Origin of the sequence: Mucilaginibacter sp. 3215 (assembly GCF_050433785.1) — a bacterium.
Taxonomy (GTDB): Bacteria; Bacteroidota; Bacteroidia; order Sphingobacteriales; family Sphingobacteriaceae; genus Mucilaginibacter.
This window is the reverse complement of the sequence record NZ_JBNPWO010000011.1, coordinates 57,672-115,342: the sequence shown is the minus strand read 5'-3', so window position 1 is coordinate 115,342 and position 57,671 is coordinate 57,672. Positions and strand designations below refer to the sequence as shown.

Below are 57,671 nucleotides of genomic sequence, written 5' to 3'. Positions count from 1 at the left end.
CACGTTATCGGCATCGCACGCTATTTTAACCGTTGGAAAGATCCTGGTGATGAGTGAGGGCAGGATAGAGGGTTTTCATGACAAACTGATGCAGGAGTTTAAAAATACCGGCATGCCTGATAGCGTGTATGATAACTCGATAGCGTACGGTAAACTTATTGCCGACAGGGTCATAAAATGGGCGGGTAAGGATAACTATAAACATACCCGCTCATTATCAAAATATGATGTGCAAACAGATGACGCCAGCTGGAAGCCCACCCCACCGGCCTACATGAAAGGTATTGAACCGCACTGGAACGAGATCCGCCCATTTTTGCTTGATTCGGCACAGCAATTTAAACCAGCTCATCCCTTTACCTTTAGCAACATCCCCGGTAGTAATTTTTACAAGCTGGCTATGGAAGTATATGATACCGGCAAGCACCTCACCGATGATGAGGCAACTATTGCCACCTTTTGGGATGATAACCCCTTTAAGGTGAATATTAACGGGCATACTATGTTCGCCACAAAAAAAATCTCGCCGGGAGGGCATTGGATCAATATCACGGCGCTGGCTTGTCGTAAGGCTAAGGCCGGTTACGTGAAAAGCGCTGAAGCTTATGCCTGTATAGCCGTAGTTATTGCAGATAGTTTTATAAACTGCTGGGACGAAAAATACCGGAGCAAGGTGATCAGGCCCGAAACCTACATCAACCAGTATATTGATCAAAGCTGGATGCCATTGCTGCAAACGCCGCCTTTCCCCGAGTATACCAGCGGGCATAGTGTTGTATCTACCGCATCAGCAGCCGTGTTAAGCAAATTATTTGGCGATGAATTTTCGTTCGTCGACTCGACAGAAATGGAGTTTGCCATCCCCGCGCGCAATTTTAAATCCTTTAAAGCCGCGGCCGAAGAGGCCGCTATCAGCAGGTTTTACGGAGGTATCCATTATATGCCATCAATAACTAACGGTGTAGATGAGGGCGATAGGATAGGGCAATTTGCGTTAACTAAGTTGCATACTAAGAAGTAGCCGGATGACTGGTTTCGACCGTGTTTTTATGAATGGCCCAACCCGGCGCCAGTTCAGAATATAAATACTGATACCAGGAACAGCAAATAGTATGAAAGTAGTAACGCTTTCGCCAGATTCATAACGGCATAATCAGGTGAATTTATAAGGGTTATTTCCATCAGTTGTACCTTTAGTCGAGGGGTAATTATGGAACAATTTATAATATTAAAACAATGAAAAACTCATTTGTATGAACATTTAAGCTATGAAGATCTGAAAGTAAATAATCGATACCAATAACTGCTGTATAGTTAGGTTGGTAGAAATAGAATAAGTCATTGAATCATTAACGTTCCATACAATCTATAAATATCCTGTTTGGCAAATTAAAAACACTCGCTTAAACCATGTAAATACATAATTAACCTTTTACTATCTTTACCTGTACTTATATCCTCATTAAGGTTAGTAAAAGCCACTATGAAATTAGCCATCGACCATAAAAGCCCTATTCCACTCCATATACAGGCCGAGCAATTGCTTCGCGAACTGATCAAAGATCCGGTTTACCAGGCGGGTAAATTATTGCCTAACGAGGTAGAACTGGCAAAAAAGTTGGCTATATCCCGCACAACACTGCGCCAGGCTATTAATAAACTGGTTTATGAAGAACTGTTGATCCGCAAAAAGGGTTTTGGTACTAAAGTTGCCAACTCCAGGATCAGTTCAAAATCAATGAACTGGCTCAGTTTTTCGCAGGAAATGAAAGCGAGAGGTATTACCGTAAAAAATTATGAGCTGCATGTAAGCTGGGTATTTCCTGATGAAAGCACTGCCAGCTTTTTCGATATCAGTACAGAGAAAAAAATTGTAAAAATGGAGCGGCTACGGGGCAGCAGCGACAATCCTTTTGTTTATTTCATCTCTTATTTTCACCCGCGCATAGGCCTTACCGGCGAAGAAGATTTTAAACGCCCGCTTTATGAAATGCTGGAGGACGAATATTCTACGATAGCAAACCTGTCAAAAGAAGAGATCAGTGCGCTGGAAGCTAATAAGTTTATTGCCGCCAAGCTTGAAATTGAAACCGGCAGCCCCGTATTGTTCAGAAAAAGATTTGTTTACGACCAGGGCGAGCGCCCCATGGAGTATAACCTCGGCTATTACAAAGCCGAAAGCTTCGTATACACTGTGGAAAGCCGCAGGACCTGATTATAAAGCGCTATACCCGATACCGTTAAATTAAGAATTGACAAGCTGCACCAGAGGTGCAAAGGTTTGTAGCATATTAGCGCCTCCAGCTTTCCATTGCCCCAGAGGGACAAAACCGTGCGCTTTGCCACTCAAATGGTCTCAGTATTTTATGGGTTAAGTTAAACTTAAGAGGGAATCTCGCAATCCCCCACCTTTTAAGTTAACGACTATGTTCATTAGTTCATTGCCAATTATCTATAAACCAATCGTTATCTATAAAAATATACCAATAAAAATAAAATTTTCATATTAAGATGACAATAAATGTAAAGATTACACGTATATTTGTAACATCATGTGAATGGCTGACAGGCAGCGCCACCGGTTCGACTCCGGGTTTACATCTCTTCTCATAATTTAGGTTTATAATTGGTTAGAACGCATTCCTGCCCATCAGGAGTGCTTCTTTTTTTTATGCCCTTTTTGAAGCGGAAGGCGGAATATTTAAAGCAGAAAGCTTTTGAACTTGTTACCCATTGTTCCCGATAAATTCTTATATATAAATATCACGAAAAATATTAAAGTGCTTTTTGGGTGTCCTGTGTCGTATTATTACCATGCTTAACATCCTTTACACATCTAAAGCCAACGTGGTTTGTTGCCGAGCGATATTCGCCTTTACCTCTTGAGCCTACCATATAGCGGGTGCAGTACTGGTCGGTACATAAAAATGAGCCGCCTCTTTGAACCTTCTTTTTTTGCCCCGGCTCCTGCGGATCTGAAGAATCAGAAGGCCCTTTAGGATTGCGCGCAACCATATTAGGATTAAAACTATTATAATAATCATTTCGGTACCAGTCAGCACACCATTCCCATGCGTTGCCGGCCATATCATACAAACCGTAAGCATTCGCCGGGTATTTTTTTACCCGCCCCAGGCCGGTTTCACCATCTTCGGCATTATCATGATCAGGAAAAGATCCCTGGAATGTGTTGGCCATCCAGCGTCCGTTCTGTTTTAACTGGTTGCCCCAGGGATATAGTTCACTGGCTTTACCTCCTCTTGCAGCAAACTCCCATTCGGCCTCTGTGGGCAGTCGTTTTCCGGCCCATTTGGCATAGGCAGCAGCATCTTCCCAGGCTACCTGTACTACCGGGTAATTTTCTTTACCTATCAAGTCAGAACCCGGTCCAAGCGGGTGTTTCCAGTCGGCCCCGTTTTGGTACGACCACCATTGCGAAATATCATCTAACTGTACTTTCTGGTGCGGAGGGGTAAAAACCACCGATCCGGCAACCAGTTTTTCGGCCGGTACACCCGGAAATTCAGCCTCGGTAGGTTTTTGTTCAGCCACGGTTATATAGCCGGTAGCTTTTACAAATTTGGCAAACTGGTTATTGGTTACCTCGGTTTTATCCATGTAAAAACCATCAACAAAAACCCGGTGAACAGGCCTGGCATCGTCCATGGCTTCCATACCGCCATCGGTCATACCCCTTGGATTAACCCCACCCATGCTAAAGGTACCACCAGGAATCCATGCCATATCATGATCTGCTTTATCGGCTGGTGTACCGTTATCGTTAACTATTGTAGGTTTAAATGCCTCCCCGCCCTGGTGCATGTATAAAATACTGTCTTCCCTGATCATTCCGTTTTTTGTACAGGAAATAGCTGCTTTTATTTTAAATCCGGCAGATGATGCATTTGTTACAGGCCTTGAAGTTGCGGTATCAGTTTCATTTTTATCGCCGGAGGTGTGGCAAGCCTGGAAAACGAGAGATAATAGCATTAGGGCTAACCCTGTAAATAATTTAAGTCCGGTAAATGGGATATGCTTTATCTTCATCAAATTCAAATTTACTGATCTTTAGGTAAAAGCAGGCGAGGGGTTATGTAAAGATTATAGGATAATGAATTTTACCTGCCGGGTATTCATCACTTATTACCCCTTTTTTATACTTTTATAAACCCTGTTGTATCAAAATGCAGCAGGTATAAAATGAACCGTAAACGCTTCATCTCATCCTTAGTCACTGCCGGCGCCGCATTATCAACCTCAGGGGCGTGGTCGGTTACGCCCCCCAATCCTTATGCTAAAGCTCATCACAAAATCCCTCCCTATTTACAACCTGGAGATACCATAGGCATTATTAGTCCATCGGCATATATGAGCCTGGTTGACCTTATGCCGGCTGTACAACTTATGCAAACCTGGGGCTTTAAGGTAGAGCTTGGCAATAACACCGGCAAAAAGGATTTTATATACGGAGGAACAGATGAAGAACGCGTGACAGACCTGCAGCAGATGCTGGATAACCCCGAGATTAAAGCCATTATGTGTGCAAGAGGGGGTTACGGATTGGTGAGGATCATTGACCGACTCAATTTCAAACAGTTTAAGAAAAATCCTAAATGGATTATCGGCTTCAGCGACATTACTGCCCTGCATTGCCATATCAACCGGAATTTTGGTATCGCAACCCTGCATTCAAAAATGTGCAATAGTTTTCCTGATGACTGGGCAAACGCCGATGCTATGCAGATAGCCACTATTCAATCCATAAGGCAGGCGCTTACCGGCGAAAGTCTTAATTATTCGTCACCTGCTTGCCCCCAAAACCGCCTCGGCAAAGCCGAAGCCACGTTGGTTGGCGGTAACCTGAGCCTGATCGCGACGCTTTCGGGTACGCCGTCTGACCTTGATACGAATGGAAAAATCTTATTTGTTGAAGATACCCATGAACGCCTTTACAATATCGACCGCATGTTCTGGAACCTAAAGCAATGCGGTAAACTTTCGCATCTGGCCGGGCTAATTATAGGAGGCTTTCAACTAACGCCCGATATTGAAGGCGAAGAATTTGGCCATACCATTTATGATATCGTTATCGAAAAAGTAAAGGATTATATTTATCCTGTTTGCTTTGATTTCCCGGTGGGCCATCAGAAAAATAATTTCGCCCTTAAATGCGGTGTAAGGCATACACTTGAGGTTGGGACGGAAGGAAGTGTGCTTAAATCTGTTTAACCTTTATTTCAGATTTTCATCAAAATCAATAAACAGATCGGCTTTATCATTATCATAAATACCGCCTGCTATTATGCTTTGCCCGGTTGTTCCGGGATTGTTCCCCTGGCCCAGCGGCCATGAGCCTTTTGAGTTGGTAACCCCAAATCCGGCATAGGAAGCTGCCTGTAAAGCAAAATCGGTACAGTTATTTTTTGACAGGTGATACTCCAACCCATCGTATAATCGGGTGAGCTTCAGGATCCTTTTAAACCGGCGTTCGGTTATAAACTTGCCCATTACTTCATCCCACTTGTGCGCCTCATCGTTTTTGAAAGTGCCCGAGGTTTCCGGCTCCCATGGAGTGGCTGAAAATATATTGTCCTTTTTAGGATAAAATCCGAAAGAAACAGAAACCGAGCTTGAATCGGTGTTGTACTTGATGAGGGTGATAAAAGTATGACCGGTGTTAGCTCGTACAAATACAGTCGGTTTACCCGGTTTTGGTTGTTTTACATGAAATAACAGCGCGTAAGCAGCCGCTTTTTTGCCATCGTCAAATGTGTTCAGGATGCGGTTATAAGTGATCGATTTGCTCTTCTTTTCTTTTTTATCTTTCAGCTGAACCGGGGTGTTTACAAATATCGAATCGTCACTCGCGTTAATGGCCAACAGGCCGCTGTTTAAATGTAACTGCCGGCCGGTTGTATCAGAAATAAGAGAATCCGGAGCAGCAGGTGCAAGATCACCTCCCGCTTTTTTAGATACCATCGCTTTAAAAAAGCACTTCATGGCCAAAGGGTATAAATGCAGCCTGGCAAATACATTGGCAAGCTTATAATATGATTTAACTTTCGCCTGGTTATAATTACTTTCGCCGGTATTGTTGACCGATAGCTCTTTTAAATAGTTCAACACCTTTTTACGGCCGGCATGGGTGTCCAGTTCACTTTCCAGATCCGTCTCAAAAGCGGCGTCGGCTTTATCAATAACTGGTTTGTTTGATACCCCCGCAAGCAGTTTGGACGAATAACTATCATCAATTATACTATGGGCAGATGTATCGGGCCGCAGGTTGAGCTTATACCTTATCGAAGCCGAGAGTTGGGCCGATGCAGGAAGTACAGATAACATAGAACCAATGACTACAAAGGCGCTGAATAAATATTTTGTACGATAAGCGGTCATGATCAATTTTAAGCTTGTGATAATTGTTGTGTTACAGATATAATAAGGAATAGGGGAGCGGTTACGATTTACCGGCAACAACAATAACCTTGCTGGTTGTAGCTTAAAAAACGAAAACGGGACAGTATAGTTTTCATATCAACACAAACGTAATAACATTTTAAATAGTCTACAAGTTTAGTAGATTATTTTTATTTAAACTTGCAGTGCAGATATACTTATAAAAATGATGGTTCAGTACGCTTTAATTACGGGAGCAGGTAAAGGCATTGGGCGGTCAATGGCTATATTGCTGGCTCAAAAAGGATATAACCTACTGCTGGTTTCCCGGTCGGAGAATGACCTCATTGCCGTATCCGCCCAAATAAAAGCCAACTTGCATGTTAAGACTGGTTATCTCGCGATTGATCTTTCGGGCGCAGGTGCGGCCCTCCGGGTCTTTGACTGGGCTAAAAACTTAAATGTACCAGTATCGATATTAATAAATAACGCGGGGCATGGTGCATGGGGAAATTTCGATGAGCTGGATCTGAGCGCACAAACCCGGATGATGCAGGTCAATATGAATGCGCTTACCGAGCTCTCCTATCATTTTATCCCGCTTTTAAAATTGCAGCAGCGGGCTTTTATCCTCAATGTAGCCAGCACCGCGGCTTACCAGGCGGTACCAACGCTGGCTGTATATGCAGCCACGAAAGCATTTGTTTTATCCTTTAGCCGGGCTTTAAGATATGAGCTTAAGGATATGCCGGTATCAGTAAGCTGCCTTTGCCCTGGCCCTACAGATACGGGCTTTGCCCACAGCGCGGGAATGGATGCCCTGGCCGAACTGGCAGCCAAATTTAACATGACAGCAGATGAGGTTGCGGCTATCGGCATAAAAGGAATGTTCAATAAAAAGGCCGAAATAGTCCCCGGATTTTTAAATAAACTGTCGGCCGCAGCGGCAACATACAGTCCTAAAAGCCTGATTGAACGCGTAACCGCCGGGCTTTACAAGCATTAAGAAATATTTTCAGAAATATTTGGTATGATTAACAATTTGTTTACATTTGTACTAATCTACTAAAAAGATAGATTTAATATACATTGAATAATGCGCACAACATAATATTTGCATCTCCAATGCGAATGCCCTTGATAACAAGGGTCATGTGCAGCTGTTGTTGTTAATTTCCCATTAAAGGATCCGCTCCTTTCTTCCACCGCCCAGGCGGTACCCAGCGTTTACAAATTCATTTCCCGGTACAATAATATCTTTTCCACCACATGGCAGCGTCATATCAAAAATTCACATTAGGCTCAACAATTACGTCCGAACAGCAGGCTTTTTTTAATCATCACGGCTTTATTCATTTTAAAAACTTTATTAAGCCCGAAACAGTTACCGACATCATCAATGCATCAAAACAGGTTGAAAATGCCTGGATCAGCAACAAAACTGAGAAGGTGAATGGCGTACCTATTAAATACGGCAAAGATCTTGACGGGTCGCCTATTGTGCAGCGTTTTGCTTTTATTAATCAGCACCATAACCTGTTAAATGAATTCACCAAAGATCCGCGTTTCGAGGTACTGCTTAACCTCATAGGCGAAGGCTCGCGTTTAGGAACTGAAGAAAAGGACGGCATGGTTTTTAACCACTATGTAAATGGCCCCGAAAGTAGCTTTACCAAAATGGGCTGGCATACCGATGGCCTGCGCGATATTTTTCACGGGCAAAAGTTAAACCCAATGTTGAATGTCGGCATCCATCTCAGCACGCTGAAACCCGAGAACGGCGGTTTACGCATCCTTCCCGGTACACATAAGCAAAACCTTTACCAGATGCTTTTCCGTAAAAAGTATTTCCTTGATCATGATACCGACGAAAATGAGGTAGCTATTATCCCCACAGCCGGCGACCTGACCATACATGACGGCCGCTTGTGGCACCGCGTAGCCCAGTCAACCGTAATTGGTGAAGCAAGCCGCCGCAGGGTAATCTATATCCCCATTATTGCAGGCAAATATGAGCCCAAGCATGCCGACAGCCCTACCGCCTTTTATCAACGTTTTGCAACTATTGTTAAGTAAAAATTTATGTTAATTGCCTTATTCATCAGTTATCTCATCCGCACCGGGAAAGTGGCAGCCCTGAAAAGCTTTTTCACAGAGCGGGCACTGGTTAAAATCCCTGTAAAATACACACCGAAATATTTAAGAAGAACGGTTCAGGTCTGAATATTACCTGAACCGTAATTTTATAAGTGTTCACGCTATTTAAACTATGCCGTTGTTTGTGTTGTCACCAACAACTTTTCATGCGTTATTGCTCTTATAATCACGAAATGCTTATTTGCTAATGTAACGCTATAATTGCATAGCGCAGAGTTGTTGGTGACAACACAAACAACGGCGGCGGCCAGCCAGAGGCCGTTTTTATAGTTGCCACTCGACTGGAGCCGAGCGGCGGGGTTTTTACTTCAACCAAACCGTCTGCGTATAAGCACCATCAACGGCGGCATCCCAAACTTCCAATCGTGCCCATTTGCGGCCTTTCATGTTTAACACTTTACTAAATGTTTTTGTGCCGAAGGCCTGGGTTGATGTAAGATCGATGCGCTCACGATAAACCCGCTTCCCATCTCCTGAAATGATTTCGGCAAAATTGAGCGGGAATGTCCAACTGGTTTTAAAATTGATGGTACATTTACCATTGGCAGGGAGGGCGATGGTTTCGCCGGACGAATGACCGTTTACGGTAAAATCTTCTATCAAAACTTCGCCGGTAGTGGAAAAGAATTTTCCCTGCTCCAGTACATCGAGTACAGGTTGCCAGCCATTTTTATATTGCGGCTGTTTGGCAAGTTTCAGGTAGTTTACATTGAGGTGCGCGTACATTTCGTTTTCAGGCTCAATAGTGAACAGGTCGGCTTCAGAGAGTACTTTCTTTTTTAGCCCCCAATTGTTCATATCATCCATCAGGTCGAAAATGCGTTTGCCCAAACGAGGCTCCGACAGATCAGCCGGTAATGCTTTCCAGGCGGCTCCTAAAAACCTGTCGGACAGGTAAAAATCTTCCTTCTTATAAGCATCCGGGAAACCGGTTGATCCCTTTGTACGGGCATGCGCTGTCCAGGCCAAACCATTTTCCGCTTTAAGCAGGTTCAGCATATCGGCTTTATCACCAATATGGTAAACTTTGCCATGTTCGGCATCGGTACTTTCAAAAGGCGTACCCGCTTTGCGCGACATGATCCAGTAAACCGGCTTAGGGAAAAATGCCAGCCAATGCCCGCCGAAAAACTCATTAGGCTCCTCGCCGGGCAGCAGTAAAAAATTAGAATCAGACAAGCGGTTACACTGATCAAACAGCGCTTTTAATTCTTTAAGGCGCTGCTCGTCCGGTCCTTTAGGGTGCGCTGTGTAATGAAACTCAGCCAAATGAACTATGTTGATGCCTTGACGCTTTAATACTTTTACAAACGATGGGCTATCAGGCACAGGCTTACCCGCCAGTACAACACTCATGATAAACTCATTATGAAAATGGCTTGCCATGGTTTTATAGCCGGGAAGCGGCTTGTAGCTGTCATCATGGGTAAATTGCTTAACATTCGTCAGCAATGCGTCTGCGCCGTCAGTTCCTAACAGACAAAAAAAGTTAAGCCGTTGTTTGGTTTCCGGAGGGGCATTAAACCAGGGCACAAAACGTTTATCACCCTGCAATTCCTGCCGGATGCCAAGGCCAAAACCCGGAAGCAGGTTGCGGTAATTATTACCGTGCCAAACAAATTTAAGGTTGAAGGCTTCATCCAAAGGATAAAAATACTGGTGCGGCGCGGGGAACACCGCTATGCTGCCTTTATCATTGTTGCCAATAATAGCACGGTATTTTACAGCAAGATTTTTGGCGGTATCTGCCTGGTTAACCTTATCATTTTGCAGGTGTTCATAAACATCACTGTAACTTACTGTTTTAACGGGTTGAATTTTCGCTACCAAACCGGCATCATACAAAATAGCTGTCGAGTCAATTTGTGTAGATACCACCGCGGCCACATTAAACATGGGCTGGCCGTTATAGAGGGTTATCTCCAGGTCGCCTTTAAAATTGGGAGCTTCTAATCCGGGCAATGTAATTATAGTGCGCGAGCCTTTGTTGCTTACGCTGATGCCCTTTTTATGAAAATCTATTTTGTATGAATGGTGAGGTTTCAGCGGTACTTTATCAAAAAAGATATTCCAGCCGTTTTGAGAGATGAGGTCACGCTTACCTTCTGTAAGGATAAACTGCGGATCAACATTTTCAATTACCGGCTTATAAATTCCTCCTTTACCTAATTGTACGCTGGTAAATAGCGGTTCGCCATTTTTTAAATTTAAAACAAGTTTAGCCTTGCTGTTAATCCCTGCCGGCCAGGTTACCGTTACGTTTGCGGTATTTGCCATTACACTTACGCCGGCTGCCGGTTTAAAGTTTTTATTACCTGATACCTGCGCCCCTGCATTAAAAAAAATGAGCGACAGCAATCCGCAAAGAACAAGATGTTTTAATTGATGAGCCATGTTGTTTTGTTATTTAGTTACCACCGGCCAGCCGTTTTGATACTTAACAGGACTAATACACATTACCCTGCCTTTTTCCTTATGTGCTACTTCGATGGCATGATAGGCTATGAATTTGTTCCCCTTTTCATCGGTGAAAATAGAATTGTGGCCGGGGGCTGTATAAACCGCGTCTTTTATTAAAATGGCGCTATTAAGTGTTTGATTGCTTTCTCCCAATCTTACAAACGGACCGAGTGGGTTATCAGCTTTGGCTATCATCACAGCGTAATTGGCCCCGATACCACAACAGTTATCACCCGAGTAATACAGGTAATACGTACCGTTATCATAATCAAGCCATGAGCCTTCAACCAGGTTGCTGTAGCTTTTATCCTTGCCCGGCTCAACAACAACTGTTGGCTGTGAACCCTCTTTAAAGCCCGACCAGTCATCTTTCAGCTCCTGTACCCGCAGTGGCTGAAAATCCGATCCCCAGTAAAGAAAATGCTTCCCGGTTTTAGGGTCAACAAAAGCTTTAGGATCTATACAGTGAAAACTTGGGCCTTTCATAAAAGGGATGCCCCGGTCGGTAAACGGGCCAAGCGGGTTATCTGCATAAGCAATGCCCATCCATTTGCCGGTCAACTCGTTTGGATCGGCTGAAAAGAACATCACAAATTTATTGAGTTTGGCATCGAAGAAAACATCCGGCGCCCAAAAGTTTTGCGTATTGGAAGCCCATGAAGGTTTTTGTGGCAAAGCATCACCCGCGTAAGTCCAATGTTCATGATCAGTTGACCAGGCCACCTGGATATTGATCATCTTTCCACCACCTCCCGGCGATTGGGTTGCATAAGCGTAATACTTACCATTATAACTGATCACCGTGGGATCGGGGAAATCCCTGTCAAGCACAACATGAATAAGACCATTATAAGGCGCTGGCTGTTTAGTTGGCTCAACTTGCTGTGCATGGCTGCGACAGGCGGTTATAGTGCCGAACAGGCCCAGCATCAGGTAACTAAAAAACTTCTTCATAGGTGTAATTGGTTTATAATTTGGAACAAGACTTACCAATTTTAAAAACGTAAGTCTTTTATCGCCTGCGCGCAAACATCAGGGTCCTCTGCGAGAGACCCTGATGGGCGGTAAAACTTCTTCATAGGTATACTTGGTTTAATACATTGAAGGCGGCCACAGATAATTTTATCCAGCAGGCAATCAAAGAAGCGTCATTGCGAGGTACGAAGCAATCCCAAACTGTACAGGGCGGATCTGCCTATCGGGGATTGCTTCGTACCTCGCAATGACGCATTTTTATTGGATCTCAACGCTTTGCCGACATCAAACAGACTATCGTCCGGTTAGTTTCTTGATCAGGTTTGTTTCTTCCGGGATGTAGGCAGTACCATCCTTACGGAAAATATCGTGGAACCACAGCTTAGGTTCTTTACCATCAGGCATTGGGGTATCCCAGGCGTAAATGGTATTGGTTTTACCGCTTACAAAGCCCCAGTTTATAGCGCCTACGTTTTCTTTTTTAAGCATTGGCAATACCGTACCGAACAGACTGTTACGTGGACGGGCCATGTACTCGGTACAAATTAATGGGCGACCGTTCATTTTCAGAAACTGTACTGTTTTCAGGTGTTCAGCTTCAGGCGTGTAATCATGATAAGTAATAATATCCGAGTTAGCTATCTGGAATTTGTTCAGATCTTCCAGATCCCAGCGCCAAACACCGGCGCTTACCGGCTGGCTTGGATTTACCTGCCTTGCCCATTTGAACACACTTTTCAGTAAGGGCAAGGTTTTGTTGCCTTTATCCGAGTTGCCCGGTTCATTGTATAAATCCCAAAGTAAAATGCGTTTGTCATTGGCAAAACGTTTCAAAACATCCTTCACGTATTTTTCAAGAACCGGCGAATTCGCCGCGTTATCAGATGCCGGCTGACCCGGGTCCTGCATCCAGCCTGAATTGTGAATACCAGGTTTTGGTTCAGGCTGTTTACCCACTTTAGGCACTTTGTTCCAGCAGTCGTCAAAAAACACAAACATGGTTTTTACGCCGTGTTTACTTGAAATGGCAAGGTATTCGTCCATGCGTTTTTTGAAACCTTCATGATCCTGCTCCCAGGCTAAATGGTGCAGGAATACACGCATTACATTCATACCAATACCCTGCGCATAGCCTAATTCTCTATCTATTGTTTTTGGATCGAAGGTATCGGCCTGCCACATCTCCAACTGATTGATGGCCGTGCTTGGAATAAAATCGGCACCTACCAGCCATTGCTGCTGCGCGTACCAGGTTTTTGCCTTCTCCTGCGACCATACCTGTGCCGGCGCCTTTTGCTGCGCCATTACCCTCATCCCCAATGGCATTGCCAAAGCAAGCGCCAATACTTTTAATTTTGTTTGCATTTATAAGTGTTTAATAGTTTAATTCTGTATTGTTTGTGAGTTCAAGCGTCCTCGCTTAAACTGTATTTAGGTAAGTGTCGACACTTACTTGTCAACCACGCCGCCGCTCGGCTCCAGCCGAGTGGCAATTATCCCAAGGCCTCTGGCCTGCTACTCCAACTTCGGCGGCCAGAGGCCGCTTAATAACTGCCACCCGGCTGGAGCCGAGCGGCGGCGAAGATTTGTTTAATTTACTTCTTCTTTACCACCCTCCCTTTTATCATCCAAATTTCCGTCCCCTTTCCAAAGGCATTGGTTGATGTTAGTGCTATGATGGTATCATCATTAAGCACACACAACGCATTCCAAAGCCCGTGTTTATTAAGCGGAATATTAAATGGCGTTGGCACACTTACAAAATCCTTAGCATCGCTGTTACCCAAAGCTACCTGCATACAGGATTGTTCCCAGTTATGGTTACGGTTTTGGGTACTTTGGTATGATAGCACAGTTTCGCCACTGTGCAGCTGCCTTAAATAGGGCGCGCCTGCATAAACCGTATCCTGCAATTTGGGTGTGAGCGCGTATGTACGTTCGGCATCATCGGGGCCAACCGTTCTTTGCCAGTTTTGACCAATACCGCTGCGAATAATTGATGGCTTAAAAGTTGCGCCGGCGTTATCCTCTATCGAAAACGCGATCTCTTTTTTTCCTTTCAGGAGGATTGGTACCGGCATGCCATCCCGGTGGCCGGGCCTGAAAGATACAATTTGAGGCTGCGTCGTCCAGCTTAAGCCGTTATCCTTCGATCGGAATATGGAAATATTCTGCTCATTTGATTTGATGTAAACGCCTTCGTTTGAAAAGAACAACTGGATCTCGCCCGATGGCAATTGAATCTGCGATGGCTCCCAGCAGCCATCGTCAAAATTGTAACGGGCTTCGTAAATCAGGCGTTCGTCCATCCATGTTTTGCCTTTATCGTAGCTTTTTTTGGTGCAGATAGCAAAGTGTTTGGTGGTATCCCAACCGCCGTTTACCTTATGCGGGCGCGGGTTGTATGATGCCAGTAACGAGTGATCTTTTAATTCTAATATTTCAGGCACCGCCATATTTACACCCGGTAGCGGTTTGGCAATTATTACAGGTTGGTACCAGCTTTTGCCAAGATCGCTGCTTGTAATACACTCAATGCCCCCGGCGCTTTCATAAACGCAAAAAAGGTTGCCATTACTCAGCTGTATCATGCGGGCGTAATTGCCGTTTTTGCTCCCCACCTGTTTTAAGGTGGTTTGATCCCAGGCAATGGTTTTGTTGTTAACGGCATTGTGTTGCCCCAGAACCATCACCGGGGCAAACACACCCATTAACCAAATGAATATCTGCCGCATAACCAATTATATTCTTTTTATTTCTGTCGATATTTTATTCGACGTCTGCCAGCCAAAAACTAAATGGCTTATCCCTGTCACAAACCAATGTTTCACCGTTAAACTCCAGTTCGGCAGCGTGGATGGACGTGCGCTTGGTTGTGTAACTGTAAGCCCCATCGGCATCAAGTCCGCCATCTTCAAAATGCTTTTTACGACCCGGATGGGTAAAGTAAATGATATAGGCATGGCCTTCACTTACTACCACATCGGCATGGGCACCTGTCGGTGTGTCTTCCGGCCGACGACCGGGCTTATCCAGCACCAAACCCTGATGCTCCCAGGTTTTGGCATCTTTTGATCTGTAGACACGTTGACCTTGCCACTCATCGGTGATCATCCAGTAATAATCTTTAAACCGGAAGATCTTTGGGCCTTCGTGTGCGCGGCCTTCAATAGCAGGTTTATCATCAGCTTTCCAGTTTACCAGATCATTACTTTCGGCAGTCATGGTGATGCTGCCAAGCTTTTGATCCTTGTACCACATGTGCCATTTGCCATCGGGCAGCTTCATGAGTGTTGGGTCTATGATGTTATGATCGGGCAAGTTCAGCGGCCCCTCATATTTCCAATCCCATAGGTTTTTACTGGTATAATGCACCAGGTGCGAATCGCCTCCCCACTGGCTGTGTGCACCCTGAATGTATACTACAAACATGTGGTAAACGCCTTTGTCAAAAACTACATCGGGTGCCCAAAAGGTGTTTTGCCCGCGCTCATGCTCCAGGTTTAACGCTCCCCGGTAAACCCAGCTGTGCCCATGATCTTTCGAGGTAGCAACACCGATGGCAGTACCATAACAAAATGCCACTCCCGGCGATTGTACGTTGGCCCGGCGCTGGGTATATAACATTGTCCACTCTTTTTCGACTTTGTTATAAACCAAAACAGGATCGGCAGCGCCATCGTAAATCGGGTCGCGGTACAGCGGTGATGGCGGCTGATTTTTAACCGCAGCATCCTGTGCCAGGGCGGCAAAACCAGCCATCATCATTAAACAGCATAGTATTCCTTTTATCATGGATGCATTTTTCATTATTCAGCAACCGGGAAAGCCGAGATCCTTAATCTTGCTCCGCCCATAGGTACCAATGTTAGTTCTTTAGCGGGTTCCGCTGTTTTAACCGGACTTTGCGGCAATACCCCGCATAAACCTGTTTCATCTATCTTCCAACCGGGGAGTTGTTTTCCCTTTGCTTTCAGCTCTATCGGCGCGTTGGTATTGGTGAACGGATTATTATCTTTTGGCCATGAACGGTGAACAACCTCTATTGATTTTTCGGGATGTTGCTCATCTATCAGTAAACCATAATTCCATGGCGATGCAGCGTAGATATTGTAAGATGGCCATTTTTGAGGATCGGCACCGGGTTGCCAGTGCGAATCGCCCTGTGCATCTTTCAAGTTATCACCCTTGGTATATTGCTCTTCAATTTTCAACGAATAGGTAAGCGGGCCATAGCTAATACTTACACTGTTTTTGTTTTTAGCCCATTCCTTCACCTTGAGCTGCATTGGCAACTGAAGCGTTATCTTATCGCCATTTTTCCAGCTTTTAGCTAAGCGGATATAATCGCCGGTTGAGGTATTTACATCTACAGCTACGCCATTAACTTTTACCGATGCGCCTTTGCACCATTCCGGGATGCGCAGGTAAAGCGGGAAATCAACTGCTTTTGGGGTAGTAACTGTAAAGTTGATCTGATCCTGGAAAGGATAGTGGCTTGTTTCTGCGATGCTTACCGTAGTTCCGTTACCGACCTTCGCGTTCACCTTACCTTCGGTGTAAAGCAGGGCAGCTATGCCGTTATCAGGGGTAGCCATCCAGCTGTTTTCGGCATAATATACCCAACCAGCAGCGTGGTTATGCTGGCAGCAACGGCTGCCGAAAGGGTTCATCATTAAAAACGGCCCTTCATTGGCAATACCCGGATGGTGGTTTTTACCATCACTCACCACCATGTTAGGTGCAGTTAAATAGCGCAAAGCACGATAATCGGGCATAAAGGCAGCCGGGAAAGTATTGAAAGCTACGTCCTCGCAATTCTCTGCCCAGAAACGGTCGCCGGTATTGCCCAATAACATCTGGTCGGATGTCATTTGCTCTACCAAACCACAGGTTTCTACTGCCTGGCGCGGATCATCATAACCCTTACGGGCGTTTTCATCAGCACCGAACATACCGCCTGGAACCTGGCCATAGATGTCACGAATCAGTTTAAAATCATTGTATGTAGCATCCAGATCTTTTTTATCATGACTTTGCAGGTAATAAGTTGCCGGCTCACGGAAACACTGCGCTACGTTAACATTGTGCCAGTTGGGAAGGTTATTAGCCTGGCGCCAGTCGGCAGTGTTTTTGTCAAGTTTGGTAGCTAAGTCAAGCAAAAATTTATCGCCGGTGCGGTTATACAGCCAATAAACACTCAGCATATTATCCCCGCCGCGGCTGTTTTCCCAGTAATCCTCTAAAAACTTGTTATCAGGCGTAGCTAATTCATACTTAAAGTATTTGGTCATGAAAGGGATAACACGGGGATCTTTGGTGTATTCGTAATAGGATTGCAGGCACCAAAGCATAGGCATGTTAGTCCAAAGGTCACGGTTGCCGTTATGTTCAACCGCCGGACCAAAATCGCCGTTATCGCGCTGGTTGTTCAACACGGCATCAATCCAAAATTTAGTTTCGGCAATCATCTTTTTATCCTTCAACGTGTAGGCTATATCGGCATAACCTTTTAGCCAGTAGGGAAGTTCTTCCCAACCATATTCGCCTTTGCCCTCTTTATTAAGCCAGGCATTGTTGGTTTTTGAAAGCCATACGCTGATCTCGCCCAGGTTACCTGTTAAGCCGTCGCGCTGCAGCTCCATCATTTTTTTGAGCCAGCCGCCGGCTTCAATGCTACCTGTAGGCAATTTGGTAAAGTATTGTCTTTGCAAAGGGGCACGGTTGTTTACATAAAAAGCATTTGCGCCTTTGTTATCAACCGTTGTAACCGTCGTTGCTTTCACACCTTGCGCATTCACAGTTGCAAAGCCGGCACAGATCATCGCCACGGAAAGACAAACTTCCCTGCGTATTAATTTTATACTGTTTTTTATAGTCATTACGTAAAGATATTATTTCACCAGGGCAGGATCATACAATTTGCTATTGGCTTTTTGTAACAATTCAACAGGCATTTTAATAACCTTACGGTCATAAGTCATGAAGCCGTTCACTTCGCCCTCCACATCTGTTGTTTGGGTATATACAGCTGCCGAAAGGCCAACTTTAATCAATTCTTCCAGCCTATCGGTAAAGGTTGAATATCTTTTAAACAAGTCGTCGCCGTTTTTGAAGTTTTGGTAGCCCCAGTTTTTATTAGCCTGCCAGGTATGTCCGTCAACCGGCCAGCCCAAACCACCAAACTCGCCTAAAACAACCGCTTTAGTTTTACCGAAGATCTCCGGGCGTGGCATAGCCGGGTGCGGGTAGTTGTGCAAATCGACAATGTTACCGGTATCGTAGAAGTTGCCACCGCTGGCACTGTTCACCAAACGTGACGGATCTTTTTTCATTGTCCACTCGGTAATTTCAACAGTTTTAAACTGGCCCCATGCTTCGTTAAACGGAGTCCATACCACAATACATGGGTAGTTGTATAATGAGTTCATAATGGCGTTCCACTCTTTACGGTAGTAACCCTCAGACTCAGGGGTACGCTGCTGATCGGTAGCACGGTCAAGCACACCCGGGCGGTTTTCCCAATGGTTGCCTAAATCGCCGCTCGGCATATCCTGCCATAGCAACATACCTGTTTTATCGCAATAAGCATAGTAACGGGCAGGTTCAACCTTAATGTGCTTACGGATCATGTTAAAGCCCATTTCCTTAAGCTTATCGATATCGAAGCTCATGGCTTCGTAAGTTGGCGGAGTATATAAGCCATCGGGCCACCAACCCTGATCAAGAGGACCGTATTGAAACACAAATTTGTTGTTCAGCAACATGCGCTGAATGCCGTTGGCATCAGCTCCAAGCGAAATTTTGCGCATGGCAAAGTAGCTGCCTACCTCATCAACAGCTTTGTTATTGCGGATAACGGCAACTTTCAGGTCATACAAAAACGGATCGGTAGTTGACCATAAGTGCTGATCTTTGATATCCAGCACGGCGGTTTCGCCGGCGTCAATTGTTTTTTCGGATACGAGGGTTTTGCCGTTCCAGGCGCTGATCTTCAGCTTATCACCCGGCTGGCTATTGGTAACTTCGGCCGAAACCGATAGTGTGTGAGCGTCAATGTTAGGGGTTTGTTTGGTGGCTTCAATGTGCGTTTTAGCAACGCCTTCCAGCCAAACAGTTTGCCAGATGCCAGTAACAGGAGTATACCAGATACTCTCGGGCTTTTTTACTTGTTTACCACGCGGCTGCGGACCATCATCTGTCGGGTCCCACACGCTTACGGTAATTTCCTGTTTTGAACCGCCTTTTAAATAAGGGGTAATGTTAAATGTAAAAGGATCAAAGCCGCCTTCATGGATACCGGCACTTTTACCGTTTACAAAAACTTCGGTACGCCAGTCAACCGCACCAAAATGCAGCAGTACATCTTTACCTTTTAATGTTTTATTTAAGCTGATGGTTGTTTTATACCACAACATGCTATCCTTACCAACCGTTTTACCCACTCCCGACAGGGCAGATTCAACCGCGAAAGGCACCAATATCTTTCCTTCATATTTGGCAGGCCCTGTGGTTGCTTTAAGCACTATGGCATAGTTCCATAAACCATTGAGGTTTTGCCAGTTGCCGCGTACCATTTGCGGGCGCGGATATTCGGGTAGCGGTGCCTTAGGGTCAACCTTTTCGGCCCATGGGGTAGTGATCCTGTCTTTTATCAAATGCCATTCGCCTTGCTGTGCATTGGCAGATAGATAAGTAGTAATAAAAAGAGACAGGCAAAGCGATAGTTTCTTCATCAGTTAAAAAGTAGAGATGAGTTATTATATTAATTTAAATTATTGCATAGGAAAAAAAGGCCCCGCTATACAGCGGGGCCTGATTATAAAACTTAGTAAGTAACTTTTACCACAGGCGAGAAGATCATATCTTCCACGCCGGCAACCCTAAGCCCTACACGGGCAAACACATAATTTTGCGTAGGCGTGATAGTAGGGATATTTACATTGATGCTGATACCATTCATGCTTGTTATAGCAGAACCGGCAACTTCAGTAGCAGCAATATTATCACTGCCCGATACAAACTGGGTTTTATTGATATATAACACCACCGAGCCTATATCTTTAGCATTGGCATCAGTTATAACTTTCTGCAGATCAAACACCGCGTTAACTATTTTATTGGCAGCTGTTATTTTGGCATTATTAATAAGATAATAAGGCGTTACCTCAACATCCATAGTTTGGCTGCCGCTAATGGTAACCGCTATTGTATCCCTTTTCCCGGCACTTACTTCCTTCCACATAAAAGGCCCCTGGTTTGCGGGAATAGTGAATTTGTAATTACCATTGAACAACAGTGACGAATAGCTGCCATCCTGCTGAAAAGTACCTCTGATAGGTGCATTTTTACCGAAGCCCGGCTGATAAAGCTCAAAAGGCACCTGGTTATATTCAACATTTATAGCCTGGCCTTTATATGTGAGGCGGCCGGTGAGCTTTGATGCGGGCGCTTCATAGTTGTCCTTCTTGCAACCCATGGTAGCAAGTAAGAGCCCTAATATGATATGATGAAATTTTATTTTCATGATGGTTAATTTATTAATACCTATTGATTTGGTTGCTTTACAATTTTAGGGTTTGCAGATAAAATATCATCACCAATTTGCGAATAATAGTTACCTGCCTGGAATTTATTGGCGCCCGTAACCGCACTTGGTTTCACCTCCTTAAAGATCCACTTACCATTATTGGCGTTACCCGGATTGTAGTATTTGTATGGCCATAAACCAAAAGGCTGTGTATTATGCTTGGTAGCGCTGCCGATGTTGCTAACCAGGTCGGCAACTGACATCTGGTTCCCATCCCAAACTTTGGTTGCAAGTCTCCAGCGTTTCATATCATACAAAGTGTGGCCTTCAAATGCAAGCTCAACCCTGCGCTCATGTACTATCCTGTCAAAAGTAAGTAAAGCCAAAGGAGTGGTTAAGCCTGCACGTGACCTTACCTGGTTAATATAACCAAGTGCGGTACCTGTTTGGCCAAGTTCAAAGGCGGCCTCCGCAGCATTCAACAACACTTCGGCATAACGATAACGGATAAAGTTAACGTCGCTTCCGCGGCCACGACGGCCTGAACCAACAGTTGGATCGAGATATTTACGTACATAAAAACCGGTTTGTGTACGGAACTCGAGGCCGTTAACCGGTCCGTCCTTGCCCACTACCTGTGTTTTACCTAATCCCGGTACGTCTTGTGTTATCGTAGCGTCGCCGCTGCTGATCACAGTACCATCACCAAGCTGGTAACCTGCATAAACTTCGGTCCGTTTACCTTTAAATAAGCCGTTTGGTAAAAGCACGGTACCAGCAAGCCTTGCATCCCGGCCGGCAAATGCATCAAGCTGGTTAGCGTAGTATATCGGGTTGCCTGCACCATCTTTTGTTGCAATTGGCGCATAGGTGTTATCCAGCTTTTCAAAAGCCTCAACCAGGTTCAACGACGGATTTAAACGACCTGCGTCCAAACCTTCGTCGGATATTGAGAACGGCTGATCATTAGTGGTAAACCCGTGTACTTTACCGCCGTTGGCTTTAAAGTCCTCAACAAATATAGCTTCCTGGTTTACACTGCTTTTATCAAGGAAAATAGCAGCGAAGTTATCGCTCAGGTCAGGAAGTACTTTGTATAACTGGTAGCTGCCTGCCGAACCGTTAATAATTTCCTGGGCAGCAGCCAGTGCTTTGGTATAGTAACCGTTTGATAAGGTTGAAGGGATACCAACTTCATTCCCCGGTAATGATACCTGGGGCGTAGTGGCGCCATATTTTGCAATTGAACCTGCATATAGTGCAGCCCTTGCTTCCATGGCTAATGCTGCCGCTTTAGTTGCCCTTGATTTTTGGTTAACATCTGCCGGGAGTATTGATTTAATAGCCTCTGCTTCGCTGATAATAAAATCATATACTTCTGATTCTTTAGCACGCGGCCTTTGAAGCGGGGTAACGTTACCGGAGTAATCATAAGCCAACGGATCGGTAATTAACGGAACGCCACCCATACGTTTAACCATTTCAAAATAATAGTTAGCACGTAAAAAACGGGCCTCAGCAATAAAACGCGCTTTATCACCTTCGGTAAGTTTGGTGGCCGCGGTTGCACGTTGTATAAAAAGGTTCAGGTCGCGAATGTAACCATAATCCCATATTGCCCATTCGCCGTAGCCCCAGCCTGTACGTTGCACAAGGAAGCTGCTGCCATTTTCTGAAGGGAAAGCCTCGCTGAAATCAGCGAATGTGCGCCATCCCGGCTCCCTGTCACCATTTGGTGACTGAGGATATTCTCTTGAGGGATAACCATCTAAACTTGAGAAATCGCGTTGCCTGTCATAAAGATCGCCAAGGATTGAAAGTACCAGGGCAGGGTCTGAAAATGCCAGATCTGTTGGCAGCACCTGTTTAGGCGGCACATCTAAAAATGAACTATCTTTTCTGCACGATCCCGCTACTACCGAGATTGCCAGCATTGTTATAATTGAAATCTTTTTCATTTGCTTTTAAACTTTAGGAATTAATTAAAAGGTTAAATTAACGCCGAAGTTGAGTACCTTACTTTGCGGAAACTGTAAACCATTATCATCGGTAGTTTCCGGGTCAACGCCATACTGTTTCAGGTTATCAAATGAAAACATGTTGTACGCGTTAACATAAAATCTCGCTCTCCTGATCTTCACTTTCTTAAGCATATCAGTCGGCAATGAATAGCCCAGTTCTAAAGTCCTGGCCCTTAAATACCTTACACTATGCAACCAAAAAGTTGAGTTACGCTGGCCGTTTAGCTCGTAATCGCTATGACCAAAACCTGGGTTCACCCTATTTGCAGGATATTTACCCGGTACCCACGGACTGTTTAAATCAAACATATCCTGGCGGTGCCACCTGTCTTCAAATATTGAGTTCAGGTTACCATTGTTCTGGAACGCCCAGCGGGTTTCATAATTCTGGAACCAGGTATAACCTGCACCACCTGAAAAATCAGCATGGAAATCAAAGCCTTTATAAGCAGCACCAACTGTAAAGCCAAAGTTGATATTAGGCTGTGTACCATAACCGAAACCTATAGGGCGCTCGTCATACTGGTCAATTTTACCATCACCATTCTGATCTTTATACATCAGGTCGCCCGGCAATAAGGTACGGTTACCTTTGCCATCGTTGTTAACAGTATAGTTGTTGATCTGCTCCTGCGACGTAAACTGGCCAATAACCTGGTAGCCCCAGTCGATATGCGAGTACCTGTTTTCGGTCGAGTTGCGATATTGATCCCATGAGTTAAAGAATAGCGGGTTATAGCTTTGCAGGTTTTTTTGGCGGGTGTAGCCAAAGTTACCGCCTATATTATAGCTTGCTTTGCCAATTTTACCGTTATAGTTAAGCGAAATCTCAAAACCGCGTTGCGAATCGCTGCTCGCGTTTTCCTGCGGCAGAGAGTAACCTATTTCAATAGGTACCACAACATCATTTTTAGTACCTAACAAGCCCGTACGTTTACGATAGAAATAATCGATAGTACCATTCAGTGAACTGTTAAACAAGCTGAAATCGGCAGCAACATCGGTAATTTTACTTTTCAGCCATGAGATACGGGTTACAGGGATCCCCTTATCCCTTGAAGTGATAACTGCGTTGCCATCAAAAATATAAGTACCCTGATTGTAGTTGTAACCCGGCAAGTAAGCGTATGGAGCCACGATAGGGTTGGCTGAATTTCCCGGGTCACGGTCATCGCCTAACACACCATATGAACCACGGAATTTCAAATCATTCAGGATACTGTTTTCGCCTAATAGTTTTTTCATGAAACCTTCCTGTGTGATACGCCAGCCGGCAGATACACCAGGGAAATAACCCACACGTTTATCAGGGGCAAACAGGTATGATGCATCCCGCCTTGCCGATGCTTCTAAATAATAGCGGTTGTCATAGTTATAGTTTACACGGCCAATGTAACCTATGCGGGTTTCGGTATTATCACTATCCTGGTATTGATCGGCTGTTGGGAAGTAGATCAATGGCAGGTTATTTGAAATTGGCGAAGCATGGATCCAGTTACGTAAATGTTTTAACTCAATACGTTCGGAAACAAACGTAGCGCCAATGGTATGTTTACCAAAACTGTTGTTATAGTTAATTTGCCATTGGTAAGTTTTGGCAAACTCTTTACGCTGCTCACGTTCGCGCCATGGGTTGGTGCTGCCGCCGGTTACATCATAAGTATCGGTAGCGGGCCTGTAGGTATACGCATTGTACGTGTACTCCTGGTTATTAAGCAAATAATCAGCAATATAATAAGAGTACAAACCTCTCACATTCAATCCTTTTACTCCCGGTATTTGATACTCAACGCCAAAGTTACTTTGAAGTACTCGCCAATCACTGTGATAAAGTCCTGAAAGCTTTTTATTCAGGAAGGCATAGTTTGACTCAGTATGACCGATATCATTGAGGTATGCGGGATTATCATTAGCATAAGGACGCTCAAGCGGCGTATTTCTTAATACGGCAAAACGGGCAAGGAAGTAATCATCGCCACCCGGTACACCAGGGTTTTCGCGGGTTTCGATACGCCCGTTAATGTCCAGGCTTACTTTTAAACCGTTGGCCACTTTAACCGAAACGTTCGACTGGATATTTGAACGGTTAAATTTATACTCTTTACCCAACTGCGAATTTTGATAAAGGTTAGTTGCCGAAACATAATAGTTAACCCTGTCGTTACCGCCGGTAAAATTGGCATTTACCGAGTTTTGCGGGGCGTTGTTATTGGCCTTCAAAACATAATCGCGCCAGTTAAAGCTTTGATAACCTTTTTCGGTGCCGGCTTTATACTTATCAAGCTCGGCCTGGGTAATGCTGGTTGAGCCATTGCTGTTAACCTCGGCATCAGCGCGGTAACGCATGTAATCATATGAATTGGTTAACACATTAGGGAACCTGTACCAGTTTTGATAACCGGTGTAAGCATCAATATTGATGCGGGCATCGCCTGCACCTTTTTTTGTAGTTACCACAACAACACCGTTAGCCGCACGTACACCGTAAATAGCTGCCGATGCGTCTTTTAGTACCGAGATACTCTCTACATCGTTAGGGGCAAGGTTGTTAAACTGGCCTTCATCCTGCTGGATCCCGTCAATTACATATAAAGGTGTACCCATGTTACGGATCTGGATGCTGGCGCTGGCACCAGGCCTGCCTTCAGACATCCTGAAAGTTACACCCGGAATTTTACCTGCCAAACCTGTACTTACAGTTGAACCGGCATGTACGCGGTCGAGGTCTTTACTGGTAACAGTTGAGATGGCACCTGTGATAGATGCCTTCTTTTGCGTACCGTAACCGGTAACAACCACCTCCTGCAAAGCCGAGTTTGTGGCACGCAAACGCACTTTTACGGCTGTTTGGCCGTTTAATGGTAATTCGAGTGTAGTAAAACCGATGTAAGTAAAAACCAAAGTGCTGTTTGCACTTGGTACGTTAATGCTGAAATTGCCTTGTGCATCGGTTGTGGTGCCCCCCTGTGTGCCCTGTACCCGTACGGCTACGCCGGTAAGTACCTGGCCGGTGGTGTCAACCACGTTGCCTGTTACCTTAATTTTATTTTGCGCGGATGCGCTAAACGAAAAAAGGAAACCGGTCATGATGAAAAAAGCGATTAGCGTTACTTTGGGGCCCCACTTACTGGGTGGCCACTGCACATGAGGGTTCCCCCCATGCCTGAGTAGTAAAAATTTTCTCATAAATGATCTATTAATTGGTTAAGTTTTGATTTTAAAAATGTACAATTGACATATCTAAAATCATGTTGTAAAGAAAAAGGATTTTGGCCCCGGCGCTTAACCAAATCATATCAATACTTAGTCAAAAAGTATCAATTTTCGGGAGAAGGGAAACGCTGCAACAGATTGGCTATATTTGCGTTAAGCTGATTATTTTGAAACCACTATACATATTTCTATTATTTTTTACAGTATCATGCGGTATTTGCAATGCCCAAACCTACTACTTCAAGCATTACCAGGTTGAGCATGGGTTATCGCATAATACCGTTTACTGCAGCATGCAGGATAGGCGCGGCTTTTTGTGGTTTGGTACTAAGGACGGCCTGAACCGTTTTGATGGTTATACCTTTAAAACGTTCAGACATAACCCTGCAAATAAGAGCACCATCTCCAACAACATGGTGCATACCCTGTGCCTTGATAAAGAAGGTACGCTTTGGATAGGTACCGACGAGGGCCTTGATAAGTATGATCCCCTGTCAGAAACATTTACACATATCAATACGGCAAATATTAACGGTGTGCGCAGTATCACTTTTGATGAACATGATAATTGCTGGTTTGTGGCCGGAGCTTCATTAATAAGATATAACACAAAAACCGGCGAAAGAACTGATTACTGGCCTTCGCAGCATTTTGAGGCTACTTCTGTAGTAATCATTAATGGTACAGTTTGGGCTTCTTCTTCAACAGGCGCAATGGAGAAATTTGACCGGGCAAGCCGCACTTTTACCGCTTACAACGTGTTTAAGCCAACTGATAAAGTTACCTCAAAGTTTATTGAAAAGATTTATTATGCAGGCAATAACAAAATATTTGTAGGTACTAATAGTCATGGTTTTAAGGAGTTTAATGCTGAAACCTATACCTACAAGGACCTGCTTAACTACAACCCGGATAAAACGGCTGTTTACGTGCGCGATTTTTTAAAATACAGCGATACAGAATATTGGATAGCCACAGAATCGGGCGTATTTATTTATGACCCGGTAAAGGGCACATTTCTTAATCTCAGAAAGCATTTCAATGACCCTTACTCCATATCGGATAATGCCGTTTATTGCCTTTATAAGGATTCGGAAGGCGGGGTTTGGGCAGGCACTTATTTTGGCGGCCTCAACTATTACCCTAAACAATATTCAACCTTTAACAAATTTTACCCCGACACTGAGCCAAATTCCCTTAAAGGAAACGTGGTGCGCGAAATTACCAAAGACATGTATGGCAACCTGTGGATGGGCACCGAAGATAACGGGTTAAACAAATTGGCTCCCGATAACATCTGGACCCATTATAATCCCGGCGGAAGTGCCAGTATCTCCAATACCAACATCCACGGTATATTAGCCTTAGGCAATGAACTGTTTGTAGGCACTTTTGAACGGGGACTGGATATCATGAACATTAAAACCGGCAAGGTTGAACGCGTTTACCTGGCCGGAAGCAGAAATAATGATCTCAAAAGTAACTTTATAATTTGCTTTTGCAAAACCCGCAGCGGGCTCATTTTTGTTGGTACTACCCGTGGCATTTATAGGTATAACCTGGCAAGCAAGGATTTTACCCTGGTAGATAAATTACCCCCATATGATTTTATTTACGCCATAACCGAAGACCATAAGGGCAAAATATGGGTTGGCACGGTAAGGGATGGTATTTACTGCTACAATCCGGCAAACAATACAAGCACTAAGCTAAACTATCGTTACCCCGTTAAAAATGTGCTTAACACCACCACGGTTAATGGCGTTTTTGAGGATAGCAACCACAAATTATGGTTTGCTACGGAAGGTTTGGGTTTATGGAGATATGATCCCGAAGCCGATAGCTATAAGTTTTATGACACCGGTAACGGATTTCCGAGCAATTACATTTTCAGACTCGAAGAAGACAGCCATAAAAACCTATGGATCAGCACTACCCGGGGACTGGTTTGCTTTAATGATAATACCGGGAGCATCAAAATTTATACAAAAGCCAACGGTTTATTAAGTGATCAGTTTAACTACAACTCATCTTTTAAAGATGCCGACGGTACCATGTACTTTGGTTGTGTACGTGGTATGGTTAGCTTTAACCCTGCCAGTTTTAAGCAAAATTACTTTATAGCCCCGGTTTATATAACTGGTTTCCAGGTGCACAATAAAGAGATCTCTGTTAACGGCGCCGATTCATTATTAAAACAATCTATCATCACCACAAAAAAGATCAACCTTAATTATAACCAATCTTCATTCAGTATTGATTTTGCTGCGCTGAGCTTCCCATCGCCCGAAATGACCCAATATAAATACACGATGAAAGGTTTGGATAAAGGCTGGACCGAACTTAAACGCAACCGAAAAGTTTATTTTACGCAACTGCAGCCCGGACATTACACCTTTGTAGTAAAAGCGGCAAACAATAACGGCATCTGGACCCAAAAAGAAACAAGTATTGAAATTGATATAGCACCTCCTTTTTGGGAAAGCGTTTGGGCATACATTGCTTACTGCCTGTTATTTTTACTAACAGGTTACTACCTGCTCAGAAGCTATCACCGTAAAACCCGCGAAAAAAATAAGCGCATTATCGAAACCCTTGAAAATGACAAGGAAAAACAGATCTATAATGCTAAGATTGAATTTTTCACCAACGTGGCCCATGAAATCCGTACACCTTTAACGCTTATTAAAGGGCCGATGGAAAAAGTAATCAGGCGGGCGGAGCATGTTCCGGATATTCAAAACAACCTGAAGATCATGGAAAAGAATACCAACCGGCTGCTCGATCTTACCAACCAGCTGCTTGACTTCAGAAAAACTGAAACCAATGGCTTTAGCCTCAGCTTTGTTAAAACCGATATTATGGATCTGCTTGCCGATACCTTTTTGCGGTTTAAGCCCATGGCCGAACAAAAGAACCTCAGTTATACCTTTATACATCCGGTTAAAACCGTTTATGCCTATGTTGATATTGAAGCGTTTACCAAAATAATGAGTAACCTCATCAGTAATGCCATCAAATACAGCACTTCTGTTGTTGAGATCGAACTGCTTGATCACCCGGTTAACGACCCCACCTTTACCATCGAAATAAGGAATAACGGTCACCTGATCCCTTATGAAATGCGCGAAAAGATCTTTGAGCCTTTCTTCAGGATGAAAGGGTCGGAAAAACAAATTGGCACCGGGATAGGACTTTCTTTATCGCGCTCGTTAGCCGAATTGCATAAGGGTTTATTGGTGTTGAATAAATCTATTAACGATTTTAATATATTTAACCTTACTTTGCCTGTTCACCAGGAAAAAGAATTCGACCTTCATATTACCCCCGATGAATATGAGCAGGCAGACCTAAGTAACAGAGAGGAGAATATTGACTTTATGAAACCAGTTATACTTTTAGTGGATGATAACCCTGAAATACTTGATTTTATTTCGGATGATCTGAGCGACAAATATTCGGTTATTAAAGCCCTTAACGGACAGGAAGCGCTGGATATGATAGGCATAGAGAACATTCAGCTTATTATAAGCGATGTAATGATGCCGGGAATAGACGGGTTTGAACTGTGCAAAACCATTAAAACCAATTTCGATTACAGCCACATCCCCATAATACTGCTTACTGCAAAAAATACCCTGCAAAGTAAAATTGAAGGCCTGGAGGTTGGTGCCGATGCCTATATCGAAAAACCGTTTTCGCCCGAACATTTGCAGGTGCAGATAGCTAACCTGCTTATTAACCGTAATAAAATTAAGGAGCATTTTGCGAGTTCGCCGCTGGCGCATATCAAATCGATGGCTTACTCAAAACCCGATGAAAGCTTTTTGGATAAGCTAAATGGTGTTATCTATAAAAACATCCAAAACGCCGAGCTTGATGTAGAGCAGATAGCCAATCTCATGAACATGAGTAAGCCAACGCTGTACCGCAAGGTTAAAGCTATATCCAACCTTACTATTAACGAGCTTATCAATATCACCCGCCTCAAGGCTGCCGCGCAATTACTGGAAGAAGGTGATTATAAGATCTACGAAGTAGCCAACATGGTAGGCTACAGCTCGCAATCACACCTCGGTCGTAATTTCCTGAAACAATTCGGTACTACGCCTACTGAATACCAGCAGGCTAAGCGCAGTAAAGTAAAACAGGTTTAATCTTACCAGGATGGACTATGAGGCTAAGTCAGGAGCAATGGGCTTTATATAATAATAACGGCGTCTGGGAGGGTAATTCCATTCAGATATAAGCTGCAAGCCTTTTGCGTCGGCGATAGCCCAAGCAAAGCACTTGCTGTTAAAGCAACCCCCTTTTTTACAATTTTTGTTGTTGCTGAAGTCCCTGAACGCTGCAAGCGGGCGATTTAATCGTGTGGGCAACAATATCTGAAAAAATAACGTAGAACTGCCGGTTCCGCACAACAGGGACTGGTTGATTATCAAAACTCTTTCAGATTAATAAATGAGAAATAACAATTACTTACTAAGCATGATTGCTGGTATGCTGGTAATATCATGCTTCGCGTGTTCAAAAAGTATAAACAAAATTGAGACACCGGCAAGTTCAATTCCGGAGCAGGATGGAAAACTGCAAAGTTTGAAAACCAGGCCGGTAACTACCTATACTTATACCGTTAAAACTACCGAGTGGATGGTTGACGGGACAAATATCCCCGCGGGGGCTATAATATATATCCCCGCCGGTGAACGTGGGGCTTTGCTGCTTAAAAACTTTAAAGGAACAGCCGCTGCACCAATCTTAATTGTTAACCAGGGTGGCAGGGTATCATTCACTACAGAAACTACCGCCTCGTATGCATTTAAGACACAAAATTGCCAGTACTTTAAGGTAATGGGAAATGGAGTTTCCTCAATTAAGTACGGGTTTGATATGAACGGCGGCAACATCGGTATGACGATGGACTATCTGAGTTCGGATTTTGAGATCGCGAATGTTGAGGTGCGTAACAGCGGGTTTGCCGGGATCATGGCAAAAACCGATCCATCATGCGACGCTGCAACCTGGCGGGGCAATTTTACGATGAGTAATGTAATAATTCATGATAATTACGTTCACAAAACAGGAGGGGAAGGCCTTTATATAGGAAATTCTTTTTATCAGAATGGCGTTTCAACTTCCTGCGGTACAGTTTTACCCCACGATATCGTGAATGCCAGGATCTACAAAAACCTTGTTGACTCAACCGGTGCCGAAGGGATCCAGGTTGGCAGTGCTACGTCGGGATGTATGATTTATAGTAACACCGTTAAAAACCCGGGGATAAGTCCGTTTGCTTCCTATCAAAATAATGGCATACAAATAGGAGAAGGTACCGGCGGACAATGCTATAACAACCTGGTTAAGAATGCGCCCGGCAATGGTATCATTGTTCTTGGCCTTGGGGACAACCAGGTATTCAATAATTATATTATAGATTCAAAAGCCTATGGTATTTTTGCAGATTCACGGTATACGCCGGGCCCGAATTTTCAGTTTATCAATAATACCATTGTGGGCTCTGTTTTAGGCGGTATAAAGTTAAACTCCGAAACTATCCCCATGAATACCGTTATTAATAATGCTATCATACAATCGGGATCGGTACAGCCGATAATTTTAAAAAGCACCAGCGTTAAACTTACCGAATCAAATAATTATGTAAACACAGATGTAAGTGTTTGCGGGTTTGTAGATTATAACGGAGATGATTTTCATTTACAACCGTCATCGCCGCTTATCGATCAGGGGGCAAATGTTTTATCATACGGCATAAAATTTGATTATTATGATGCTGTACGCCCATCGGGTACGGCTTTTGATATTGGGGCTACCGAGTATTAATATTTAATAAACCAAGGGTTTCTGTCAGGGGTAAAGGGAATTCCTGTAAAAGAAAAAGGGACGGCAGCACTGCCATCCCTTTTTGCGTTTTAAAGTTTTTAGCTTTAAGCTTTGTGCATTCTGCTTTTAGCTAAAATCATGGGCTTACTATCATGCGCAATGGTGCCAGATTGTTGATCTGAACAAAGTAAACACCGGTCATGTACGACCGGGTTAACTGAACCCCAAGGTTACCGCCAAAACCACGATACCTGCCGCTTTGCATAACCTTGCCAAAATTATCCCGGATAACCAGGTTGATCTCTTTCTGCTCCAGGTCGGGCGTTAGTTTAATGTTGAAGCTGCGTGCAGCCACCGGGTTTGGGTAGATCACATTGTTTTGAACAGTACCAATAGGTGCGCTGTTATCCTGTACAATACCGGTTTTTTGACCTATGGTTGAAGCCAGCGAATTGCTGCTGAGCAATGAAGGTTCCGTTCCATAAATCAGCTGATCTTTATAATAAACGGTAATATGGCTGTTAAGCGCCATAGCAGCTTTAGCAGCAAACGAATAATCATTGGCCTCGTTAAATGCCGACCAGTCTGTTTTATTTACTTGGTATTGAATGTTACCGGTATTGCTTAAGGGGTAAAGCGAACCGGCCGATGGATCGATGGTTAATTCAAGATAGGTGTCTGCCCCGGTTAAAGGGGGACTTAAAGTAACAAACCGGTTGTTGATTTTGCTGTTGCCCAGTTTGGCGTAGCTTACCGAGAAATTCAATCCTGCTGTGCCTTCGCGGCTAAACCAGTAACGAACAGATAAATCGCTGTAATTGACAGGCACGTTTCCGGTATTGTTAAGCGCCAAGTAGGTACTGATCGTATTTCCGGATGTGCTTTGATTTTGGTTTTGATAAGATACAGTAAAAGCCGTGGTAGCTGTAACTGCAGCAGGCTCGGTACCGTAAATTAACTGCCTGTTGCGGTAAAGGGTGATATGGCTGTTTGCAGCATAGCTCCCGGTGTATGGCAGGTATGAATAATCATCGGCCTCCGAAAGGTTTGACCAGTCCTGGTTGGCAAACCTCGACTGAATAACCCCGGAATTGCCGCCTGCGCTGAGTTGGCCGTTTGTCAGGAAACCATATTCTATATATCCAAATGCCCCGGTGTGCGGGTTGGGTAGCTGAACGTATTTCATGGTAACGTTACTGTTGCCTATTTGGGCATAATCAATCCACGAATTGATCCCGGCATAATTTTCCGCGGTAAACCAATACCTCATGGTCAGCTCGTTTAAATTAATGGCGACAGAATCCTGGTTAACAATTTTCAGAAATGGCTTAATGAGATTGTTTAAAGGTTGGTTATTATCCCCGTCGGATGATTGCACCTGGACATTGTATGGCAATACGGTGAAGGCTTTGCTTGAGGCTGTGGTGTCAAAACGTGCGTTGCCGCCTTGCTGCGCTGTGATAGTACTGCTGCCCGCGCCTACAATATGCAGCTTGTTATTGATTACCGTAGCTACGTTTAAGTTTGAGCTGGTGTAAACAACTGTAAGTCCGGAAGTAGCTGTCGCATTCAGGCTGATATCGGCATCGCCGGGCCTGCTTAGCGGCAAAGCAGCAAAGGTGATGCTTTGGCTCAGCTTGTTAACTGTAAGCGTTTGTGTAACCGGTGATGCCGCAAGATAATTAGCATTCCCACCCTGCGAAGCGGTGATCACGGCCGTACCCGCACCGGTGATGTGCAACTTTGTGCCCGCTACCTGAATTACAGTACTGTCTGAACTGCTACAGCTTACCGCAAGGCCAGAACTGGCTACAGCGCCGGCCACAAAATCGCTGTCGGCAACTGTTTTTGCAGGGATCGCATTAAACGTAATAGTTTGTGCTTTTTGGCTAACGGTGAGGTTTTGATTAATAGAAGTAGCTGCTTTAAAACTGCTGTTTCCGGCCTGGGAAGCAGTGATGGTTGTTGTTCCGGCCGCTTTAATGTGGATGGCGCCATTGATCACACTGGCAACAGTAGTATCTGAACTGCTGTAAGAAACTGCCAAACCTGATGAAGCTGTCGCCGGGGGTACAAAATCTGCATCACCGAATGTTTTTCCGCTGAAGGATGTGAAAGTAATTGTTTGATCGCCCAATACATCGGCAGCAATTTCGGTGCTGCTTAATGCCCTGCCGTAGATCTTGAAATTATCAATGGAGCCTTTGAACATCGGATCGGCAAACTGCGATTTGCCCAGGTAATTTTGTGTGGTGCTACCGAGCGCCGATGGTTTGATGGTAATGTTTGTTGAGGAGGCAACCGATGTACCATTTACATAAAGTGTAGTAGTAGTGCCCGCCCGGGTTACCGCCAGGTAGGTCCAGGTATTTAATGGGAAGGTGTAATTGTAATTGATATTCTGTTCTGCAGCCGAGCCGTTTTTAGTAGCGTAACGAATGGTTGACTGCCCGTTGGTAACACCGGCCTGTACAGTAAGGAACATATATTGGGTAGTGCTTGAGCCAAAGTCAAAAACACGCATCCAGGTGCTTATGGCGTCCATCCGCACCCAGGCAGATATGGTAAAATCGTTCAGGGTACTGAAAATACCGGCAGGTAAAGTTGCATAAGCGTTCGCCGAACCATCAAGCAGCAAAGATTTTCCATATTTACCCACAGCATGGCTTGCTGTTGCCGCGAGTGCAGCATGATTGGCGCCCCAGGCATCAATGCCTTTACTGCTGCTTACCTCATCAAATTGATAAAAGTCGCGTTGCCCGGCATTGGGTTTAGCAACCGCTTCTGTGCTTTGGGTACCTTCGCCGGTACTGTCTGCAGGAGCTATCACATAAAAATAGGTTGTGCCATTGCTCACATTGCTGTCGGTGAAGGTAAGGTTACTAACCGAGCCAAGTGCGATATATGGCCCGCCGGAAGTTGTTGAACGTTTAACGTTATAAGTATAGCCTGGAAGTGATTGCCATTCAAGGATGTTTTTGGCATCGCCAGCGGCAACTGTCAAAGAGTTTACGGCACTGCTAAGCACTGTGAGTACCAATGTCGAAGTACCTGTTGTACTGCCGTTGCCTGCCGACAGGCTTACATTAAAGGTGCCTGATTCCGTTGGTGTTCCTGAAATTTCGCCTGATAAAGAATCAATTTGTAACCCGGCCGGCAATCCGCTGGCCGAAAAATGGTTGGGCGACTTAATTCCGGTTACGGTATAAGTCATAGGTTTTCCTATCAGCGTGGTATCCGTTGGCGCGCTGGTGATAATTACCGGTAATGGCCGGTCGTCCAGGAGCACAATATCATTGCCCGTACCGCCTTTATAGCTGATGCGAAGCGTGAAATTACCAACAGTTACCGGGGCAAGTTCGGGCAAGCCTTTAAATGTACCGGATATTGCCGCGCTTCCGGTGTTATCAATGATAGTGAACGAAGTTCCCTGGGCCAGGCTGGTCGAGTCGATAGCCGTGACCAGCAGTTTAGGCTGGTTCACTAAATTAACAATGGCTGCACTTACCTTATCACTGGTGGCCGAACTGGTGCTTAATTCTACTTTATAGGTGGCATCGGCATTCATGGTGAGGGTGCCCACTTTTATGGTGCCTATGGCCTGATTACCGGGTGCCAGTACCGCGCCTGTACCTGAGCCTGTACCAATAGTAGCCGATGATGTACTCTTCCCACTGCCGCCAAACGTGCCGGCCGTTGCAACCACCGGACTGGTGAATGTGCCGCTGTTAGGGTCGTTATTGAGCAAATAAATGCCATTTTTTATCGTTGTTGTTCCCGAATAAGCCTGGTTGCCGGTAAACGTCAGAACAGCCGTACCAACTTTTTCTACGTTCATGCTGCCTGTCATCGTTCCGCCGTAGCTGGTAGTTATGTTCAGTGCACCGATGCTGATGGTTGGGCTGCCGCCACCATCAGTACGGATAGCCCCGCGGCCGCTTAACGCACCAAAACTGATAGTGCCGGTAGGGAACATGATGCCCTGGCAATCATTCCCGTTGGCGTCAAGATTCCATGAAGCATTCGCGCTGCCTGATTGCGGCACTTCAAAGCGGGTACGTGAGTTGCCGCTGCGTAATTTGGATACAAAATAACCGGTAAAGCTGCTGTTATCGGCAAACAAATGTAAACCGGCATATACGTTACCATCCTGAATAATTGTTCCGCTGCCGGTAAGCCGCCCGTAAAGGTTCAGTGCATTGCTGGTTTGGTAAAAATAGCTGGTTTTGCCGGCAGCGATTTCAATATCGTTGTATAAGGTAGCATCGCCGTTCGCCGAAAAAAGTGCTCCGCCGTTCATGGTGATCTTTCCGGTACCGAGCGGACCGGAAGTAGGAGCGGATGGTGCTCCTGTACTTGTTCCTGATATTTCCATGCCATAAACCGGCGGCCAGCTTTGCCCGTTTCCGTTGAGGATAGTACCGCCGGAGTAGGTGTTATTGCCCCCTGCGTACAAGAACCCGATACCGTTCTTGAGCAGGCTGCCTGAGCCTGTTATTTGCCCGGTTAATGCTATGGTGCCGCTTACGTTGGGTGTGTTTACATTGAGTAATGTATCGAGTGTTACAGGCATCTTCAGGGTTTGGTAGCCAGAACTGTTATTAACCAGGTCATTTCGCAAATGAATTGCTGCGCCGTCAATGGTATAGCTGCCGGCGTTTGCATTAAACTGAATCCTCGAGGCTACAAGGTTTGGGATGTCGTTGGTCAGTACGGTATCTGCACTGTTTTGAAAAGTAATAATTGCGGGATTAACCGGTGTCGCGTTTTCCTGCCAGTTACTGGCCAGGGTAAGCGAGTCGGACTCGGGCTGCTGGCTCCATGTTGAAGTGCTTGAGCCGGGCACGCCAAATGTTTCGGCCGAATTGGAGCTTTCTTTGGTTTGGCCAACAGATGAAACAACATAATAGTATGGGCTACCGTTGCTTACATTAAGGTCCGCGTACGCCGTAGTTGAAACATTGGCAACAGTAGTATAAGGACCGCCGCTTATGGTAGCGCGTTTTACATTATAAGTAGCCGCCCCTGCTGCTGCATTCCAGCTCAAGTCAACCTCCTTGTTTTTATTAACAGCTGCAGGCTGCGCAGGGGCAGCCGGCGGTACGGATGAGAAAATAACATTCGAGTTTCCGCTTTCCAATGTTCCGGCAAGCGCGGTAACAACATAATAATTGTTTACCTCGGGTACCGGGCTGGCGTCAATATATGATGTGTTGGTTATACCTGATTGTATAGTAGTAAACGGCCCGGTGGATGACGACGACCGTTTTACCGAATAGCTGGTAGCATTGGCTGAAGCTACCCAGGAAATATTAATTTGTGTAGCGTTAACAACCGCTGCCGCAGCTGAAGCAGGTGCTGCCGGCGCCTGGTTATTGACCACATTCAGCATGAGGCTTGCCGTGCCGGTGCCGCTGGCATTAGTGGCGGCTATGGTAATTTCGCTTTGCCCTAACGCGGTAGGTGTGCCCGAGATGATACCGGTGGCCGCATCAATGCTAAGCCCCGATGGTAAGCCAGTGGCACTATAAGAAGATGGATTAGCACTGGCTATGATGTTATAACTGAAAGGCGCACCACTGGTAGCTGTGGCGGTGGTAGCACTGCTAATCTCCGGAGACCCGGCAGGTGCGGATTGACTATAGGCTACATTACTGAAGGTGGCTATATTTAGCGCCGAGTTATTACTGGAAAGGGTATAAAATCCGGCATACAAATCCGCGGGGAAACCTGTTGCAGAATACCAGCAACTGAGACCGGTCCAACTGATGCCATCCTGCGAATGGTATGTAAATATGCGGGTGCCTACACGCTCAATTTTTAACCACCAGGGGGCTTTGGGTTGGTAGTGGTTTCCGGCACCGCCTGTCGCTTTAAGGAAAATATCATAAAAAGCTGAACCGGACGCCAGCGATTGGCGTAGCATGACCCCGCAACCACCGGTATTTAACGACATATTCTCAACTTTTACCACCAGGCCCGCATCACCGCTAATTTTTTTAAAATTAAAGCTGAAGGCATTACTGGTGGAAGTTCCGGCACCTTGAAGTGTCCAAACCCCGTTATTATAGGAGGCGCTGCCCGCTAATCCGGTATTACCGATATCTATATTTGTTAGATTGCTCACCGGCTGCACATGATCAGCAGGATAATACACCTGTGGCAATTTAACGGCGGTAGACGTATCTGATGATTTCAGGTATAAGAAATTGCCGCCGGCCGGAGAATAATTGGTTGCACCGGGCTGCATTAACGCAGCCCTCATCCTGTCGGTATTAGGAGTAGGTATGCCCTTGCGTACAGCATAAGCGCTGTAAATAAGATTAGTCATATCGCCGGTCCTCGCTCCGGGCTGAATTCCCCAGCCGGTCCAGTAACTTGCATACCCTCCCAACGGGATAAAGGTCATTGTTGCGCCGTCAAAAGCGTATTTATGATACAACTCACCGATAGCTAATACCCGGTTATCCAATTCGGCAAACATATCTGCACCTTGCTTGTAGGCAACTTCTGCGCCCCAGGCCAATGCTGCTGCCTGCACACGCCAATGGTCGTCCCGGCCCGAATCTCCAACTTCGCCACCGGGCAATGAATTGCGCATCCCTCCTCCGGCATCCATCCGGTACACTTCCACCGCCTGGTTAAACCGGGTTACATCATCGCAAAAAACGGATGCGGCAAGAGCTATTTTTAACTGAAGAGCTCCTTTATTCGCGTCGCGCAAGGGGCTTGGCACCCAGGAAGTAGGAAATAAAACATTGGCAAAATAATTTTTTACATGCTGTGTATTTGCCGCGGTCCAACCGGGAAAAGTACAACGAAGAATTTCAGCACCTACGCCCCAATACTGGGCATAGTCGCCAATATCCAGCATAGCTTCTCCGCCGCCCCATGTAGTATTGGTTACTGCCCAGGCATCCAACATATTAGTAGCTTTGCGGGCATAAGTAGAGTCGCCTGTAAACCACCACATCCAGGCCAGGTTGTGAACGGCCTGCATGTCTTCAATCCAGGCGCTGTTGTTTAGGTTGGGCGCTCTTGTAACTGTTGCAAAAGGCCCCTTTTGCCCATAACCTAATTGCGAATGCGAATCGTTTTTAAATGCGTTATAACCGGATAGCCATGGTTCGCGGCTAATGTTGGCTTTCAACTGGTCCAAATCCGCCCGGTTAAAGGCCACGCCAGGATGGATAAAAGGTTGGGCGCATACACCCATCGTGACAAACATCGACAGCGAAAACAACAGCAGCCTTATCCGCCGGTGCGTACCTGTCAAATAATTACAAAGCGTAAAAAGTTTTTTCATGGTTTAATTGTTTAGGTAAACATATTTACTGCCGTTCCGGCATGTTTGGAAGTCGTGTAAGGACGTGGAACAAAACAGTTTTATAATCAGACACATCAAAGACAATGACTGCTGTAAATGATACTCACAGAAATGTGGTGTTTTTGAAATTTTTAAGCCAGGCTTTCGACTTTAAATCGCTCGGAATAAGTCTCTTTAGTATGGGAGCTAAGTGGGGGGAGAAGAGAAAAAGACATAGCTGTTCGGAACATTTTTTCAATTATTGATAGGAAAAAAATCACACACTGCTGCGCTTTTTTATTCCGAACACCGTTTATGAAATTGGAGGCGTAAGAAAATAATGCGTATGACGAGATGGTCAATAAGCCTTACGTTTATCCGGCTTAATCCTTGCTCAGAAACTGGATCCCATCTACATGTTCACCCACAAATATATTGGCCATGTCACTTGTTTTATAAAAGCCGGGTTTGCCCGGCATCTTATCGAATATCAGGGTGCCGTTTATCTTCAGGTTTTCAAATATAACGTTCCTGATGCCGCGTTTGTCATCGTAGCCGACTATAATAGACATATTAGCCCGCTTGCCGTTATAATTAACATTCCTGAACAGTATATTCTCGATCCCCAGCCCGGGAGAGGTGTTATATTTTCGATTGTACATCACTCTTAAATTAAACAGTTGTCCCTTGCGGATATCCTCAATCTCTACGTTTTCAAAACTGGCGTTCCTGATCAGGTTGCTGTCGCCGGCATTAAGTGATATACAGCCCTGGTAATCAAGCTGATTTTCGTTATGGTCAAGTACGGTCATATTTTGAACCCGGATATTCTGTAAAGTGTCCGGGTGGTCAGTATCGCCGTGGGTGCCTATCAGTAGCGGGTGGGCTACATCTGCCCATAAAATGGCGTTGTTAACTGTAATATCGGAGGTATTACCGTAATAATTCCAACGGTGACCGTAAATAGCGATACAATCGTCAGAGTTTCGCATGTATATATGATCAAGCTTAATATCCTGACTGCAAAAGATGTCGATACCATCGGCATTACCGGTTGCACTGAAAGCTTTGAAATTACTTATACTCAAATGCTTTGATTCGCCCATCAAAATAGAATAACCCGTTGGTAATTCAATGATCCCGTCGACACTGATGTTATTGCTGTTCTGGATGATCAAATGGTCATTCCTTAATTTTGAGAGTGTTCCTGTAGTATTTTGGGGTTTAACGCTGTCGCCCTGTACCGGGTGCTGTGTAAGGATTCCGCGGCCGCAGATCCTGACGTTCTCTGCATGATCTATAACAAATGAGCCTTCAACAATAGCGCCTCCGGCTACATACACGGTTTTACCCGAGGGGATCACCATCCGGCCGATTTTATGAATGCCCGGACCGAAATAAAGCGTTTGCGCATCAGCTTTTGTGGGACGGCTGCTTTCTATAGGATTGGCAAAAATCTGCAGGTTTTCAAAAATGTTGCCGTTTACCTCTAACGAAACATAATGCGAAGCGCTTAATTCAAATTCCACAACGTTGCCTTTAACCTCGGGCTTGATACCGTATGCGGTAGGTCTGATCCTTACTTCTTTGATATTCCCCTGGTTTAGCTTAACCCGAAGCTTTACCGAACCGGAACAATCAAAATAAGTAAAAGCGGTTTTTTTAATAATGCGCTGCGCGTCAAAACGAGCCGCGACATCGGCGTTATATACATCTAAGGGCTGCCAGTTGCCTGTGCCCTGCCGCACATCTACTTTAATTGTATGATTAACTAAGTTACTTTCGGGTGCTTTATAAGTTATGATTTCTGCCTTGACTGTTTTTAATAAAAATACGACCGCACATGTCAGCGCCAGGAATTTGTTCATAGAAGTTTTTATAGTGTATAGAGGAAGACAATAAAGGCGGATTCTCATACTCAATAAAAAAACTATATCGAAAAAAATAGCTGCATTTGCCGCAGGTAATGTGCCGAAATGAGATACCTTGAATTAAATCACTGATCTCTTTGAGTATATTTAAGAGCATTGCTTGTCCTTATTACTGTTGTTGCCCCGTATCCTGAACAATGAAGAATAAATACCCTTTTTTTGCCTTTTTTATAGCCCTTTCTCTCCCATACAATAATGCTGTGTTCGCAAAGCAAAAGGTTGTTGCCCTGCTTTATTCACCAGATAACCGCACGCGGGCGCAATTTTCACTGGATGAGCGGGGGCAGCTGTATTATCGGTTAATTTTCAACACACGGTTAATTGTTAACTGGTCGCGTTTGGGGATCGAAACTACCGGTTCTTCATTAGTTCGGGGTATCACGTTAAAGGGATCGGCCAAAAAAGAAGTCAATGAAAAGTTTTTGTGGCCGCTGGGAGAAGATGCCAGCCTGGTAAACCATTGTAACGAGCTCACGCTTCATTGCACCTCTGGCAGGGGTAATTATAATATTATCGTAAGGGTATATGATGGAAGCCTGGCGTTTAGGTATGTCTGTAAGCAGCTTGGTGATAGTATTGTACAACTTAAATCGGAACTAACGGAGTTTAACCTTGCAACAAGCTATCGCATTTACCAGTATCACGAAGAATCTGTTTTCAGGCCGGTTATGGTCGATTCATTGCCGGGTGCCAGTGACCTTCCTTCAACGCTCACAGCCGCACAGTCATACATAAGTATAGGCGAAGCCGATAACCGCAATTACACCAAATGCGTATTGGTTCACGGCAGCCGTCCCAATAGCCTGACGCTACAATTTTATACGGATACCCTTTACCGCGACCACCGCGTTCAGTCCGTTCGGAAGGATTCGTTGATCCGGTTCACCGATAGCCTCATTACTCCCTGGCGAACCATCAGTTGCAGTAGTACTGCCATAGGTTTGCACGCTTTTAGTCAGCTTAATCTTAAACTGGTTAAACCACTTAGTAATGAGGTGCCCGATTATGTAAAACCCGGAAAGGTTTTCAGGGTACCTATCAATACGCAGGGCGCCCTTGATGGAATTGATTTTGCTCAAAAAATGAACTTTCAATACATTTTGGTTGATGCAGGCTGGTACGGTGCTGAATTTCGAACTACCTCTGATCCTACCAGATACTTACCTGATTTCCACTTGCCGGATATCATTGCCCATGCCCGGCAAAAAGGCATCGGCGTTATTTTATACGTAAATTATGTGGGGCTCAAAGCTAAGATAGATACCATATTGCCGCTTTATAAAAAGTGGGGAGTTAGCGGGCTGAAGTTTGGGTTTGTAGACGGCGGCACGCAGAAAGGCCTTGCCTGGCTTGATTCGGCCATGAAAAAAGTAAATGATTATGGCATGATACTCAACGTACATGATCATTATAAACCCACAGGTTTAAGCCGCCGGTACCCGTGTGTGCTGAGCCAGGAAGGGATCAGGGGCGGTGAAAACAGTCCTGATGCTTTCCATAATACCGTATTGCCATTTACGCGTTACCTGGCCGGCCCTGCCGATTTTACCTTTTGCTACCCCAACAAGGTGAATGATTACAGTAAAAATATCCGGGTAAGCAAAGTCCAGCAAATGGCCCTGACCATTGTATACTTTGACCCGCTCCAGGCGATTTTCTGGTACGGGCGGTCGCAGGATTATAAGGATGAGGCAGACATTGAATTTTTTAAATATGTGCCCACTGTATGGGACGAAAGCAGATATGTACAGGGAGAGATAGGCGAAGGCATTACCGTAGCACGCCGTAAAGGCCGTACCTGGTACCTGGGCAGCGCTGCTGGCTTTCAGAAATGGGGAGCAAACTTCAAGCTCGATTTCCTGGAAAAAAATCAGATATACACCGCTACTGTTTATGGCGATGACGGACAGGGCGGCATACAGGTAAAAAAGGTTGAGCTCAGGCACAATGATGCTTTTGTTGTTGACCTGGATGCAAAAGGGGGTCAGGCTGTTATCATAAGACCTCAAATAAAATAGAGGGTGGGGATGTTGTTGGGGGCATTATTAATGATTGTGTTAGTTTGACTTAAGGAGGATCCAGCTTTGGGCGAAATGAAGAAAAAATTGGCTTTGAAAGATATTGCTGCCGCGTTAAAAGTGTCAGAAGCATCTGTTTCCTATGTTCTTAATGGCAAGGCGAGGCAATATGGCATCAGCGTGGCGCTGGAAAATAAAATACTGAGGTTTGTTGAAAAGGTAGGTTACCGGCCCAACCGGCTGGCAGCCAGCCTGCGGACAGGAAAAAGTAAAACAGTGGGCATGATTGTGGAAGATATAAGCGATCCTTTTTTTTCGGCCATCGCCAGGGTCGTGGAAGAGCATATTTATAAAGAAGGTTACCGCGTTATTTATGGCAGTTCTGAAAATTCTACCGTTATTGCCCGCGACCTGCTGCAAACCTTTAAAAATTACCAGGTAGATGGGTACATCGTGGCACCTACTGCCGGTTTGGAAGATGATATCAACCAGCTTGTAAAGGAAGGTTACCCGGTAGTGGTGTTCGACCGCGCCTCGCCTGATCTGCAATGTTCCAAAGTACTTGTCGATAACTTTCGCGGCAGTGAGGCCGCTGTTTTGCATTTGATAGATAACGGCTTCCGTAACATTGCCATGGTTACGCTTGCGGCCGGGCAGGACCAAATGAACGAACGTGTTAACGGTTATCACGCGGCCCTCCAAAAACACGGGCTACCGCCAATCCTAAAAGAAATTATCTATAATGAAGATCCACACAAAACCGTCCAGAACCTTAAAAGCCTCCTGAAAAGTAAAAAGGATATAGATGCCATTTTTTTTGCGACCAACTATCTCGCCTTAAGCGGCCTGCAGGCCCTCAAGGAATCAGGACTGATAATTACCAGAGATATTGGTGTTGCCGTATTTGATGATATTAACAATTTTGCCCTTTTCAACCCGGCCATAACCGCTGTAGCCCAGCCAATTACAGAGATCGGGCTAAGGGTTACCAAAATTTTATTGGAAGAGCTTCAGGATAACCACATAATCGATTCGCAAAATATTTTATTGAAAACCAAACTGATCATAAGGGATTCATCCGCAAGGTTACTGGTGTAATTTATCCAAAATAAAAAAAAATAAAAAAATGAGTATCAAACCTGTTTGGGATTGTCTTTGTTGTAACTCTCCCCTAATAAACCGTCCGGTTTAGTTAAGTTGGTTATAATAAGGCTTCTGAAAGGAAGCCCTTTTTGTTAAGGATAAACAGCAGGGAATATTGAGGAAAATGATCGGTTGGGGCACGGATATAATCCTTGTTCTTTATTTGTCAGATAATTATATTTTTGTTTTGAGTAAAATGTTACAGGGTGCAGACATGATAGTGTATCGATTTATGAAAAAAAAGCGAAACGAAGCGGAACCCTTAGGGCTATTTCAGATAAAAAATCCGAAAGCAGACGAACAAACGATCAAAAAAAGCTGGAATTCAATAGTTCAGAAAATAAATCAGGACCCTAAAAAGAAGCGCCAGGAGTAATGTTTAACCTGACGGGACAGTTTTTGAAACACAAACCAAATGTTTCGCGGCACTTATATTCAAATTGAGCAGTATTCAACAACCGGTATCCTCCTGTATGCGGCTATTTAAAGCGGCCGCACGTTGGTGTTGTGTAATTATTTTAGGAGCACTGATTTTAAATAGCAATGCCGCGGCGCTTGCTTTACCCAATATTCAGCGGCTTGGCCTCAAAGACGGGCTTTCCAATAGCGAAGTACGGTGCATTTTCCAGGACCATTCAGGCTATATGTGGTTTGGTACCTACGATGGCCTGAACCGTTTTGACGGGTATGACTTCCGTATTTACCGCAATCAGCCCGAAAAGCAGCATTCAATTATTCATAATTTTATTAATTGTATTGCAGAGGATGCAGCCAATAATTTATGGGTAGGTACGCGCCAAGGCATAAGTATTTTAAACCCGGTAACTGAAGAGTTTTCTCCGGCCTATGCAATTTTGGCCGGCAAAGAAACACCCGTGACATCCTTTATCAGGGACATCAAAACAGACCGTTCGGGGCGCATCTTCATTGCCTCTCTTTCCAACGGCCTTATCGTTATGGATAAGGGCAAACGAACCGGCCGTATTATACCATACTATGATAACGGAAAAGCTGTACAGGGTTATAGCGTTAGCGCGTTGTATGTAGGGCCAGGCGACGAGATCTATGCGCTGATCAGCGGCGCGGGCCTTTTTACGTATGATGCGGTACACGGTACTTTGAAGTTACTGAACACTTCGGTTACCGGCGCTACCTGTATTTATCCCGAAGGCAATGGTTTATGGGTAGGCACAACCCAGGGCCTGCACCATTATGATTTCAAAACAGGGCAATATGACCGTCTTTTTGACGAGTTTAACGGGCCTTTCAAATCGGGCAGAATAACGAGCCTGCAAGTCATGCCCGATAGTACACTTTGGGTGAGCACTGACGGCGGCGGGATCCAGATCCTGGATAAAGGGCGCGACAAGATTACCTATCTGCCTGCGGGGAGTGACGAGCACTCACTTTCAAGTGATGCTGTTTATGCTTTATTTTTAGACAGGGAAGGCAGAAAGTGGATTGGTACCTTACGGGGCGGAGTAAATGTTATTGATGAGGTAAAAGAACGTTTTGTAAATATCAGGCATAATGACCTGAACACGAATAGCCTTATCAGTAACTTTGTTAAATCGTTATATGAAGCCCCCGATGGCAGGCTGTGGATAGGCACCGACGGGGGCGGATTGAGCATTTGGGACCGGCAGGCCCATCGCTTCACTAATTTTCGCCATGATGCTTCACAGCCGGGTACTCTAAGCTCGAACTTTGTAACCAGTATTGCCGGGGATAGGGAAGGCAGGACCTGGATTGCCACTTATGGAGGCGGCATTAACCTGTACCAGCCGGGTTCCAATACATTCACTACATTTCGGGGTGTAGACAGGCAGGGAGCTGCCAGCCGGATAGTGTTCTGGTGCCTGTACCTGGACCATGCTGGAAATCTTTGGGCCAGCGGCTTACAGGACGGGCTGTTTCTATATGATAAGCATAATAACCAATTCCGGTTGTATGACGCGGCACTGACCAATATCCTTTCAATGGGCGAAGACCATTTTGGAAACCTTTGGGCTGGAAATTTCGAAGGTGTTTATAAAATTGACTTAAAAAGCAACGCACATAAGTTTTATCCGGTAGGTAAAGCGGTAAGATCAATGCAGAAAGCAGACAACGGCGATATGTGGTTAGGTACGGAGGCCGGTTTGTTGTATTTTTCAGCATCTAAGGAAAAAATAATTCGTCACTATACCACCAGTAACGGACTTAGTAATAATACGATACTGACCATTTTGGAAGACGCGCAAAAGCGTTTGTGGCTAAGCACTTACAACGGGCTTTGCCGCTTTGATCCCAAAGCCGTTAGTTTTACCGATTTTTTTGAAAGCGATGGCCTGGCGAGCAATGAGTTTAACTTTAACGCTGGCTTAAGGCTAAACAATGGTCAGCTTGCGTTTGGGGGAATCAATGGTGTCACGATGTTTCATCCGCAGGCAATCCTGCCCTTGCATGATGCTCCCAACATTGTTATAACTGATATTAAAATTAACAATAAGCCCATAAGTACTTATCCGGACTATGTGAAGACGGATGCCGGGAATGTTATCCGGTCGTTAGAGGTTCCTTACGATCAGGCATCAATAGCCGTTAGTTTCGCAGCTATCGAATTTACCGCGCAGGATAGGATCGGTTACCGTTATACGCTCCAGGGCTGGGACAGGGGATGGGTGTATGCAGCGCGTCAGCGTAATGCGCTTTATACCCGTTTGGAGCCCGGTACGTATACGTTAAAAATTAACTGTACTAATGCCGAAGGGCAATGGATTAGCCGGGAAATCCATCTTCATATCATTATTTTGCCGCCCTGGTATCGTACCGTCTGGGCCTACCTCATTTACGCGATGTTGCTTGCGGCAGTTGTTTACTGGTACCTGCGTTATAGGTTTAGGGAAACACGGCTTAAATATGAAGTACAACTGGCCAATGCCGCCGCTGCACACCAGCGCGACCTGCAGGAAAAGGAACGCGAATTGAATGACAGGCGCGTAGAGTTTTTCACGGGTGTTTCTCATGAGTTTCGTACGCCCCTTTCGCTCATCATCAACCCCTTAAGGGATTTGCTTGCGAAAATTGGCCCTGAGAACCGTGCGGAACTTAATATTGTTTATCGTAATTCAAGGCGCCTGTTAAGCCTTGTTGATCAGCTGTTGCTGTTTCGTAAGGCCGATTCGGGCGTTGGGATCCTGCAAATTGCGCCAATGGACATTACCCTTGTTTGCCGGGAGGTATTTTTATGTTTTGTGCAGCAGGCCAGGCTTTCGGGTATCAGTTTTGAATTAAACGTGCCGGAAGAGCCGGTACTGATTTATGGAGACAGGGAAAAGATCGAGATTATCCTGTTTAACCTCATATCCAATGCTATTAAATATACGCCGGCCGGGAAAGCCGTGCGCGTTGGCCTGCAACCGGGGCCGGGCGAGGTGGTGATCAATGTGATTGATAATGGCCCGGGAATATCTCCGGAAGCGGGGAAGCATATCTTCGAAAAGTTTTACAGGTCAAATACACACGGCCAGGCGGCAAAAGGGGGCTTTGGGATCGGTTTATTCCTGGCCCGCCAGTTTACCATAGATCACGGCGGCTCATTAACGTTTGAAAGTGCGCAAGGTAAGGGCTCTGATTTTTGTTTAACCCTGTTAAAAGGGACAGCTCATTATTCGCCGGATGTGGCAGAGGCAGCCGATGCTGCTGACTTATCGCCCTTGCTTCGTGAAATGGTTGAAGACCAGCCGGCGATAGCTGAAGCCGGCCAAATTAATGATATTGATTTTGAAGCGGATAAGATTTTTACCGACAAGCAAAGGATCCTGGTTATTGATGATGACAGCGAGATCAGGTCTTACATTTGTTCCATTCTTGAAAGCCGTTACAGGGTTTACGAGGCAGATAATGGTTTGACCGGTTTACAGAAAGCGAAAGAAAAGCAACCCGATCTTATTATCTGCGATGTAATGATGCCTGGTTTGAATGGCATTGAACTTTGCTCAACCATTAAGCAGGACCAGCAATTGAGCTATATCCCGATGATTTTACTAACAGCCAGCTCATCTGCCGAAAATAAGATCAAAGGGCTGGAAAGCGGCGCGGATGACTATATATCAAAACCTTTTGATAAAGATGTGCTGGTAGCGCGCATTGCCAATCTGCTGCAAAACAGGAGTAACCTTCAAAGCTATTTTTATAATACCATTACCCTGAAATCGGTTAACGTCACTATTTCGGATGAGTATAAAAATTTCCTGGAAAAATGTATCGAAATTGTTGAGCAGCACATTACCGACGAAAACTTCAATATCAAAATACTGGCTTCGGAGATCGGCATGAGCCATTCAAATCTTTACCGCAAAATTAAATCGCTGTCGGGTCATACCGTTAATAGCTTCATCCGGTACATACGGCTCAGAAAGGCGGCTGAGCTGCTGATCCAGTCGGATATGAATGTTAATGAAGTAGCCATTGAAACAGGCTTTAACAGCATCAAATACTTCCGCGATCAGTTTTTTAAACTGTTCGGCGCTAACCCATCAGACTTTCTTAAGCAAAAAAGACCTGTATTTAAGAAAAATAAAAATATAATTAACTGATATTAAGTTATTTATGTATATTCTCTCCATTGCTTAATCAATTGAGTAAATTGATAAATTGCCGAATTTATACCGCATAAATGACCAGTTTGAGTCCCATCTGCCGAATAAAATCTATTCATATTAGCTTATATAAACCAGTTATTAGAACCACAGGCAAACTTACTTAATCGATTATGTAAATCGGTTTTCAGCTTAGGTTCCTAAAGTCGGTAACGACCAATTGAAAGAGAAACCAGTTTTTAAAGCCAATATGAACAATTGTAACCAGCTAACTACATGGTGGGAAGAAGCCCTCCAGGGAAATGTCAAATCTTTTGGCAGGATACATGACGAACTGTATTCCGGTTTGTATTTCTACCTCTATAAAATTATTAAAGATGAGGATGCAGCCCAGGATGTTTTACAGGAACTGTTTATAAAAATGTGGGAGCGGAGGATAACATTTGGGCCTATTAAAAATGTTAAATACTATTTCTTTAAATCGGCACGGTCACTTGCCATTAATTTTTTAAAGGCCGCGAGGCCCGAGTTTGTAGGCTTATCCGCAAGCCATGATATCGATATTGTTTTTTCGAGGGAAGATGTGCTTGTTTTGGAAGAAACCGGGAGAGAAGTGGAGCACATGCTTGCCCTTGCCTTAAATACCTTGCCAAGGCGCCAGAAGGAGATGATCTTTTTAAGGTATTTTGATAATTGGAATTACGATCAGATTGCTGAAGTAACGGGGTTACAATATCAGTCGGTAGTTAATCATGTACACAGGGGCATCAATCAACTGCGTATTAAACTTTCTGAAGGCAGTAAGATTGCCACAACCGAACTGGTGCTTTCATAAAAACGTATATAAGATTTCCTGACCTTGAAAAAAAACACCGAATGATTAAAAAAATACTTTTAAAAAGAATAACCATGGCTATCATGACTTTGCTGATTACAGGCCAGGTATATGCACAGCATCAAAAAATCATAAATCCCGGAGCAGTTTGGCCCGATAACCGGGGAGAACATATCCAGGCGCATGGCGGAGGGATTATAAAAATAAAGAACACATACTATTGGTACGGAGAAGAAAGACGTCGGGGACTGGATTCAAACAAACGTTATGTTAGCTGTTATGCGTCAAAAGACCTGACGAACTGGACATTCAAAGGTGATGTTGTTCAGATGACCGATCCCGAAAACCTGGGGCAGCGCTGGGTCCTGGAAAGGCCCAAAGTTTTCTACAGCAAAAAGAGCCGGCAATATGTCATGTATTTCCATCTTGACAATGCAACTTATAAGTTTGCCCGGGTTGGCATCGCCGTAAGCGACCGCCCTGATGGTGATTTTAAATACCTGAAAAGCTTCAGGCCCCTGGAGCATGAAAGCCGGGACATTGGCCAGTTTATAGATGATGATGGTACGCCATATCTTGTTTTCGAAGACCGTCCGCTTGGGTTTCATATCGTCCGGCTTTCGGATGATTGCCTCAGCATTGACCGGGAAATGTGCCTGATAGCCGAACATATGGAAGGCGGGGCTATAGTGCATTATCATGGCCTTTATTACGCCATAGGCTCCGCGCTTACGGGCTGGAGGCCCAATCCTAACCGGTATGCCACAGCAAAGACCCTGGAAGGCCCATGGTCGGAGTTTAAAGACATAGCGCCGAAGGAAAAAAACACATATGGTTCGCAATCTACCTTATTGCTCAAAGTTAGCGGGAAGAAGGATACGACAGTATTGTTCCTGGGGGATATCTGGAAGCCGAAAGAACAATGGGATTCCCGGTATTTATGGATGCCTGTTCAGATCGGAGATGGTAAGCTTTGGCTTCCTGAGCCCACTCCGTTTAAGATCGACGTGAAAAACGGCACTGCAAATTAATCAGCATTTTTATACAATTCATTCTTCATAAGGTTAGTTAATAGATTAAGGGGCAGGGGTGCCCCTTTTTTCGTTTTTACCGGCCCGGCACGTGCCTGAGCTGACCTTTTTTAATCGGTAAAGTTGGTAGCGGTTAGCCCCTATGAGACTGTCCGGTTAGTCCCCGCTCCAATAATTCCTGAAAAATATTTTTCATCAGTTTTCTCTCCCCCAAAACCACTCTGTTTTAACTAAACCTATAATTCATACCCAATACCAAACTGTTCTTGATTTGCAGGCTTTTACGGGCAAACCAATCTCGTTTTTTATGCGTTATTTTGTAGTAACCAATTATAAATGTATGGATACTTTGTTAACCGATACCCCCTCAACAGATGGGTATGATTTTGCTATGAACGAAAATCAGCAAATGGTTGGCCAGATGGCCAAAGACTTTGCCGAACGTTATATCAAACCTCATGTAATGGAATGGGACGAAGCCCAGGTTTTCCCTATCGACTTATTTAAACAATTGGGCGAGCTTGGCATGATGGGCGTTTTTGTGCCCGAACAATATGGCGGCTCCGGTTTCGGCTATTTTGAATATGTAACCGTGATCAGCGAAATAGCCAAAGTTTGCGGTGCTATAGGTTTATCGGTTGCCGCCCATAATTCACTTTGTACTGGGCATATCCTTGCCTTTGGCAATGAAGAGCAAAAGCTTAAATGGCTGCCCAAACTGGCCACTGCCGAATGGCTTGGCGCCTGGGGATTAACCGAGGCCAACACCGGTTCGGACGCGCTGGGTATGAACACCACCGCCGTTTTGGATGGCGACCATTATGTAGTGAACGGCTCAAAAAACTGGATAACCCATGGTAAATCGGGCGATGTGGCGGTAGTGATGGTGCGTACAGGCAACAAAGGCGATTCGCACGGGATCTCGGCACTGGTAATTGAAAAAGGTACACCGGGTTTTACCCATGGCAAAAAAGAAAATAAGCTGGGTATGCGCGCTTCAGAAACCACGGAGCTTATTTTTGATAACTGCCGTGTGCCAAAGGAAAATTTGCTGGGTGTTGAGGGAGAAGGCTTTAAACAAGCTATGAAAGTGTTAGACGGCGGCAGGATCTCGATAGCGGCACTTTCATTAGGAATTGCAAAAGGTGCTTTTGAAGCAGCGGTTGCTTACGCCAAAGAACGCCGCCAGTTTGGACAGCCTATTGGTAATTTCCAGGGGATAGCATTTAAACTGGCCAATATGGCTACCGAAATTGAAGCAGCCGAACTGCTGATAATGCAGGCCGCCGATCTGAAAAACCGCCACTTGCCGGTAACAAAACAATCGGCCATGGCCAAATATTTTGCCTCAGAAACGGCAGTTCGTACAGCCACCGAGGCTGTCCAGATCTTCGGTGGATACGGTTATACCAAGGATTTCCCTGTTGAGAAGTTTTATCGCGATGCCAAACTTTGTACCATAGGCGAAGGTACGAGTGAGATCCAGAAGATAGTGATTAGCAGGGAAGTATTGAAAGGATAGCGAACCCGGTTATTCTGCCTGTAGTTATTGATTTACAATTTATTATTTGTAAACCCTCTGTATGTAAAACATATAGAGGGTTTATTTTTTGTATTTTAGAGATTCTTCTGAACATACCCTAAAATGCTTTATAAAAGTTCTTTTTTGTAGAGACGCATCACATGCGTCTCTCATAGGGCAAGCTGCTTTTTAGAGCGTTACTATCCATCTTGAATTGCAAACGGGATACGCATGTGATGCGTCTCTACACAAAAAAATGATGTTTTTAAACAGCTATCTTACAATTCAAATTTAGATAAGCCTACAAACTCCTGGATCCGGGCGGCTATTTCCTCTTCGCTAAGGTTTCTTAATCTTTCTGAACCAAATTTTTCAACACAGAATGAAGCCAGGGCCGAGCCAAAAATGATGGCGTTTTTCATGTTGTTGAAATTAACTGTGCCTACTTTGGCCATGTAGCCAATAAAGCCGCCTGCAAAAGTATCGCCCGCGCCTGTGGGGTCAAATACTTCGGCCAATGGAAGGGCGGGGGCACTAAAAATCTTATCTTCATGGAACAGCAATGCACCGTGCTCACCTTTTTTAATGATGATGTATTTAGGGCCCATGGTTAATATTTTGCGGGCGGCTTTAACTAACGAGAATTCGCCGGATAACTGGCGGGCTTCGGCATCGTTAATGGTTAGCACATCCACTAGCTGGATGGTTTTTAAAAGCTCATCAAGGGCAATATCCATCCAAAAGTTCATGGTGTCCATTACAATGAGCTTAGGGCGGTTTTTAAGGCGTGCTATAACAGTTTGCTGCACTTGTGGAGAAAGGTTGCCCAGCATCAGGTATTCGCAATCCTGGTAGCTATCAGGGATAATTGGATCGAAAGCTTCCAATACATTAAGCTCGGTTACCAGGGTATCGCGGCTGTTCATGTCGTTATGGTAACGCCCGCTCCAGAAAAATGATTTTTCGCCCTGTTTTACCTGCAGGCCTTCGGTATTAACGTTGTGCTTTTGCAGGTCCTCAATCTCGTGCCGCGGGAAATCATCGCCAACAACCGCAACAATTTTTATTTTATCATAAAAGTAAGAAGCACCCAAACTTGCAAAGGTTGCAGAGCCGCCTACTATTTTATCGGTTTTACCAAAAGGGGTTTCAATGGCATCAAAGGCCACAGTGCCAATAACTAACAAACTCATGTAAAGATATTTATATTTTTTTGCCGCAAATATTGTGAAAATTAAGGGATAATCATTCATTGTTGCCGGTTTGTGATGCCAATTTTCATTGGAGAAAACATAATTTAAGCTGGTTCAGAAAACTGGCAGCTGAAAAAAAAGGGCTCTGCAGAAAGAATTGCCATCGCTAAAAAATGCCGCAGTGTGTCTTTGGGTTTTAAGTAGCACATAATCAGGGGCTAAAAAAGCCCGTGAAAAATATTTTAATTTTTTTTTAATAAAAATTGTGAAATATCCGATGAGTTTTTACCTTTGCCCCACTCCAAACCGGATTAGATTCCTGAGTAGCTCAGCCGGTTAGAGCATCTGACTGTTAATCAGAGGGTCGCTGGTTCGAGCCCAGCCTCAGGAGCAAAAGCCTCACATGTCTGTGAGGCTTTTTTTATATCTGATATTCTGCAGATCGCTTTGCAGGCGATGATCCACAAAACATGCGAAAATGAGACGATATGCGTCTATTTTGACACGATATGAAGATATCCCGGCATCACTTTCACTTATTTTTACGATCTGAATAAGACTTCAATTATATATTGTTCATGAACCAATCTAACCGATTTAAGTCATTGGTCTTACCGGCCTGTACATGCACAGGAAAGAAAAATACCCGCTGAACATCGGCAACGCCTGCTTTAGCGTCCGGCCCAATATCTACCAACTCTAATCTTATACATGGACAATAATAAACTGATTACCAAACCACATTACCCGATACTGGATGGCTTACGCGGTGTTGCAGCCATTATCGTAGTTACCTTTCACCTAACCGAACCATTGGCGAGCGGTCATCTGGATATTATAGTTAACCACGGGTACCTGGCTGTCGATTTCTTTTTCCTGCTGTCGGGTTTTGTTATCGGTTATGCTTATGACGACCGCTGGCATAAAATGACAATCGGCAGTTTTTTTAAACGCCGTATCGAGCGACTTCAGCCTATGGTAATTCTCGGGATGACATTGGGTGCCATAGGTTTTTATTTTACAGATTCTACGCTGTGGCCGCTCATTCATACCGTACCGATTTGGAAGATGCTGCTGGTAATGCTGATCGGTTATACCATCCTGCCGGTACCGCTGTCTTTGGATATTCGCGGCTGGCAGGAAATGCACCCGTTAAACAGTGTAGGATGGTCATTGTTCTTTGAATACATCGCCAACATTCTTTATGCGGTTTGGATAAGGAAATTTTCAAAAACTACATTGTCGGTATTAGTATGCGTTGCAACTGTAGCACTTGCGCACCTGGCTATCACCAATGGAGATGTCAGCGGCGGCTGGACACTTAACGTGGAACAGGTGCGCGTTGGCATTACCCGCACCATATACCCATTCTTTGCCGGCTTGTTGCTTTCGCGTATTGCTAAACCAGCCCGCATCAGGCACGCATTTTTATGGTGCAGTGTTTTAATAGCGATAGTATTATATATGCCGCGCATCGGCGGTGCTGCCCATCTTTGGATGAACGGGATCTACGAGTCCGTTTGCATTATTATCATTTTTCCGCTTATCGTTTATCTTGGCGCCGGCGGTAAGGTTCATACCCAAACGGAGGGCAGGGTATGCGGGTTTCTCGGCGATATATCCTACCCTCTTTACATGGTGCATTATCCGCTGGTTTATTTTTACGTAGCATGGATCAGCAATCATAAAGGCGTAACCATAGTACAGGCCTGGCCTTATGCGTTAGCTATTTTGATTGGTGCAATTTTCCTGGCCTATATCACTTTGAAATGGTATGACGAGCCGGTTCGTAACTGGCTGCGAAAAAAACTTGGTTAAAAAGAGATCTTGAACAAAAAGCGGCCTCAGCGTACCTTGACAGGCAAAGCATTAAAAGCAATAAAACATGGCCTGAATTTCTTAAATTCGTAGCATAAGAGATAAAACTTACGGTAAAGGAGGGTCAGCAAAATTAATATTGAGCAAACTTTCGAAATACCGGTTAGCAAAGCGTTAAGTGAACAAAAGCACTTAATTTGTCTATAAAAAGCATAATACCTTACCACCTATGAAAATAACACGCGTTTTTATGTTTTCCTGCCTCCTCATATTGGGTTGCGCCGGGCCGAAAAAGCTGGCTGACGCCGGCAATACCGATAAAGGCTGGACGAAGCTGTTTAACGGGACCGACATTAACGATTGGTTTGTAAAGATCAATCATCACCTGGTTGGCGAAAATTATGGCAATACCTTCCGGGTAGAAGATGGCATGATCAGGGTTAGCTATGATCAGTACGGCGATTTCAACGATCAGTTTGGTCATTTGTATTACAAAACCCCGTTCTCTTACTATTACCTGCGGTTTGAATACCGCTTTGTAGGTAAACAGCAAAAAGGCGCGCCAGACTACACGCTTCTTAACAGCGGCGTCATGTTTCATTCACAGGATCCCCGAACTATGCTAAAGGACCAGGCCTGGCCGATATCGATAGAAATGCAGTTATTAGGTGGCCTGAGCGACGGGAAACCAAGGCCAACAGGGAATATGTGCTCACCCGGCACTGATGTTGTTTATAAAGGAAAGGTTTCACCCGATCATTGTATCAACTCTACTTCAAAAACCTATGACGGTGACCAGTGGGTAAAAGGTGAGCTGATTGTTCAGGGCAACAAATTAATTACCCATATTATCAACGGCGATACCGTACTTCAATATTCAAGGCCTACCATTGGCGGCGGCGTGGCACATGGCTATGATCCTAAATACAAGCAGGATGGCAAATTACTAAGCAGCGGCTTTATCGCTCTGCAAAGTGAAGGGCAGCCCGTCGATTTCAGGAATATAGAGATTAAACAGCTGCCGGATACTGATAGGTAGGTTGTAACCAAAATTAGGTTCGTTAATATTTCTCCTGAGTTAACAATAGCTGTTAAATGGGCAAAAACAACACGTTATACGAAACTATTTTCCGTAAATACCGTATCACTGGCAAGCATTAGAAATACGATAAAACTACCAGCAAAATAATAATGAGGCCAATATCGCTTTTTATCTGGTGTTTATACCTGCTTTTTCCCGGATTATCCTATTCGCAAACACCCGCCCTTAAATTTAAACAGCTTAGTACAAATGAAGGCCTGTCACAAAGCCATGTACTAACCATTATTAAAGATAGTCGTGGTTTTATGTGGTTTGGCACCGAAGATGGCCTTAATAAGTACGACGGTTATAAGTTTACGCATTATAAGCACGACCAGAATAATAAAACAACCATCATCGATAACTATGTATTAGCCATAGCGGAAGACAGTTATCATAATTTATGGATTGGAACAGAAAGCGGGCTTGACAGATTTGACCGGGCCTCAAATACATTTATCCACTATTCCAATCATTTAACTTTTGCTGTACAGTCTGTTTTTTTGGATAGTAAAAAAAGGATGTGGTTGGGCACCAGCAAGGGTTTATATCTGTTTAATGCTGCAAATGGTTCATTTAAAAGATTCACACATGCCGCAAATGGCACAAACAGTATAGCTAACGATTTCATTTACCAGGTTACTGAGGATAATAATGGCTGGTTATGGGTAGGTACCGACGATGGGCTTTACCACTTTAATCCGCAAAACGGTAAGTTTATTGGTTATGTTCATGATCCTGCAAACCAAAACAGCATCGGCGCCAGCTGGGTAAAGGCGGTATACAAAGATAGCAAAGGCAATATTTGGGCAGGTACACATGGAGGAGGCCTGGCATTATATAACAATAAAAATAATTCGTTTATAAATTTCAAACACGATCCTAATAACAGCAACAGTATTTGCCATAACGATATTCTTTCGATACTCGAAAACAGCGACGGGAAGCTTTGGATAGGGACCGAAAATGGCGGCATAAGTGTGCTCGATTATCCGGCCAATAAATTTACTTGCTACAAATTTGATGCAAACGACCATCACAGCCTGAGCAGTAACTCGGTTTATTGTTTATATAAAGATGATACGGGGAATACCTGGATAGGCACTTATTCGGGCGGTGTTGATTTTTTGCCTGGCTTTGGCGATAAATTCAGTTCCTACAGTCAAAACCCCAACAACCCGAATAGTTTGAGCAACAACAACGTGCTGGCCATCTCCGGTGATGATAGTGACGAAAATATTTGGATAGGCACCGACGGGGGTGGCCTTAATTTATTTAATCGCAAGAAAAAGACCTTTGTTCATTACCTGCATAGTGATAATAACAGCAACACCATAAGTAATAATTATGTAATGGCCATAGTGCCAATAAATAAAGATGTTATTGGTATTGGTTATCATATTGGCGGGTTTGACCTGTTTGATAAAAAAAAGGGAGCCTTTACACATCACATGCCCCAGGCAAATAATCCGCGTAGCCTCTCCCTTTCAGATATCAACAATATGTATAAAGACCGTGACGGCAATATATGGTTGGGGACTTGGAAAGGGGGCCTTAATCATTATAACGTAAAAACCGGTCTCTTTACACGGTACAGGAACAACCCGGAAGATAACA

The 57,671-nt window shown here is 44.6% G+C and carries 31 protein-coding genes and 1 tRNA gene (2 of these 32 cut by a window edge); 17 read left to right on the top strand and 15 right to left on the bottom strand.

The window, feature by feature from the left end; genetic code table 11:
* Both ABIC84_RS18060 and ABIC84_RS18055 read left to right on the top strand, forming a co-directional pair.
* A protein-coding gene (locus ABIC84_RS18060; protein WP_429264435.1) for a vanadium-dependent haloperoxidase crosses the window boundary here: on the top strand, positions 1–1,021 show its 3' portion. Its footprint begins 299 nt before the window's first position; the window shows 1,021 of its 1,320 coding nt (coding positions 300–1,320); the start codon falls outside the window, past its left edge; the stop codon is at positions 1,019–1,021.
* A 462-nt stretch (positions 1,022–1,483) separates the two neighbouring features.
* Positions 1,484–2,215, top strand: coding sequence for a GntR family transcriptional regulator (locus ABIC84_RS18055; RefSeq protein ID WP_090534090.1), 732 nt, complete (start codon positions 1,484–1,486; stop codon positions 2,213–2,215).
* Between the two features lie 560 nt (positions 2,216–2,775).
* On the opposite strand, the gene ABIC84_RS18050 is transcribed toward ABIC84_RS18055, so the two are convergent.
* Positions 2,776–4,047, bottom strand: a complete 1,272-nt coding sequence (locus ABIC84_RS18050) for a formylglycine-generating enzyme family protein (protein WP_429264434.1) — start codon at positions 4,045–4,047, stop codon at positions 2,776–2,778.
* Positions 4,048–4,200: 153 nt separating this feature from the next.
* On the opposite strand from ABIC84_RS18050, the gene ABIC84_RS18045 reads away from it, so the two are divergent.
* Positions 4,201–5,229 carry a S66 peptidase family protein gene (locus tag ABIC84_RS18045; RefSeq protein WP_429264433.1) on the top strand — a complete coding sequence of 343 codons (1,029 nt, stop codon included), beginning with the start codon at positions 4,201–4,203 and terminating at the stop codon, positions 5,227–5,229.
* 3 nt (positions 5,230–5,232) lie between these two features.
* Here ABIC84_RS18045 and ABIC84_RS18040 read toward each other — a convergent pair whose 3' ends face one another.
* Positions 5,233–6,396, bottom strand: a complete 1,164-nt coding sequence (locus ABIC84_RS18040; RefSeq protein ID WP_429264432.1) for a hypothetical protein — start codon at positions 6,394–6,396, stop codon at positions 5,233–5,235.
* A gap of 226 nt (positions 6,397–6,622) precedes the next feature.
* Between ABIC84_RS18040 and ABIC84_RS18035 the strand changes: the two genes are divergently transcribed.
* On the top strand, positions 6,623–7,402 hold the full coding sequence (locus tag ABIC84_RS18035; protein ID WP_429264431.1) for an SDR family NAD(P)-dependent oxidoreductase: 780 nt from the start codon (positions 6,623–6,625) through the stop codon (positions 7,400–7,402).
* A gap of 263 nt (positions 7,403–7,665) precedes the next feature.
* The gene (locus ABIC84_RS18030; RefSeq protein ID WP_429264430.1) at positions 7,666–8,472 is read left to right on the top strand and encodes a phytanoyl-CoA dioxygenase family protein; all 807 of its coding nucleotides are present in this window, start codon (positions 7,666–7,668) and stop codon (positions 8,470–8,472) included.
* A gap of 384 nt (positions 8,473–8,856) precedes the next feature.
* On the opposite strand, the gene ABIC84_RS18025 is transcribed toward ABIC84_RS18030, so the two are convergent.
* The 10 genes from ABIC84_RS18025 to ABIC84_RS17980 all read right to left on the bottom strand — a co-directional run bounded on the left by ABIC84_RS18025 (position 8,857) and on the right by ABIC84_RS17980 (position 25,725).
* Entirely contained in the window at positions 8,857–10,947 is a 2,091-nt protein-coding gene (locus ABIC84_RS18025; RefSeq protein WP_429264429.1) for a hypothetical protein, read from the bottom strand.
* Between the two features lie 9 nt (positions 10,948–10,956).
* Complete coding sequence (locus ABIC84_RS18020) at positions 10,957–11,967, bottom strand: glycoside hydrolase family 43 protein (RefSeq protein ID WP_429264428.1); 1,011 nt, start codon at positions 11,965–11,967, stop codon at positions 10,957–10,959.
* A 315-nt stretch (positions 11,968–12,282) separates the two neighbouring features.
* The gene (locus ABIC84_RS18015; RefSeq protein WP_429264427.1) at positions 12,283–13,353 is read right to left on the bottom strand and encodes a cellulase family glycosylhydrolase; all 1,071 of its coding nucleotides are present in this window, start codon (positions 13,351–13,353) and stop codon (positions 12,283–12,285) included.
* Positions 13,354–13,583: 230 nt separating this feature from the next.
* Positions 13,584–14,723: a sialidase family protein gene (locus ABIC84_RS18010; protein ID WP_429264426.1), complete on the bottom strand. Its 1,140-nt coding sequence runs from the start codon at positions 14,721–14,723 to the stop codon at positions 13,584–13,586.
* A 34-nt stretch (positions 14,724–14,757) separates the two neighbouring features.
* Positions 14,758–15,783 (bottom strand): family 43 glycosylhydrolase, encoded by a 1,026-nt coding sequence (locus tag ABIC84_RS18005; protein WP_429264425.1) that lies wholly within the window; start codon positions 15,781–15,783, stop codon positions 14,758–14,760.
* A 14-nt stretch (positions 15,784–15,797) separates the two neighbouring features.
* Positions 15,798–17,870 (bottom strand): beta-L-arabinofuranosidase domain-containing protein, encoded by a 2,073-nt coding sequence (locus ABIC84_RS18000; RefSeq protein WP_426581653.1) that lies wholly within the window; start codon positions 17,868–17,870, stop codon positions 15,798–15,800.
* Between the two features lie 12 nt (positions 17,871–17,882).
* Entirely contained in the window at positions 17,883–19,724 is a 1,842-nt protein-coding gene (locus ABIC84_RS17995; protein WP_429264424.1) for a glycoside hydrolase family 2 protein, read from the bottom strand.
* A 92-nt stretch (positions 19,725–19,816) separates the two neighbouring features.
* Positions 19,817–20,515: a DUF3823 domain-containing protein gene (locus ABIC84_RS17990; protein ID WP_429264423.1), complete on the bottom strand. Its 699-nt coding sequence runs from the start codon at positions 20,513–20,515 to the stop codon at positions 19,817–19,819.
* A gap of 20 nt (positions 20,516–20,535) precedes the next feature.
* A complete protein-coding gene (locus tag ABIC84_RS17985; RefSeq protein ID WP_429264422.1) occupies positions 20,536–22,476 on the bottom strand; it encodes a RagB/SusD family nutrient uptake outer membrane protein in 1,941 nt (646 codons plus the stop codon).
* 24 nt (positions 22,477–22,500) lie between these two features.
* Positions 22,501–25,725, bottom strand: a complete 3,225-nt coding sequence (locus ABIC84_RS17980) for a SusC/RagA family TonB-linked outer membrane protein (protein ID WP_429264421.1) — start codon at positions 25,723–25,725, stop codon at positions 22,501–22,503.
* A 194-nt stretch (positions 25,726–25,919) separates the two neighbouring features.
* Between ABIC84_RS17980 and ABIC84_RS17975 the strand changes: the two genes are divergently transcribed.
* Together ABIC84_RS17975 and ABIC84_RS17970 are read left to right on the top strand one after the other, a co-directional pair.
* Positions 25,920–29,909: a hybrid sensor histidine kinase/response regulator transcription factor gene (locus ABIC84_RS17975; RefSeq protein ID WP_429264420.1), complete on the top strand. Its 3,990-nt coding sequence runs from the start codon at positions 25,920–25,922 to the stop codon at positions 29,907–29,909.
* 304 nt (positions 29,910–30,213) lie between these two features.
* Positions 30,214–31,593 (top strand): right-handed parallel beta-helix repeat-containing protein, encoded by a 1,380-nt coding sequence (locus tag ABIC84_RS17970; RefSeq protein WP_429264419.1) that lies wholly within the window; start codon positions 30,214–30,216, stop codon positions 31,591–31,593.
* A gap of 136 nt (positions 31,594–31,729) precedes the next feature.
* Here the strand turns inward: ABIC84_RS17970 and ABIC84_RS17965 are convergent, their stop codons facing one another.
* Together ABIC84_RS17965 and ABIC84_RS17960 are read right to left on the bottom strand one after the other, a co-directional pair.
* The gene (locus ABIC84_RS17965) at positions 31,730–38,899 is read right to left on the bottom strand and encodes a cellulose binding domain-containing protein (RefSeq protein ID WP_429264418.1); all 7,170 of its coding nucleotides are present in this window, start codon (positions 38,897–38,899) and stop codon (positions 31,730–31,732) included.
* 383 nt (positions 38,900–39,282) lie between these two features.
* Positions 39,283–40,767 carry a glycosyl hydrolase family 28 protein gene (locus tag ABIC84_RS17960; RefSeq protein WP_429264417.1) on the bottom strand — a complete coding sequence of 495 codons (1,485 nt, stop codon included), beginning with the start codon at positions 40,765–40,767 and terminating at the stop codon, positions 39,283–39,285.
* Between the two features lie 200 nt (positions 40,768–40,967).
* Between ABIC84_RS17960 and ABIC84_RS17955 the strand changes: the two genes are divergently transcribed.
* The 6 genes from ABIC84_RS17955 (at position 40,968) to ABIC84_RS17930 (ending at position 51,962) form a co-directional block, all read left to right on the top strand.
* Positions 40,968–42,848 (top strand): glycoside hydrolase family 97 catalytic domain-containing protein, encoded by a 1,881-nt coding sequence (locus tag ABIC84_RS17955; protein ID WP_429264416.1) that lies wholly within the window; start codon positions 40,968–40,970, stop codon positions 42,846–42,848.
* Between the two features lie 75 nt (positions 42,849–42,923).
* Positions 42,924–43,946, top strand: a complete 1,023-nt coding sequence (locus ABIC84_RS17950) for a substrate-binding domain-containing protein (protein ID WP_429264415.1) — start codon at positions 42,924–42,926, stop codon at positions 43,944–43,946.
* Between the two features lie 518 nt (positions 43,947–44,464).
* Entirely contained in the window at positions 44,465–48,571 is a 4,107-nt protein-coding gene (locus ABIC84_RS17945) for a hybrid sensor histidine kinase/response regulator (RefSeq protein ID WP_429264414.1), read from the top strand.
* A gap of 223 nt (positions 48,572–48,794) precedes the next feature.
* On the top strand, positions 48,795–49,409 hold the full coding sequence (locus tag ABIC84_RS17940) for an RNA polymerase sigma factor (protein WP_429264413.1): 615 nt from the start codon (positions 48,795–48,797) through the stop codon (positions 49,407–49,409).
* 41 nt (positions 49,410–49,450) lie between these two features.
* Positions 49,451–50,440, top strand: a complete 990-nt coding sequence (locus ABIC84_RS17935; protein WP_429264412.1) for a family 43 glycosylhydrolase — start codon at positions 49,451–49,453, stop codon at positions 50,438–50,440.
* 340 nt (positions 50,441–50,780) lie between these two features.
* Positions 50,781–51,962 carry an acyl-CoA dehydrogenase gene (locus ABIC84_RS17930; RefSeq protein WP_429264470.1) on the top strand — a complete coding sequence of 394 codons (1,182 nt, stop codon included), beginning with the start codon at positions 50,781–50,783 and terminating at the stop codon, positions 51,960–51,962.
* A gap of 278 nt (positions 51,963–52,240) precedes the next feature.
* Here the strand turns inward: ABIC84_RS17930 and ABIC84_RS17925 are convergent, their stop codons facing one another.
* Positions 52,241–53,155, bottom strand: coding sequence for a PfkB family carbohydrate kinase (locus tag ABIC84_RS17925; protein WP_429264411.1), 915 nt, complete (start codon positions 53,153–53,155; stop codon positions 52,241–52,243).
* Between the two features lie 317 nt (positions 53,156–53,472).
* Between ABIC84_RS17925 and ABIC84_RS17920 the strand changes: the two genes are divergently transcribed.
* The 4 genes from ABIC84_RS17920 to ABIC84_RS17905 form a co-directional block, all read left to right on the top strand.
* A tRNA-Asn gene (locus ABIC84_RS17920) sits at positions 53,473–53,546 on the top strand.
* Between the two features lie 320 nt (positions 53,547–53,866).
* Positions 53,867–54,973, top strand: coding sequence for an acyltransferase family protein (locus tag ABIC84_RS17915; protein WP_429264410.1), 1,107 nt, complete (start codon positions 53,867–53,869; stop codon positions 54,971–54,973).
* Between the two features lie 229 nt (positions 54,974–55,202).
* Positions 55,203–56,012 (top strand): 3-keto-disaccharide hydrolase, encoded by an 810-nt coding sequence (locus tag ABIC84_RS17910; protein ID WP_429264409.1) that lies wholly within the window; start codon positions 55,203–55,205, stop codon positions 56,010–56,012.
* Positions 56,013–56,164: 152 nt separating this feature from the next.
* A protein-coding gene (locus ABIC84_RS17905) for a two-component regulator propeller domain-containing protein (RefSeq protein ID WP_426581618.1) crosses the window boundary here: on the top strand, positions 56,165–57,671 show its 5' end (the start). 2,642 nt of this gene lie beyond the right edge of the window; the window shows 1,507 of its 4,149 coding nt (coding positions 1–1,507); it begins with the start codon at positions 56,165–56,167; its stop codon lies off the right edge, out of view.

Excerpts from the sequence above, each read along its gene's own strand:
- ABIC84_RS18035 (WP_429264431.1), top strand. The coding sequence starts at position 6,623 with ATGATGGTTCAGTACGCTTTAATTACGGGAGCAGGTAAAGGCATTGGG.
- ABIC84_RS18055 (WP_090534090.1), top strand. The coding sequence starts at position 1,484 with ATGAAATTAGCCATCGACCATAAAAGCCCTATTCCACTCCATATACAG.
- ABIC84_RS17970 (WP_429264419.1), top strand. The coding sequence starts at position 30,214 with ATGAGAAATAACAATTACTTACTAAGCATGATTGCTGGTATGCTGGTA.
- ABIC84_RS17980 (WP_429264421.1), bottom strand. The coding sequence starts at position 25,725 with ATGAGAAAATTTTTACTACTCAGGCATGGGGGGAACCCTCATGTGCAG.
- ABIC84_RS18030 (WP_429264430.1), top strand. The coding sequence starts at position 7,666 with ATGGCAGCGTCATATCAAAAATTCACATTAGGCTCAACAATTACGTCC.
- ABIC84_RS18000 (WP_426581653.1), bottom strand. The coding sequence starts at position 17,870 with ATGACTATAAAAAACAGTATAAAATTAATACGCAGGGAAGTTTGTCTT.
- ABIC84_RS17945 (WP_429264414.1), top strand. The coding sequence starts at position 44,465 with ATGCGGCTATTTAAAGCGGCCGCACGTTGGTGTTGTGTAATTATTTTA.
- ABIC84_RS17915 (WP_429264410.1), top strand. The coding sequence starts at position 53,867 with ATGGACAATAATAAACTGATTACCAAACCACATTACCCGATACTGGAT.
- ABIC84_RS17950 (WP_429264415.1), top strand. The coding sequence starts at position 42,924 with ATGAAGAAAAAATTGGCTTTGAAAGATATTGCTGCCGCGTTAAAAGTG.
- ABIC84_RS18005 (WP_429264425.1), bottom strand. The coding sequence starts at position 15,783 with ATGATAAAAGGAATACTATGCTGTTTAATGATGATGGCTGGTTTTGCC.
- ABIC84_RS17925 (WP_429264411.1), bottom strand. The coding sequence starts at position 53,155 with ATGAGTTTGTTAGTTATTGGCACTGTGGCCTTTGATGCCATTGAAACC.
- ABIC84_RS17995 (WP_429264424.1), bottom strand. The coding sequence starts at position 19,724 with ATGAAGAAACTATCGCTTTGCCTGTCTCTTTTTATTACTACTTATCTA.
- ABIC84_RS18010 (WP_429264426.1), bottom strand. The coding sequence starts at position 14,723 with ATGCGGCAGATATTCATTTGGTTAATGGGTGTGTTTGCCCCGGTGATG.
- ABIC84_RS17965 (WP_429264418.1), bottom strand. The coding sequence starts at position 38,899 with ATGAAAAAACTTTTTACGCTTTGTAATTATTTGACAGGTACGCACCGG.
- ABIC84_RS18020 (WP_429264428.1), bottom strand. The coding sequence starts at position 11,967 with ATGAAGAAGTTTTTTAGTTACCTGATGCTGGGCCTGTTCGGCACTATA.
- ABIC84_RS18045 (WP_429264433.1), top strand. The coding sequence starts at position 4,201 with ATGAACCGTAAACGCTTCATCTCATCCTTAGTCACTGCCGGCGCCGCA.
- ABIC84_RS18040 (WP_429264432.1), bottom strand. The coding sequence starts at position 6,396 with ATGACCGCTTATCGTACAAAATATTTATTCAGCGCCTTTGTAGTCATT.
- ABIC84_RS17930 (WP_429264470.1), top strand. The coding sequence starts at position 50,781 with ATGGATACTTTGTTAACCGATACCCCCTCAACAGATGGGTATGATTTT.
- ABIC84_RS17990 (WP_429264423.1), bottom strand. The coding sequence starts at position 20,515 with ATGAAAATAAAATTTCATCATATCATATTAGGGCTCTTACTTGCTACC.
- ABIC84_RS18015 (WP_429264427.1), bottom strand. The coding sequence starts at position 13,353 with ATGCAAACAAAATTAAAAGTATTGGCGCTTGCTTTGGCAATGCCATTG.
- ABIC84_RS18050 (WP_429264434.1), bottom strand. The coding sequence starts at position 4,047 with ATGAAGATAAAGCATATCCCATTTACCGGACTTAAATTATTTACAGGG.
- ABIC84_RS17935 (WP_429264412.1), top strand. The coding sequence starts at position 49,451 with ATGATTAAAAAAATACTTTTAAAAAGAATAACCATGGCTATCATGACT.
- ABIC84_RS17960 (WP_429264417.1), bottom strand. The coding sequence starts at position 40,767 with ATGAACAAATTCCTGGCGCTGACATGTGCGGTCGTATTTTTATTAAAA.
- ABIC84_RS17955 (WP_429264416.1), top strand. The coding sequence starts at position 40,968 with ATGAAGAATAAATACCCTTTTTTTGCCTTTTTTATAGCCCTTTCTCTC.
- ABIC84_RS18025 (WP_429264429.1), bottom strand. The coding sequence starts at position 10,947 with ATGGCTCATCAATTAAAACATCTTGTTCTTTGCGGATTGCTGTCGCTC.
- ABIC84_RS17985 (WP_429264422.1), bottom strand. The coding sequence starts at position 22,476 with ATGAAAAAGATTTCAATTATAACAATGCTGGCAATCTCGGTAGTAGCG.
- ABIC84_RS17910 (WP_429264409.1), top strand. The coding sequence starts at position 55,203 with ATGAAAATAACACGCGTTTTTATGTTTTCCTGCCTCCTCATATTGGGT.